The following is a 44503-nucleotide window of genomic DNA, read 5'->3' on the forward strand; positions in this document are numbered from 1 at the left end:
ACACCGACGGGCCAGTCATTGCCGACATGGCGGCGCACGCTCTGCATGACGCGGCCGAACATCGCCAGCCGGCCTTCCAGTGTGCGGCCGTCATATTCGTCGCGGCGCGGATTGCGACGCGACAGGAAGGAAGACAGCGTATAGGCGTGGGCCGAATGCAGCTCGACTCCGTCGTAGCCCGCTTCACGGGCCCGGGCTGCCGCTTCCCCGAACTGTTCGACGATGCGGTCAATATCCTCCGTGGTCAGGCTGTCAATGGTCTGACGCCAGCCCGAGCGCGCGACCTTCAGGAAGTGGATGATCTGCGGCACGATCCTGGAGTCGGAAGCGTCATGCACCTGCCGCACCAGATCGCGATGACCGGGGATGAACTCGTCTGCCGACAGGCGGAGCAGCGGGCCGGATTTGCTGGTATGGATCGCCGTCGCTTCCACCACGATCAGGCCGACATGACCCTGCGCGTAGCGGACATAGCGATCAATGATCGGCTGGTTGACGAAGCCGTCCTCACCCGAGAGCCGCGTCACCATGGCCGGGACTGCCACCCGGTTCGGCAGCACCATGCCATTGATGTCCAGCGGCTCGAGCAGTTTCATCCGGCTGTGCCCTCCGCGGCGAAAGCGGCATAGGTCTGGCCGGCAATCACCAGCTTGTTTATCTCTGTGGTGCCCTCGTAGATACGCAGCGCGCGGACTTCGCGGTAGAGGCTTTCCACCATGTTGCCGCGGGTGACGCCGAGGCCGCCCCAGAGCTGCACGGCGGCATCGATGACACGCTGGGCCGCTTCGGTAGCATACATCTTCGCCATCGAGGCTTCGCGGGTGACGCGGGCCGCCCCCATGTCCTTGGTCCAGGCGGCGCGATAGATCAGCAGGGCCGAAGCATCGATCTCAGTCGCCATGTCGGCAATCTTGGCCTGGGTGAGCTGGTAATCGGCGAGCTGCTGGTTGAACACCTTGCGCTCATGCACGCGCTTCAGCGCCTCATCCAGCGCGCGGCGGGCGAAACCCAGTGCGGCGGCACCCACGGTGGAGCGGAAGACGTCGAGATTGCTCATGGCAATCTTGAAGCCTTCGCCGGGTTTGCCGATCAGATTGCCGGCGGGGATCACGCAGTCCTTGAACTCGAGCCGGCCGAGCGGATGCGGCGCGATCACGTCGATGCGTTCCGGCACGCTGAAGCCCGGCGTGCCGGCTTCGACCACGAAGATGGCTAGGCCTTTCGCGCCGGGCGCGTCGCCGAGGCGGGCGACCACTGTATACTGGTCGGCGATGCCGCCATTGGAAATCCAGGTCTTCACCCCGTTGAGGCAGTAACCCTGCCCGTCGGGGACGGCAACGGTGCTGACATTGGCGACGTCGGAACCGGCGTCGGGTTCGGACATGGCGAGTGCCGCGATCTTCTCGCCACGGGCCACGCCGGGCAGCCAGCGCTGCTTCTGCTCCGGCGTGCCGAACAGGCTGATCGGGCCCGAACCCAGTCCCTGCATGACAAAGGCGAAATCGGCCAGCCCATGATGATAGGCAAGAATTTCGCGCACCAGCGCCAGGCTGCGCACGTCCAGTTTGTCATATTCGCCGCCGCCATCCTTCGGCACGGTCAGGCGCAGCAGGCCATCCTGGCCCATCTGCCGCACGAAGTTGCGGCAGACCGCATCGATATCGGCGCCTTCATCGTGATGCGCGGCATGTTTCCGCGCCCAGTCTTCCAGCCTTGCCGCCAGTACGCGGTGACGCTCCTCGAAGAATGGCCAGCCGAGATAGCTTTTGTCTGCCATCTCAGTTGCCCTCGAAGACCGGCTTCTGCTTCGCCGCGAAGGCGCGGTAGGCGCGGGCGAAATCCTCGGTCTGCATGCAGATGGCTTGCGCTTGCGCCTCAGCCTCGATGGCGGCGTCGAGATCCATCGACCATTCCTGGTGCAGGCAGGTCTTGGTGATGCCATGAGCGAAGCTCGGCCCGTCAGCCAGTTCCTTCGCCAGCGCCTGTGCCTCGGCCAGCAGCCGGTCCGGCGCGACGAGGCGGTTGTAGAAGCCCCAGCGCTCGCCTTCCTCGGCCGTCATCGTGCGGCCGGTGTAGAGCAGTTCGGCGGCACGGCCGGCGCCGATGATGCGCGGCAGGATGTTGCAGGCCCCCATATCGGCGCCGGCAAGCCCGACGCGCACGAAGAGGAAAGCGGTCTTCGCCTGCAGGGTGGCGATGCGCAGGTCGGAGGCCATGGCAAGGATTGCGCCGGCACCCGCGCAGACGCCGTCCACGGCGGCGATGATGGGTTGGGGGCAGTGGCGCATCGCCTTCACCAGATCGCCGGTCATGCGGGTGAAGGCGAGCAGACCGGCCATATCGCCGGACTCCTTCATCTTCACCAAGGGGCCGATGATCTCGTGAACATCACCGCCGGAGCAGAAATTGCCTCCTGCGCCGTTGATGACCACTGTTTTCACGTCCGTCACGTAGTTCAGCGCGCGGAAGGTGTCGCGCAGATCGGCATAGGACTCGAAAGTGAGCGGGTTCTTACGGTCCGGCCGGTTCAGCGTGACCGTCGCGACCTTGTCCTCGACAGACCAGCCGAAATGTCTCGGTTTGAAATCCCGCGCCTGTTTCACGAATCCTCTCCTTCATGGCTGCCGGCATTCTGCAGCACTGATGTCTTCAACTTTCCGAGCAACCCGAACAGCTGCTGCATTTCCTGGCGGCTCAGGCCGGCCATCATCGTGTCGATCCAGGCTTCATGCTCGGGCGTCATTTCGTCGAAGGCGCGCTTGCCGGATGGCGTCAGACTGAGGTGGGCGCTGCGCCGGTCGCGCGCTGATGGCGTGCGCTTCACCAGGCCCTCCTCGATCAGCCGGTCAGCCAACCCGGTGATGTTGCCGTTGGAGACCATCATGCGTGCCGACAGCTCACTCATGGTGAGTCCGTCCGGTGCCCGGTCCAGCTGCGCCAGCAGATCGAAGCGGGGCAGGGTGGTACCGAAACGTGCGCGCAGAGCGGTGCGCACGTTGCGTTCGATCAGGCTCGAGCAGGTCAGCAACCGCAGCCAAAGCCGCAGTTCCAGTTTGTCGTCGCGATGGGTTGCCGTCTCGCGGTCGTTCGCGGCCGGGTTCTGACGGACTTCACTCACGGCATTACCTCTCCGCCGGCAATCACGATGCACTGGCCGGTGACCGAAGCGGCGCCCGGCCCGGCCAGCCAGAGCACCGCATCGGCGATCTCCTCGGGCCGGATCAGCCGGCCCTGCGGATTGATCTTGGCGAGCTCCGCCCGCGCCTCCTCAGCGCTGCGGCCTGTTTTCCGCACGATCGTGTCGATGGTCGTCGCGGTCATGTCGGTATCGACATAGCCGGGGCAGACGGCATTCACCGTGATACCGCTGCGGGCATATTCCTTCGCCAGTGCACGGGTGAGGCCGACCACGCCATGCTTGGCAGCGCAGTAGGCGGCGACATAGGCATAACCGGTTACGCCCGCCGTGGAGGCGACATTGATGATGCGGCCGTCTTTCCGTTCCAGCATGCCGGCAATGGCGGCGCGGGTGACATGGAAGACGCCTGAGAGATTTACGCCGATCATCTCGTCCCAGTGCTCGGCCGTCATCTTCGCGAAGGGCTGGCTGGCGCCGAAGCCGGCGTTGTTGACCAGGATGTCGATCGGGCCGTTGATGGCGACAGCGTCGGCCACCATCCGCTCGGCTGCATTCGGGACGGTGAGATCGGCGGCTACGGCGGCGCAGGAGGCATTGCGGCTCGCGATGAGTTCATCGCGTCGCCGGTTCAGCCGTTCCGCATCGCGGGCCGAAAGGGTGAGGGTGGCGCCGGCGGAGGCGCAGGCCCGTGCTGTGGCCCAGCCGATGCCGCGGCTCGCGCCGGTGACCAGCACATGCCGACCGGCAAGCGACAGCGGCTGCGTCGGGTGGGTGGAGGTCAGTTCCGTGATGGGCACGACCGCCGGGCTCCTCTGCCGGAAATTATTTTAAGTATAAAATAGTTCAGGGTGCGGACAAGGTAAAGGCGACTTGGCGCGCTGGATATGGTAAATAACCCTTGAGCGATTCGCGGGGGAAGAGGCGTGAGCGTTAGGGTTGCCACCCGTCATTGGGGGAAGGTTGTTTTCGTGCTGACCGGCATTTTGCTTGCCGGTTGTCAGAGCATGAACCTTTCGCCGGGGGGCGGTGCCACCACCGACAACGACAGCCGCGGCGGTCCGCCGCCGCAGATTTCCGGCGTCGCACTGCCCGAAGGCTATTCGCTCGACACCAACCGTACGATCATCCTGGGCGAGGGCGACCGCTGGATCGGCCGGCTCTCCTACAGCGTGAACTCGTCCGCGGATGCGATGTTCGATTTCGTCCGGCGCGAGATGATCAACCATGGTTGGGCCGAAGTGGCCGTTGTGCGTGCCGAGACCAGCCAGTTGACCTATCTCTCGGGTGGCGGCGACCGGGTTGCCTCCATCCTGATCTCGCGTAGCACGATTTACGGCTCGAAGGTCGACATGACCGTTTCGCCGGCTGCCGGCGCAGGCGTGTCGCCGTCCCGCACCGCCGGCGCGCGCCGCTGACGCTCGTCAGAACGTAAAGTACAGAAACTCCGACGGCGCGACGGACATTACCCGGAGCAGCGCCAGGGCGAGCAGGGCGCCGAGGAAACCGCCTTCCAGGAAGCCCGCGCGCGGCTGCAATGCCGTCAGCGGCTGCAGCCGGAAGATCAGGGGCTGAGCCGGGGTCGGCCGTGGCGGCCTTTCGGTCTGGGAGTCGAGCGCACCGGCCATCATCTCCATGTAGCGGGCGGTGTTCGGCAGAAGCCAGGCAATGGCAAGTCCGAGCATGATCAGCGCCCCCTGCGTCGAACTCAGTCGCCAGACGAACATCTCGATGACGCCCATCTCGGTGGCGTCGGCGCCGCCGAGCCGCGACATGACCGGGATGTCCCCGCCCAGACCGGCCATGCCGCGCAGGACGGTCATCGCCTGGTCCATGCTGGCGGACTTGAAGAAGACAAAGGATACCGTAACGAGCAGGAAGGTCAGCAGAACGCAGAAGGCATGGCCGGCTGCGCCGAGGTTCATCTCGATGCGCCAGTACTGGCGGAGCGCGCGCCAGGCATGGTTGATCACCAGCAGCACGCCGTGAAAGAGCCCGAAGACCAGGAACTGCCAGCCGGCACCATGCCAGATGCCGGCGAGGAACATTGTGAAGAGTGTCGGAAAGGCGAGCAGGGCAATGAAAGGACCGAGTGCCGGTGCGGAGCGTTTCAGCAGTGGCTTGCCCGCGGCGATGCGCCGGCGGGTGATCGCCATGACCAGCGGGTTATAGACATAGGAGGTGAGAAAGCGCGTCAGGGTCAGGTGCCAGCGCGCCCAGAAATCGATGATGCTGGCTGCCTTGTAGGGCGAGACGAAGTTGATCGGCAGGCGGATGCCGAACAGCAGCGCGATGCCGATCGCCATGTCGGAATAGCCCGAGAAGTCGAAATAGAGCTGCAGGGAAAAAGCGATCGCGCCAAGCCAGGAATCGACGAAGGCCGGCGCAATGCCGTCCGCGGCCGGTGCGTAAGCCATGGTGGCAACTCCGCCGAGCGGATCTGCGATCACCACTTTCTTGAACAGGCCGATGGTGAACGCCGTGATGCCGAGCAGGAGGTTGCGCGCATGGGGATGATAGGTTTCGGGAAGCCGGAACTGGTCGAGGATCTCCTTGTGATGGACGATTGGTCCGGCGATCAGATGGGGAAAGAAGGTCACGAACAGCATGTAGCGGAAGACGCTTTCCTCGCGTCGTCCGCCGGCATGGACGTCAACCAGATAGGCAATCTGCTGGAAGGTGAAGAAGGAGATCGCCAGCGGCAGCACGACCTGCGGCACCGGAACGCCCAGTCCGGTCAGCAGATTGATGGCTTCCGCCAGGAAGCCGGCATACTTGAACCAGATCAGCGCGCCAAGATTGGTGATGATTCCGAAGACGAGCAGCGGCAGGCTCGATGTGCGTGTGATCAGCCTGGCCAGGTAGAAGTTGAACAGCATCGAGCCGAGCAGCAGGGGCACGAAATCGACCCGCCAGGAGCCATAGAAGACCAGCGAGGCGCCCAGCAGCCAGAGCACCGCCCAGAAGGGCCGGATCGCGCCAAACAGGAAGAAGCCGATGAATGCGATCGGCAGGAACAGGAAAATGAACTCCGGGGCACTGAAAATCATGGCGATGATTGCCCGACTATGCGGCCTGACGCTTGCGGTCGATCAGCGCCACGAAATCCCCGACATTGCGTAGCGCATCGATCTCGGCGGCCCGGAACTTGATGCCGAACCGCATCTCGGCGGCAACGATGATGTTGATGTGATTGAAGGAGTCCCATTCCGGCACATCCCTGGCCGACATTTCAGGCGACACCTCGATGGAGGGGTCATCGAAGACGTCGCGGAAAATCTCATTAAGGGTGGCGTAAATGGCGGCCTCGTTCATATCTCAGTCTCTCCTGTAGACGATTGTCATGTGGTCCACGGGCGGCAGGTGATTGCTGCCGAGCGGCAGCATCCAGGTCGTCTCGCCGTTCTCCGCCTCTCCGTCGGTTTCCACCGGGGCGAAACCGAGGCTCGGGTAATGTTCTTTCACCAGCCCGTTCTTCAGTGTCGGGCGGTAGCGGCCGATCAATCTTGAAACACCCAGGGTACTGGCATCCTGCGCCACGACGGACAGCATGGCATGCTCGACCCTGCGCCCCAGTACGCGGCAGCTCATCAGCCAGGTATCAAGCTCGATCGCCTTTGCGGAATCGTCCGGCACGATGCGGCCGATCACGATGCTGGTCAGGCCGTTATCGCCGAAGCGGTCGACCAGCCGGCCGGCATAGGTGAGTATGTGGGGGTCTTCCATCATGGCCCGTACCTCGGCCTCGGTGTAGCGCCGGGTGGTGAGGTTGAACTGGTTGGTCTTGTTGATGAGCTGCGTCACGCGTGCGAGGTCGGCCGGCTGGAATCGGCTGACCGTCAGCGTCATCTGCAGGTCGCGCAGAAAGCTCTCCATGTCGGTGGCCGAGGCCTGGAGCTGCCGACGTTCACGGTTGGCGACATACTGCTCGTTGCGCTGAGTGTCATCGGTAGTGAATGACACGGCCTCGAAATAGCCAGCATCGGCGATGCAGCGTGCATAGAGTTCCGGCGCTTCCGGCAGTTCCGGCACAGCGACCATCGGGAGAGTCCGCCGCATCAGATCCCGCTCGGCCGGGTTGTCGTCAATGAAGACCAGGGAATCAAGGCCGAGATCGAGATCCCTGGCGATGCGCCGCACAGCGGACGGCTTGTCGTTCCAGTTCGCCTCGAAGGCGGCGAAATCGCCGCGCCGCAGGATCATTTCCGGATGCTGGTCGAAGGCCGCCTCGGCGATTGCCCGGTCGTTTTTGGAGGAGACGGCAAGCAGTATGCCGCGCCCGGTGAGACGTTTCAGATAGCGCTGAAAGGACAGAAAGGCTTCGCCATTGCCGCTGCCCTGGCCCAGCACGATACCGTCCAGGCCGTCATCTCCGATGACGCCGCCCCAAAGCGTGTTGTCGAGATCCAGCACGGCGACCTTTTTCGACAGGCCGCGGATGGCGGCCAGGATGCGGCCAACCTGATCGCCAAGCCAGGGTGCTGCGGCCGGCGAGATTGCCTGCTTGGCGTGATGCCACAGCTTGGGGTCACTGAGGTGCTGCATGCCGACGCCGGAAGCGGCACCGCGCAGGTCGAGCAGCAGGACACGGTGCTCGGACGCACGGTCAGCAAGCCTGGAATCGAATCTTGTCGCAAGCGCCGTGGGCGAGGCAGCCACCTGCCGCTCGAAATGGCCGAACAGAGGCGGCTCGTCCGACCACAGGGTCTGCTGGATGATGGTCGTGCGGGCACGATCGCGCAGCATCTGCCAGAGGCTGCTCAGTTCCTCCAGCGCGGCATTCACGGCGGCGTCGGCATCGGCAGCCGGCGTTTCCAGCGGCAGTTCCGGCAGCAGGCTGGCATGGTCCAGCGCCAGCAGCACCGCTTCGGGCTTGAAGGCATAGAGCGCCGAGCCGGGGTCAAGGATCTGCTGACGCCACTGTCCGTAGGGCGCCACCTCGACCTCCAGCAGCAGGCCGCGCCGCAGTGCGCCGACGCGGATGCCCGGCACCAGATGATCCAGCGTGCTGCTGCCCAGCAGCGCCAGCCGCAGCCGCGGTGCGCGCGCCGGCAGTTTCGGCATAACCTCCGTCAGGTAACGGTCCAGGCGCCTTGTCTGCATGAAGTCGATCTGCCGGTTCGCGAGGCCAGTAAGTGAGTCGAACAGCATGTCGGCTGCCGGTTCGTCACGGCGCAGTTCGGCCAATGCGGTATCGAAATCACCGGCAGGCGGCAGCCAATGCAGTGCCAGCATGATCAGGAAGCCCTTTCCAGAGTGGCGCCATCGTCAAGGGATAGTTCAACAATCTCCTGAGTCGCCGACGGGTTGTTCAGGCCATGCAGCAGCGCCGCCGCAACAGCCTCGGGTTTCAGGAACGCCTGTCCGGCCGCACTGGCTCGGGCGCGTTCGAGCAGCAGTCGCTCGAAGGCGTTCAGCATCGGCGTCTCGACATAACCGGGCCGGGTGATCGCAATGCGCAAGCCGGCGCGGCCCAGCTCCGCGGCTGCTGCGTTCAGCAGGCCCTCAAGACCGCATTTGGCAGCGACATAGCTGGCCATATGCGGCGTGGTTGGCGGTCCCTGGGCGGCAGACAGCACGGCGACCACCTGGCCGCCACCGCGCGGCCGGAAGCAGCGCCGCCAGACTTCTGTCAGCAGCACGTAGTTGCCGACTACCGCAGCTTCATGCTGATTGCGGAAGTGTTCGGGCGTGAGTTTGAGCAGGGAGGCGACATCGGGGGCTGGGGCCCCGCAGAGGGCCAGCGCCGATACGCTGCTGTCCTTTTCGGCGATGCGCGCAACGGCCTCGCGAAGGCGATCAGGTTCGCGGAGCGGGAGAGCGACGGCTCTGGCGGCGCGGTCTTCGAAGTTCAGTTCGTCCGCCAGCCGGGCCGCGCGATCCGATCCTTCACCATAGCCAATCCAGACGTGCCAGCCCTGACGTGCGGCGAGTCGACACAGCGCCGCGCCGATCCCGCTGCTACCACCCGTGACGATCAGGGATTTCGCCATGCGCGCGTCAGGCATGGACCCTCTCGGGCGGGCGGGCTGCCGGCTCGGCTTTCAGCAGTGCCGCGGTCTCGCCATCGGCAATGCAGCGCCCGCCGGCGTCGACGCGCAGCTTGAGGTCCACTGTTCCGATATCCTCGTTGGCATGGACGATGGTGGCGGCGAGGCGTGCGTGCTGGCCGACATAGAGCGGGCCGCGGAAGCGCAGCGATAGCGAACGCCAGACGCAACCTGGCCCGGGTAACCGAGTGCCCAGCAGCTGCGAGATCTGCGCCACGATCAATGCGCCGTAGACCACCGGGCCCTCGAAGCCGCGGCCGCGGGCGAAGGTTTCATCGTCATGCAGCGGATTGGTATCGCCGCTCAGGCGGCGGAAAGCGGCCATGTCCTCGGCGCTCACGCTGAACTCGGCGAGCTCGGTCCGATCGGGTTCAATGGTCATGCCGCGCCTCCACCCTGCACTGATCCGGACGCGTGGGCCGGTGCACCGCGTCGTGGATGCAGCTTAAAGAGCGCTGTGCGCCTGTATTGTGATCAAGTGGTGTTTCGCCACGCCCGCGCTGCGGCAGGGCGGTGGCGGGCGCAATCCGGAAGCGAAGGGGAGCGCGGCCGGAAACGGCCTAAATCTGGGGTGCCCGACTGTCGGCCGGGCGACGGCGTACCCGGTTAGCTGAAGGCCTTGAAGGTGATCAGCGTGAAGGTGTCCTTCACCCCGGCGATGGTCTGCAGGCGGTTGACGACGAAGTGGCCGATATCCTGCCCGTCGGGCAGGAAGCACTTCATCATGAGATCGTACTGGCCGGAGATGGAATGCACTTCCGAGACCTGCTCGATGTCCTCGACTGCGCGGACGGCCACATCATAGGCGCGGCCGAGTTCGCATTTCACCATCACAAAGATCGTCTGCATTGCCTGCTCCGTGGTGATCCGGCTGTACCTGCCGGACTGTAATCGACCCCGCCCCAAACCGAAAGGGCGGGGCACTCGGTCGGGCGGGAGCGAAATCAGGAAGAAGCGGCGCGGCGGACCGGGCGCAGCAGGAAGTCCGGTACATGGTCGCCCATCCCGATGACGGGGGGCTCGCGGTCCTCGCGGCGGTCGCGGTCGCGGCTGCGGTCCCGCTCCCGGCGGGGCCGTTCGGCCCTCTCGCCCTTGGCAGTTTCGGGGTGCAGCACGGCCGGTGCTTCCTCGCGGCGTGCCGTTTCGGCCGGCTGCGCCTCGGCGGCGGACCGTTCCGTGCTCTGGCTGCCACGGCTGCTGCTTTTCGACCGGCTACGATCGCGTCCGCGCCCACGTCGGCTGCGCGATCCGCGCTCGGCCTCGGCTTCGGCGGCCTGCGGCGATTCGACCTCGTCGGAATGGAAGCCGGGCAGTTCCATGACGGGGATGTCGCGGGCGATCAGGCGGGTGATCGCCGCGATGTATTTACCGTCCTCGCCCGAAACCAGCGTGAAGGCGCGGCCCTTCATGCCGGCACGGCCGGTGCGGCCGATGCGGTGGACGTAATCCTCCGGATGGGTCGGCACGTCGAAATTGAATACATGGGTCAGACCCTGGACGTCGAGGCCGCGGGCGGCAACGTCGGAAGCGACCAGGATGCCGATTTCACCCTTCTTAAACTTCTCCAGCGTGGCGGTACGCACCGACTGGTCCATGTCGCCATGCAGGGCCGCGGCATCGAAGCCGTGGCGAATCAGCGATTTCGCCAGGATGTCCACATCGCGCTTGCGATTGCAGAAGATGATGGCGTTTTTCACATCCTCGTTGCGGATCAGTGTGCGCAGAGCCTCGCGCTTCAGCCGATGCGGAACATGGATCTGGAACTGGGTGATCGACTCCGCCGTGGTGGCCTGCCGGGCAACCTCGATTTCCTTCGGGTTGCTGAGGAATTTGTCGGCCAGCCGGCGCATTTCCGGCGCCATGGTGGCCGAGAAGAACAGCGTCTGGCGCAGCGGCGGCAGCGTCTTCGCGATGCGCTCGATATCGGGCATGAAGCCCATGTCGAGCATGCGATCGGCCTCATCGATGACGAAGATTTTCACCCCGGTCAGCATGACCTTGCCGCGCTCGAAATGGTCGAGCAGGCGGCCCGGGGTGGCGATCAGCACGTCGACGCCACGGTCCAGCAGCTTTTCCTGCTCGCCGTAATTCACGCCGCCGATCAGCAGCGCCATGGAGAGCGGGGAATACTTGCCGTATTTGTCGAAGCTCTGGGCGACCTGGTCGGCCAGCTCGCGGGTCGGTTCCAGGATAAGGGCGCGCGGCATGCGGGCGCGGGCCCGGCCGCCGGCCAGGATGTCGATGAGGGGAAGCGTGAAGCCGGCTGTCTTGCCGGTGCCTGTCTGTGCCGTGCCCAGCACGTCGCGGCCCATCAGCACGACGGGGATCGCCTGGGCCTGGATCGGGGTTGGCGTGGTATAACCGGCATCGGCGACGGCCTTGAGGACCGGCTCGCTCAAGCCTAAGCTTTCAAAATCCATGGATTTCCGCGTTGTCTGGCCAAGCTGCGCAAAATGCGCTGCGTCCGCCGGGGCGGACAAGATCACAGCGGCTCCTGTGAGTCAATGCCAATCTCGGGCGCTAGAAACAGTAAAATCAATCGGTTATCGTCCCGAACCCGAATTTTTTCCGTATCCGGAGAATCAGATGAAGCTGATCGACGAAATCGTTGCCAATAAGGCCCAACTGACCGAATGGCGCCGGGATCTGCACATGCATCCCGAGACGGCCTTCGAAGAGCATCGCACGGCCGATTTCGTCGCCCGCAGCCTGGAATCCTTCGGCATCCCGGTGCATCGCGGCCTTGCCAAGACGGGGGTGGTGGGCACCCTGAAGGCAGGCAAGGGCAACCGCGCCATTGGCCTGCGCGCCGACATGGATGCGCTCGACCTCGTTGAACTGAATGAGTTCAGCCACAAGTCCAGGCATGAGGGGAAGATGCATGGCTGCGGCCATGACGGGCATACCATCATGCTGCTCGGCGCGGCCCAGTACCTGGCCAAGACGAAGAATTTCGACGGTACCATCCATTTCATCTTCCAGCCGGCCGAGGAGAATCTGGCCGGCGGCAAGGTGATGGTGGACGAGGGCCTGTTCACCAAGTTCCCCTGCGAGACGGTCTTCGGCATGCACAACATGCCCGGCATCGATGTCGGCAAATTCGCCGTCCGGGTCGGCCCCATGATGGCCTCGGCCGACATGTTCTGGATACGGGTCAAGGGCGTCGGCGCTCACGGCGCCTATCCGCATCGCGGCGTCGACCCGGTGGTGATCGCGTCCGAGATCGTGCTGGCGCTGCAGAACATTGTCGGCCGCAACGTCGATCCGCTGCAATCCGCGGTAGTCAGCTGCTGTCAGATCCAGGGTGGTCACACCACCAACGTCATCCCGGAGGAGGTGATGATTGCCGGCACCACGCGTGCCTTCCTGCCGGAGGTGCAGGACATGATCGAAAGCCGCCTGAAGCAGATCGCCACCGGTATTGCCGCCGCCCATGGCGCCACCGCCACGGTGGATTACCAGCGCCGCTATCCGCCGACGATCAACACTGCCGATGAAACCGAGCTGGCTGCCTCCGCAGCCGCCGAGGTTGTCGGCAGCGACAATGTGCTGCGCAATCTCAATCCCAGCATGGGCGCCGAGGATTTCGCCTGGATGCTGCGCGAGAAGCCGGGCTCCTATGTCTGGATCGGCAACGGCGCCGGCGAGGGTAGCTGCATGGTTCACAACCCGCGCTACGACTTCAACGATGACATCCTGCCGATCGGCGCCAGCTACTGGGCGCGGCTGGCGGAAAAGGCCCTGCCGGTCGCATAGCGCCGGCAGCGGGGAGGATCATGGGCTTCAAGGTGAAGTTCTGGGGCGTCCGCGGCAGTATCGCGACACCTTCCCCGCGCCACATCGGTTTCGGCGGGAATACATCCTGCGTGGAGCTGAAGATCGGCAGTCGCGTCATCATACTCGATGCCGGCACCGGAATCCGCAACCTCGGGCATTGGCTGCTGCGGCGGAATGTGAAACAGGGCGATCTGTTTCTGTCCCACACACACTGGGATCACATCAACGGATTCCCGTTCTTCTCGCCGGCCTTCAAGCGCGATCATCATTACATTGTCCACGCCGGTCACCTGACCGAAAGGGGCGGCATTGGCAGGGTGCTGGCCTCGCAGATGGCGCAGCCTTTCTTTCCCGTGCCGATGGAGAAGATGGGAGCCCGGATCGAGAATGTCGATTTCCGCGCTGGCGACAGCTTCAATCTTGATGCCCGCATCCGCGTCCGCACGGTGCCGCTGAACCATCCCGATGGGGCAACGGGGTACCGGTTCGAATATGGCGGCAAGGCACTGTGCTACGTCACGGACACGGAGCACCTCCCCGGCCATCCCGACCAGAATATCCTCGGGCTGATCGAAGGCGCTGATCTGGTCATCTACGACTGCACCTATACAGATCGGGAGTTCGAGATCCGCGCCGGCTGGGGCCATTCCACCTGGCAGGAAGGGGTGCGCCTTTGCCGCGCGGCCGGCGCGAAGGGACTTGCGATCTTCCATCATGACCCCGATCATGAGGACCTGTTCATGGAGGCCCTGGAGGCCGAAGCGCGTCAGCTCTGGTCGGGAGCGATGGTGACGCGGGAGAATATGCGGGTAAACCTGCTGTAAGGGAGGGGTGATGGCGCGGCTGTATCTCGTCCGGCATGCCAAGGCAGCCGCGCGGTTCGATGAGGATCCCGATCCCGGCCTGTCGGATGAGGGCAAGGAGGCGGCGGTCAATCTGGCCCTGGACATGGAGACCATCGGGCCCATGCAGATCCTGACCTCTCCTCTGGAACGCGCGCGCGAGAGCGCCCTGCCGCTCGCCAACCGCTGGGGTATCCAGCCGGAAGTGAGTGCGGCCTTCAGCGAAATTCCCACACCGCCGGAAATCGCCGAGAAGGGCATCAAGGCGCGCGGCCCCTGGCTGCAGCAGATCGCCGGGCAGAAATTTGCCGGCCAGCCGCCGATCATCAGGGCGTGGCGGGAAGGCGTGGTCGGCATGCTGCGTTCGGCGCGCTACGACGCGGTGATTTTCACGCATTTCATGGTGATCAACGCCGCGGTCGGCGCGGCGCTGGACGATGATCGCGTTGTCCTGACGCATCCGGACTACTGCTCCTGCACGACGCTGGAGGTCGACCGGCGCGGACTGAGGCTGGTTTCCCGGGGGCAGGAAGCAACCACGAAAATCCTCTAGTCCTTGTCCGGAGGGAACGGCTTGGCCCGCAGAGGGTGAAACGGTAAGCTTGCCTGCGCGTTTTGCGGCTACCAGAGGTTCCCGCCCATGAATGTCAAGCCAGACATCAAAGCCGCGGCTACCGTGCCCGAGGGCTACGTCCTCGAGGATCAGGTCGGGCATCTGATCCGCCGGGCGCATCAGCGTCATACCGCGCTCTTTCTCGCCATGATCGGCGACTCCCAGGTGACCACGACGCAATATGCCGCGCTGGTGAAGCTGCATGAGATGGGCGAGCTGTCGCAGAATCATCTAGGCCGCCTGACCGCAATGGACCCTGCCACCATCCAGGGGGTGATCCGTCGACTGACCAGTCGCAAGCTGATCTCCCACCGCCCTGATAAGAACGACAAAAGGCGGCGCTGCCTCAGCCTCACCCCGGCCGGACGCGAGCTGGTGGCCAAGCTGATGGCTAACGGACCGAAGGTCAGCAAGGCGACACTGGAGCCGCTCAGTCCGGAAGAGCAGCGCCAGTTTCTGGCATTGCTCAAGCGTCTGACCTGATCATTTCTGCCGGCCGCAGCGTTCTGTTGCACTGCCGCAATTCCGCGCAATCCCTGCCCATATTTTGACGTTGACTCTTTTCAGGCGGCGACGCAGCATTGTTTGCGTACAAACGATGCATCCGGTGCGTGCCGGAGCATAGAGGCCAACGGGGAGGCCCGGTTTCGATGGCGTCGTACCTGCGTCCGACGAGTCTCGATGAGGCGCTTGCCGACCTGGGCGAGGCGATGGTGCCACCGCCCGTAGTGCTCGCTGGCGGCACCGATTTCTATCCCGCCCGGGTCGGACGCGCACTGGATGACAACATCCTCGACATTACTGCCATTCCCGATCTGCGCGGCATCAGCGAGACCACCACCGGCTGGCGCATCGGCGCTACCACGACCTGGAGCGGGGTGATTGCTGCCGATCTCCCGCCGCTATTTGATGCCCTGAAGCAGGCGGCTCGTGAAATCGGCGGCCGGCAGATCCAGAATGCCGGCACCGTTGCGGGCAATCTCTGCAACGCGTCACCCGCGGCCGACAGTGTTCCGCCGCTGCTGGCCATGAATGCCGAAGTCGAAATCCGTGGCAGGAATGGTCGCCGAATGCTGCCGGTATCGGACTTCATCACAGGTAATCGCCGGACCGCACTGCAGCCAGGCGAGCTGGTTACGGCGGTGATCGTTCCGAAGCCGGCCAGGCCAGCCCACAGCGTGTTTCTCAAGCTGGGCGCGCGCGAATACCTGGTGATCTCGATCGCCATGGTCGCGGTTGTTCTGGAGACGGATGGCGGTGTGGTCTCGTCGGCGCGCATCGCGGTTGGCGCCTGTTCGGAAGTGGCGCAGCGTCTGCCGGAACTGGAAGCGGAACTGGTCGGCTGCCCGGTCGACGCGCTGGCCGGCAGGGCGGAACGGCGGCATCTGCAGGTTCTTTCGCCGATCACCGATATCCGCGCCGATGCATCCTACCGGCGCGAGGCAGCACTGACATTGATCCGCCGGGCCCTCGCCGGTCTGGCCGAGCAGAGGGCCTGATCCATGCGGCTGATCGTGAATGGGAAACCGCATACCTATCACGGGTCGCCGCTGAAACGCCTGAGCGATGTGCTGCGTGACGATCTCGGCCTGATCGGGACGAAGGTAGGCTGCAATGCCGGCGATTGCGGCGCCTGCACCGTGATGCTCGAGGGCCGACAGGTCTGTGCCTGTCTGACCCCGGTCGCGCAAGCCGCCGGAAAGCCGGTGGTGACCGTTGAAGGCCTCTCGGCGCACGGGGCGCTGTCGCGCCTGCAGCGGGCTTTTCTCAAGCATGGTGCCGCACAATGCGGGATCTGCACGCCGGGCATGCTGCTGGCGGCGACCGACCTGCTGGCCGAGAAGAGCCAGCCCGACGAACAGGAAGTCATGGATGCGATCGGCGGCGTCCTCTGTCGCTGCACGGGCTACCGCAAGATCGTCGCTGCCGTGCTGGATGCGGCAGAGACCCATGCTCTGCCTGAAACGCCGCAGACCGGAATGGCGGTCGGCAGTCGCACGACCCGGGTCGATGGCATGGCGAAAGTGGTCGGGCAGGAGAAATACGGTGCCGACTACATTCCCGCCGACGCGCTCTGGGTACGCATCATCCGCTCGCCGCAGGCAAGGGCGACCATCAAACTGGGCGATTTCTCGGGTATCGTGCAGAAATACGGCCTTGTACGCGTCTTCACGGCCGCCGATGTGCCGCGCAACGGCTATGGCATCTATCCGGACATCAAGGATCAGCCGGTTCTGGCTGATGGGCTCGTCCGGTATAGGGGCGAGGCAGTGGTGGCGCTTTGCGGCACCCGCGAGGCGGTTGAGGCCGTATGCCCAGAAGAACTGCCGATTACCTATACGCCCGAGGCACCAGTGGCCGGTATCGTCGCCGCCGCTGCGCCGGACGCGAAACTGGTGCAGGCCGACAAGCCCGGCAACGTGCTGATCGAAGGCGGCGTGAAGAAAGGTGATGTCGCCAAAGGTTTTTCCGAAGCCGCGGTGATTACCGAAGGCCTGTTCCAGACAAGCTTTGTCGAACATGCCTATATCGAGCCAGAAGCGGGCTGGGCTGTGCGCGTCGGTGATCGGATCGAGATACACGCCACCACGCAGACGCCATACATGGACCGCGACGAGGTGGCAGGCATCATGCAGCTTCCGCCCGATCGCGTGCGCATCGTACCGACCGCCTGCGGCGGCGGTTTCGGCGGGAAGCTGGATCTCTCGGTGCAGCCGCTGATCGCCCTGGCAGCCTGGACTCTCGGCAAGCCGGTGGCCTGTGTCTACACGCGGCCGGAAAGCATGGCCGCCAGCACGAAGCGGCATCCCGCCCGCATCACCGCCAAATTTGCTGCCGACAGGAGCGGCAAGCTGCTGGCGGTGGAAACCTGGGCTGATTTCGATACCGGCGCCTATGCCAGCTGGGGGCCGACGGTGGCGAACCGCGTGCCGGTTCACGCGACCGGGCCTTATGCGGTTCCGCATGTGAAGAACTGGGGTCGTGCGCTGTTCACCAATGCGCCGCCGTCGGGCGCTTTCCGCGGTTTTGGCGTGCCGCAGGCAGCGATTGCCCACGAGACACTGATGGATGATCTGGCGCAAAAGCTGAAGATCGATCGGCTGGAGATGCGTCGCATCAACGCCCTCCGCGCCGGGGATCTCACCGCTACAAACCAGAAGCTGGAGCATTCTGCCGGGCTGGGCCAGTGCCTCGATGCGCTGAAACCACACTGGCAGTTGCTGAACGAGGACGTAGAACTGTTCAATGCCCGCAGCAGGACCCTGAAGCGGGGCGTCGGAATCGGCTGCATGTGGTACGGCATCGGCAATACCTCGATGTCGAATCCCTCCGAGATGCGCATCGCGTTGCGGGCGAATGGCCGGATCATGTTCTACAACGGCGCCGTCGATATCGGGCAGGGCTCGAATACGATCTTCGTCCAGATTGCCGCCGATGCCCTCGGCCTGCCGATGTCGCTGATCGACTACGTGATGGGCGACACCGACCGCACAACCGATGCCGGCAAGACTTCCGCCTCGCGGCAGACCTTCGTGTCCGGCAAGGCGACCGAGCTTGCGGCGCGCGACCTGCGCCGGCAGATGCTGCGGCTGGCCAACGCCGGTGACGATGCCGTGCTGAGGCTGGAAGGAACGATGCTGACCATCGAGGATGGCGGCGCGGTGCGCAGCATCGATCTTGCCGGTCTGCCGCGCCTGAACGATGAAGCCGATGTGCTGGTGGGCGAGGGCCGTTTCGATCCGCCGACCACCATGCTGGATGCCGATGGCCAGGGCGTGCCTTACGCGACCTACGGCTTCGCTGCTCAGGTTGCACTGGTCGAGGTGGATACCGAACTCGGCACCGTGAAGGTGAGGAAGATCGTTGCCGCCCACGATGTCGGCAAGGCGATCAATCCGACCCAGGTGGAGGGGCAGATAGAGGGCGGCATTGCGCAGGGACTCGGGCTTGCACTGATGGAAGAGTATCTGCCGGGCCGGACCGAAAATCTGCATGACTATCTGATTCCGACCGTCGGTGACGTGCCGGAGATCGAGTGCATCCTGATCGAGGATGCCGAGCCGCTGGGGCCTTACGGCGCCAAGGGTGTCGGCGAGCCTGGCCTTGTGCCGACCGCGCCGGCGATCCTGGGTGCGATCCGGCATGCGACCGGCGTGCGGGTGACGGAGGTGCCGGTATTGCCGCACCGGCTGCATGCCGCGCTGAAGCGGCAGGCGTTGGCGGCGGAATAGGGAGGCGCGCATGAGCCAGGCGATTGCGACCACCGGAACTCCGAAGGACGAGATCGTCCGCTGCGATGCCTGCCCGGTGCTCTGCCGCATCCGGCCGGGCAAGGCCGGCGCCTGTGACCGGTACGCCAATGTCGACGGCGTGCTGACCCGAGTCGACCCGCTGGTGGTGACCGAACGTGCCGCGCAGGGTGCCGGCGTCGTGCCGTTCCTGAGCGGCGCCGAGGGGTGGGACGGCAATGTCGCCGCGCCGCCGCCGGCGACTTTCGTTACCGGAGTCGGCGCCGGCACGACCTATCCCGATTACAAGCCGGCGCCTTTCATCGTCTCGTCGGTGCATGACGGTGTCGACATGGTCACGGTCGTAACCGAGGGCATCTTCAGCTATTGCGGCGTGAAGGTGAAGATCGACACCGACCGCCATCTCGGACCGGAGCAGGCCGCGGTCCGCGTCAACGGCGAGGCCATTGGCCATGTCACCACGGCGGAATACGGCTCGCAGATGCTGTCGCTGGGTGGTGTGCATCACCTGACGGGTGGCAGCAAGAAGGAAGGCACGGTTACCTGCGACGCAATGCTGACGCTCTGCAACAAGGGCGCGGTAACCATGCAGATCGATGGCGGAGCCGAGGTCGTGGTCCAGGCTGGCAAGGCGCCGATCGTCAACGGCACTCCCGAAGAGCGGATGCGCGTCGGCTGCGGCTCGGCCACGATCGGTATTTTCGCCAAGCAGTGGCTCGGCCATGCCGATGAGGTGATCGTCGTCGATGACCATATCACCGGCGTGCTGACCGAGCATCAGGCCGGACGCTTCCTCGACATGCCGCTTTCCGGCATCCGTGTGCGCGGGCGCAAGTCGACGCCGGGTCGCTACTTCCAGGTGGCCGAGCCGGGACTGGGCTGGGGCGGGACCAATATTTCCGACCCGCTGGAGATCATCGAGAGCATCGATCCGAAGACTGCCTGGCCGGGATTGAGGCTGCTGATGGTTTCGACCACCGGCGAGCATAGCGGCTGGTATGTGCTGGACGACCAGCTGAAGCCGCAACCAGCCGAGATGCCGGCACCGATCAGACTCGTCGTCGACCGCATAGCGGAGAACTGCGAGCCCTCGCTCTGCACGGTGATGTTCATGGCCGGGGCGGGCGGTTCCCTGCGTGCCGGGGTGACGGAGAACCCCGTGCGCCTCACGCTGTCAGTGAAGGATCGCCTGACACGGGTCACGTCGGGCGGCGCACCGGTCTATGTGTGGCCCGGCGGCGGCATCACCTATATGGTCGATGTCACCCGGATGCCGGACAATTCCTTCGGATATGTCCCCACGCCGGCGCTCGTGGCGCCGATCGAATTCACTATGAGCCGTGAGGATTACGCATTGCTGGGCGGTCATATGGATTATGTCATCCAGCTTGAGGAGGTGCTGCGGGGTGAACGTCTGAGCCGTCAGTCCTGGCGCGATGACAACCCATGGCCGATCGCACGGCCCGCGGGAGAGACTTCGTGACCGGCCCGCAGGCTGTATGGTTGACCTCCGCCGGTGCGCCGCGCCGGCTGCATCTGCAACATGGGCCAATCGATCTCATCATCGGCGCCTTCGGATCTGATGCAGCGGTCGCCCGCGCCTATGAACAGGTGGTCAGCCGTTTTCAGGACATCCTGGCCGTGCTGGTGGGCGAACTGGACGAATTGCGCAGGCCGCTCGGCGCGGCGCACCCGCTGTTCCGAGGACCGGTGGCGCGCCGCATGGCGGCAGCCTGCTGGCCGTATCGCAATGTCTATATCACGCCGATGGCGGCAGTGGCGGGGGCGGTTGCCGACGAGATGCTGGCCGCGATGCTCTCGGGTAACGATCTCCGCAAGGCCTATGTGAATAACGGTGGCGACATCGCACTGCATATCGCGCCCGGAGAAACCCTGCGCAGCGCCATCGTCTGCAACCCGGATCATCCGCATCTCGAAGCCTTTGCTACCCTGGATGCGGAGCAGCCGTCGCGCGGCCTGGCCACTTCGGGATGGCGCGGCCGCTCCTTCTCTCTTGGTATTGCCGACGCCGTGACCGTTCTGGCGGAAAATGCGGCGATGGCCGATGCAGCCGCCACCATTATCGGTAATGCGGTGACCTGCGATCACCCGTCCATTGAGCGCGCGCCGGCCAGTTCGCTGCGCGACGATACCGATCTCGGTAACCTGCCGGTCACCGTCAATGTAGGTGCACTGCCGATTTTCGCCATCGAAGAAGCCTTGTCAGCGGGGGCGCAAGTCGCCGAAGATTTGCGCCGCCGGGGACTGATCGATGCAGCATTCCTTTCGCTGCAGAATCGCATCCGGCTCGTCGGCAGTGGCACTATGCTTGATAAAGGGTACCGGGTAACGGCGAGGGCAGGGGCATGAGTCTGGTTGAAGTACGGAAGATCGTCTGCATTACGGAGGAGATTTTCCACGATGGCGGCCCGCGGCCGGCCAAAACGCCCCGCAAGGGCGCCATCGGCGCTTTCGTAAAGAATCCGTATGCCGGTGGCTACGTGCAGGACATCACGCCGATGATGGAGGCGCTGAAGCCGCTCGGGCTGGATCTGACCAGACGCCTTGTCGCGGCGCTGGGCGGCGATCCTAAGGCGATCGAGGCCTATGGGAAAGGGGCACTGATCGGGGCGGGCGGCGAGCTAGAGCATGGCGCCCTGTGGCATGTGCCCGGTGGGTACTCGATGCGGGAAATTCTCGGCAATGCCAAGGCGATTGTCCCGTCCGCGACGAAGGTCGGCGGCCCCGGGGCGCGGATCGATATCCCTCTGCATCACATCAATGCCGCCTACGTGCGCAGTCATTTTGATGCCATCGAATTCGGCGCGCCCGACGGTCCGCGCAATGACGAGATCGCGTTCATTCTAGCCATGAGCACCGGCGGGCGCGTGCATGCTCGCGTCGGTGGCCTGCAGGTACACGAGATCAAGGGCGAGGACGGCCTTCGGTAAGATCACGCGTAAAACAGAAACGGGATACTCACACAGAGGAGGCAGTAATGAATCGCAGGACCCTGTTGAAGTTGAGTACGGCTTTCGGCGCGGCCTTGTTCGGCTTCGCCTCCGCCGCCCAGGCCCAGGATACGATCAAGCTGGGCGAAATGAACTCCTACAAGGTCTTTGCCGCCTTCCTGGAGCCCTACAAGAAGGGCTGGGAACTGGCGGTGGAGGAGGTCAACGCCGCGGGCGGCGTGCTGGGCAAGAAGCTGGAGATCGTCAGCCGTGACGATAACGGCAATCCCGGCGACGCGGTGCGCGTGGCCGAGGAACTGCTGTCGCGTGAGAAGGTCGCGTTCCTGATCGGAACCTTCCCCTCCCATGTCGGCCTCGCTGTCTCGAGCTTCGCGAAGGAAAAGAAGGTTCTCTTCATCGCCGCCGAGCCGCTGACCGACAAGATCGTCTGGGATCAGGGCAACAAGTATACCTTCCGCCTGCGTGCCTCGACCTACATGCAGACCGCCATGCTGGTGCCGGATGCCGTCAAGCTGAAGAAGAAGCGCTGGGCGATCGTTTATCCGAACTACGAGTACGGCCAGTCGGCTACCGCTGCCTTCAAGAAGCTGATGAAGGAGAAACAGCCTGACGTTGAGTTCGTGATCGAACAGGCGCCGCCGCTGGGCAAGATCGAGGCCGGTGCCGTCGTCGACGCCATCGCCGCAGCCAAACCGGATGCGATCTTTTCCTCGCTGTTTGGGCCGGATCTGGCCAAGTTCGTGCGCGAGGGTAACACCCGCGGCCTGTTCAAGGGTGTGGAGGTGTTCAACCTCCTGGCCGGCGAGCCGGAGTATCTCGATCCGCTGAAGGACGAGACGCCGGAAGGCTGGTATGTCACCGGCTATCCCTGGGAGCAGATCAACACGCCCGAGCACAAGAAATTCCGCGAAGCCTACATGAAGCGGTTCAATGATTACCCGCGGCTGGGCTCTATTGTGGGTTACTCGACGGTTCAGAGTGCGGTTGCGGCGATCAAGAAGGCGGGTTCGCTCGATACCGAAAAGCTTGTGGCAGCCATGCGCGGCCTGGAGCATGAGACGCCGTTCGGCAAGATCACCTACCGGCCCCAGGATCACCAGTCGACCATGGGTGCCTATGTCGGAAAGCTGACGCTCAAGGACGGCAAGGGTACCATGAAAGACTGGTACTACGCCGATGGCGCGAAGTTCCTGCCGTCCGACGCCGACATTGCCAAGATGCGTCCGGCAGACTGATCGAGATTGTATGTAACCTGCTTCTCCCGCCGGCCTCTCCGGCGGGAGACTTCCGGCAGCCGGGGGCCTCTTGTCTCTCTCCAACATCGTTATCCAATTCCTGAACGGGCTGGCAGGCGCTTCGTCGCTGTTTCTCGTGGCGGCGGGCCTGTCGATTATCTTCGGCGTCAGCCGGATCGTGAATTTCGCCCATGGCTCGCTCTACATGCTGGGGATCTATATCGCCTACAGCCTGATCGAGTGGTTCGGACGCGGCTCGATGCTCGGTTTCTGGGGCGGCGTGCTGCTGGCTGCCCTGGTCGTCGGGCTGATCGGTGTCGTGATCGAAATCGTCGTTCTGCGCCGCATATACAGGGCGCCGGAGCTGTTCCAGCTTCTCGCCACTTTTGCGCTGGTCCTGGTGATCAAGGATGTCGCGCTCTACATCTGGGGCGCCGAGGACCTGCTGGGGCCGCGTGCGCCGGGGCTTCGCGGTGCCATCGAGATTGCCGGCCGGCGGCTGCCGGAATACGACATTCTGCTGATCGCCCTCGGCCCAATCATGCTGGGCCTGCTCTGGCTACTGATGAACCGCACGCGGTGGGGCACGCTGGTACGTGCTGCCACACAGGACCGCGAGATGGTTGGTGCGCTGGGTGTGAACCAGACCTGGCTCTTCACCAGCGTCTTTTTTCTTGGCGCCTTTCTGGCCGGCCTGGGTGGCGCAACGCAGATTCCCCGCGAGCCGGCGCAGCTGATGCTGGATCTGACGGTGATTTCCGACGCCTTCGTGGTCGTCGTGGTCGGAGGCGTGGGCTCGATCGGCGGCGCCTTCCTGGCGGCGCTGTTGATTGCACAGGCGAAAGCCTTCTGCATCGGTATCGGTGATGTGGAGATTTTCGGGACCGTCTTCTCCTTCAGCAAATTCACGCTGGTGGTCGAGTTCGTGATCATGGCCATTGTGCTGGTGGTGCGGCCCTGGGGGCTGCTCGGCAAGCCGCATGCGGTACAGCGCGGAGCTGCCGTGGTGCAGCCGCCGCTGCACCCCCTGGGTCGGCGCTTCTGGTATGTGGTGGCGGCGATCGTGGCAGTTCTGGTGCTGATGCCGCTTGCCGCCGACGACTACGTGCTCGTGCTGCTGGTTGACATCGCCGTGTTTACGGTCTTTGCCGCGACGCTGCATTTCCTGATGGGACCTTCCGGGATGGTCTCGTTTGGCCATGCCGCCTATTTCGGCCTCGGCTGCTATGGCGCGGCTTTGGTGTTCCTGAAATGGAAATTCCCGATGGAAGCTTCGCTATTGGCTGGCCCCGTGGCGGCCGGCCTTGGCGCGCTGCTGTTCGGCTGGTTCTGCGTCCGGCTTAGCGGCGTCTATCTTGCCATGCTGACGCTCGCCTTCGCCCAGATTGCCTGGTCGGTGGTGTTCCAGTGGGATGACTTCACCGGCGGCTCCAACGGCCTGATCGGTCTCTGGCCCAGCGAATGGCTCAAGGATCGGGTCGCTTTCTATTACGTCACGCTCGCTCTCTGCGTCGCCGCCATGATCTTCCTCTGGCGTGTGGTGCATGCGCCCTTCGGTTATGTGCTGCGGGCCGCGCGCGACTCCGTGCTGCGGGCCGATGCCATCGGCATCGATGTGCGGCGCTTCCAGTGGTTCGGCTTCGCACTTGCGGGCACCCTGGCTGGCCTGTCTGGCGCCTTGTTCGCCTTCTCGAAAGGCAGCATATCGCCGGAGACCCTGGCCGTGTCGCGTTCGGTCGACGGGCTGGTGATGGTCCTGCTCGGCGGCGTTCAGACCCTGACCGGTCCCGTGGCGGGTGCTGCGATCTTCACCTGGTTGCAGGACGAGATCGCGCGCAATACCGAATACTGGCGCGCCATTCTCGGCCTGACGATCCTGGTCATCGTTCTGGCTTTCCCGCAGGGCATTGCGGGATCGATCAAGCAGCTGTCGATCAGAATAGGCCTGCTGAAGGAGGCCGCGGCATGACGGTGCTTTCTGTCAGCGGCCTTCAGAAGGCCTTCGGTGGCGTCAGGGCCGTGCAGAATGTCAGTTTTTCCGTCGCCGCCGGCGAGTTGTTGGCGATGATCGGGCCCAATGGCGCCGGCAAGAGCACCTGCTTCAACATGCTAAACGGCCAGCTGCGGCCGGATGCCGGCAGCGTGACGCTGCTCGGTCGCAGCCTGATCGGCATGGCGCCACGCGAGATCTGGCGTCTCGGGGTCGGCCGTACCTTCCAGATTACCGCCACTTTCAACTCCATGACGGTGCGCGAGAACGTGCAGATGGCACTGCTCTCATTCCACAATCGCCTGATGTCGCTCTGGCCTGCTGCCAGCGAAATGTACCGGGAGGAGGCGATGTCGCTGCTGGAGCGCGTCGGCATGGCTGCGCAGAGCGAGCGCGCCTGTGGCATCCTGGCCTATGGCGACCTGAAACGCGTGGAACTGGCCATCGCATTGGCCAATGCGCCGAAGCTTCTGCTGATGGATGAGCCGACGGCCGGCATGGCGCCGCATGAGCGCGTCGCATTGATGGACCTGACGGCAAAGCTGGCTCGGCAGGACAATATCGCCGTACTGTTCACCGAACATGACATGGACGTGGTCTTTGCACAGGCCGATCGCGTAATCGTCCTGGATCGCGGCCGGCTGATCGCCGAAGGCAACCCTGACGAAGTGCGGGCCGATCCGCAGGTGCAGGCAGTCTATCTGGGTACGGGCGCCGTGTTCGCCTCGGAGGCGCAGTAATGCTGAGCGTCTCGAACCTGAATACCTATTACGGTCGTGCCCATATCCTGGCCGATTTGTCTCTGGAGGTTCGGCGGGGAGAAGTCGTCGTGCTGTTGGGCCGTAACGGCGCCGGCAAGTCCACGACCATGAAATCCGTGATCGGCCTTGTACCCGCCCAGAGTGGAACCATCACCTTTGATGGTACCCGCATCGAGCGTCTGTCGCCGCACCGGATCGCGCAGCTCGGCCTCGGTTACGTTCCGGAAGAGCGGCGGATATTCACTGAGCTGACGGTGATGGAGAATCTGGAAGTTGGACGCCAGAAGCCGCGCGACGGTGTGCCGACCTGGACGCCCGAGCGGCTGTTCCGGCTTTTCCCGAATCTCGGCGAGATGCGCGAGAGGCCCGGGGGGCGGATGTCGGGTGGCGAGCAGCAGATGCTCACTATCGCCCGCACGCTCATGGGCAATCCGCGACTGATTCTGCTGGATGAGCCTTCGGAGGGTCTGGCGCCCGTCATCGTCGAGCAGATGGCACGCACCATCCTGCAGCTGAAGGCTGAGGGCCTTACCGTCCTTCTGTCGGAACAGAACCTGCATTTCGCCCAGATGGTGGCCGACCGCGCTTACATCATCGAGAAGGGCCGTATCCGTTATCAGGGCACCATGGCCGAACTTGCCGCCGATCCGGCGGTGCATGAACAATATCTGTCAGTCTGATCGGGAGTGTATCGATGGGTTGGATCGTCGGGATCGATGTGGGCGGCACGTTCACCGACCTGATCGGCATCGAGCCCGCCCGGGGTGAGGTCGCTCTGGCCAAGGTGCCGACCACCGTCGACAACCAGGCATTCGGCGTCCTCGCCGCCCTGGAACGTGCCGGGATTACACTGCCGCAGACGGACACCATCGTCCATGGCACGACGACAACCACCAATGCTCTGCTGGAACGCAAGGTGGCGAAGGTTGGTTTGATCACAACGAAAGGGTTCCGTGACAGCCTTGAGCTTGGGCGCCGTACCCGGCCGCAGCCCTACGGCCTGACCGGGAGCTTCGAGCCCCTGGTGCCGCGGCAATGGCGCCTCGAGGTACCCGAGCGCATGGATGCCGACGGTGAAATTGTTATTCCGCTGGACGAAAGTGCCTTACGGGAGGCGGTGAAACAGCTGCAGGCTGCTGGCTGCGAGGCGCTGGTCATCCACTTCCTGCACTCCTACCTCAACCCCGCCCATGAACAGCGCGCCCTGCAGATTGCACGCGGGATGTGGCCGAACAGCTATGTTACCGGTGGCCATGAACTGCTGTCCGAGTATCGCGAATACGAACGCGGTACGACGGCGTGCGTCAATGCCGCCGTGCAGCCGGTGCTGCATCGCTACATTCAGCGGTTGGACGGCGAACTTAAGAACAAGGGCTTCCGCAGCGACCTGCTGGTCATGCAGGGCAATGGCGGTACCATTGCGGCTTCCATCGTTTCCGAAGCTGCCGTGAATACCGTGATGTCGGGTCCGGCCTCCGGTGTGATGGCGGCGGCCTATACGGCACGGGCAGCCGGGCTGCCAAACGTTATCACCTATGACATGGGTGGAACTTCCTCCGATGTAGGCCTGATCCAAAACGGCGTGCCGCAGGTTTCGTCGGAACTTGAGCTCGAATATGCGATGCCGATCCATGTCCCGATGGTAGATGTGCATACCATCGGCGCGGGCGGCGGGTCGGTCGCCTTCATCAGCGAGGCGGGGATGCTGCAGGTCGGACCGGAAAGCGCCGGCGCCCGGCCGGGTCCGATCTGCTACGGTCGTGGTGGCACGCGGCCGACGATCACGGATGCCAATCTTGTGCTTGGCCGACTCGATCCGAACGGTCTGCTGGCGGTGGACAGCAGGGTATCGCTGGATGATGTAAAGCAGGCAATTGTCCGAGAGGTCGGCAAGCCGCTCGGCCTGGATGTCGATCAGGCTGCCGCGGCGATCCTGCGGATTGCCAATGACAAGATGGCTGGTGCAATCCGTATGGTCAGCCTTAGCCGCGGTCATGACCCGCGCGACTTTGCGCTGTTTGCTTTCGGTGGCGCCGGCCCGTTGCATGCGGCGGCGCTGGCCCGCGAGCTCGGCATTCCCAAGCTGCTGATCCCGGCTCGACCCGGCATCACCAACGCACTCGGCTGCGTGGTGGCAGATCTGCGCCACGACTATGTGCGCACGGTGAACAAGCCGCTGAATGCTTTGCCGGAGGGTTTGGTGGCCGAAGTGCTGGAAGCGCAGATCGCGGAAGGCAAGGCGACTCTGGAGCGGGATGGCGTGGCGGTGGACGAGATCCAGATCCTGCATTCCGCCGACATGCAATTCCAGGGGCAGAGCCATCTGCTGACTGTTGCCGTGCCGGACCGGAATGTGAGCCGCGACGCGCTGCAGAAGGCATTCGAAACTGCCTACTGGCAACGGTTCGAGGTCGAGCTGCCGGAAATCCGCGCGGTACTGGTCAACCTGCACACCGCCGTCATCGGCCGCCGCCCGGATCTGTCGCTTGACCGGCTGCTCTCGGCTGAGCCGGCGAAGGACGTCGAGGGGGCGATGAAGGGCAGCCGTAAAGTCTGGTTCGAGGCCGGCGGCTGGCAGGATACGCCAATCTATGACCGGGAGCGGCTTCCGCGCAACGCGGGATTTTCCGGCCCTGCGATACTGGAACAGCTGGATACCACGGTGGTTATCGAGCCGAGCAATCAGGTAACGGTGGACCGGCTTGGTAACCTGATCGTTTCAGTGCGAGGGGAGTAGGGCGATGGCGAAGACGATCGATCCGGTCACCCTGGTTGTGATCCAGAACGGACTGCAGCAGGTCTGCAACGAGATGGATCTGGCATTCTGCCGGGCTGCTTTCTCGCCGGTGATTTCCGAAGCGCTGGACCGGTCCGACGGAATCTATCATGGCGAGACCGGCGAACTGATCGCGCAGGGCGAACTGGGCTTGCCGGTTTTCGTCGGCACCATGCAGTTCTCCACCCAGGCAGTGATCGAGCGCGCGCGCAGCTCGCCGTTGCTGGCGCCGAAGCCGGGCGACGTCTATATCGTCAACGATCCCTATTTGGGCGGCACGCATCTGATGGACGTGCGTTTCGTGAAGCCCTTCTTCTACAAGGGACGCCTGTTCGCCTGGCTGGCCAATACGGGCCACTGGCCGGATATCGGGGGTATGGTGCCGGGCGGCTTCTCGGCCAATGCCACGGAGGTGGAGCAGGAGGGCCTGCGCCTGCCGCCGGTGAAGCTCTACAAGCAGGGAGAGCTGGATCAGGAAATCCTCTCCATCATTCTCAGCAACATCCGCATCGCCGACCAGCGCATTGGCGACATCAAGGCCCAGGCGGCCGCGCTCAGCATCGGCGAGAAGCGCCTGACGGCGCTGCTGGACCGCTACGGCGATGATGTGGTCGAGCAGGCGATCGAGGAACTGAAGCAGCGTGCATCGCAGCAGATGCGTGCCCGCATCAGCACGATCCCGGATGGTACCTATGAAGGCTCGGCGGTGGTCGATTCGGACGGTGTGGTCGATGAGCCGCTGCTGATCAGAATGAAGATCGAAAAGAAAGGCGACGAACTGCATTTCGACATGACCGGTTCCAGTCCGCCCTGCAGCGGTCCGATGAACAGCGTCATCGCCACAACCTATTCGTCGATCTATCTGGCCGTGAAGCACATCTTCCCAGACGTGCCGATCAATGCCGGCACCTTCACGCCGCTGAAGATCAAGGACCCGCACGACACCTTCCTGTATGCCAGATATCCGCGGCCGGTCTCGGGCTGTGCCGCGGAGGTGAGCCAGCGCATCGCGGAGGCGGTATTCAACGCGCTGGTGAAGGCGCTGCCGGACAGGCTTTTCGCCGCACCGGCGGGCACCTCGGGGAATCTGGCGCTGGGCGGCTACGATCCCAAGCGCGGACGCTCCTACGTCATGTATGTGATCTCGGGTGGCGGCTATGGCGGCTGGTATGGCGGCGATGGCATCAGCAACGGCTGTTCGACCATCGGGATTTCCAAGACCACACCCATTGAGGTGATGGAGCAGTATTATCCGGTGTTGTTTGAGGAGTATTCGCTGCACGAGGGCTCCGGCGGCGCCGGCCAGTATCGCGGCGGTTTCGGCGTGAACTACACGATCCGCCTCAGGCGCGGCGAGGCGCGTGCCTCCATGGTGATGGATCATGGCCGAACCGGGCCGCGGGGTGTGCTCGGCGGCGAGGACGGCGGCACCAACAAGGTCGCCATCGAGACGGTGCAGGCCAACGGTACGCGGGTCTACATTCCACCGCATCTGTCCAAGGATCAGGATATCCGCATCAAGGCCGGGGATCGGGTGCGGGTTTCTACGCCAGGCGGCGGCGGCTTCGGCGACCCGGCCAAGCGCGATCCTGCCGCCATCGCCCGCGACCTCGAGCGGGGGTATTACACCGAGCGGCAGATTGCCGAACGGTTCCGGCAGCGGCCGGCGGCGCGCACGGCAGCGGAATAGCCGGAGCGGAGCGTGCTTTCAGAGCTGGTTGTCTGGACGGGAGTGAAGAGCTTCCCCTCGGCGCGGCGGCTTGGCTACGCGAAGGCGGCCGTAAGCCTGTGGTCGCGCCGGCGTCGCTGCGCGAAACTGTGGCGGGAGCATGAGGAGAAAACCCGCAGCTTCATTCTCGACGTTGCACGATCGGCCAGACGCTCCGACACGATCTGGCTGTTCGGCGCCGGGACTCTCGCCGACCTGCCACTGAAAGATCTTTCCGCCATGTTCCGGCAGGTGCTGGTCTTTGACGTTGCGCTGCTGGCGAGCGCGCGGCGTGCGGTCCGACATCTCGGCAATGTTGAGCTGCGCCTGGCCGATGTCACGGGCGTGGTCAGGCCGCTGGCTGAATGGCAGCCGCAGATGCCGCTACCTCTGGTGCCGGTGTCCTTTATGGCTGAACTGGATCCGGTGCCGCCCGACTGCATCGTATCCGTCAATCTGCTGTCGCAGCTTCCGCTGCTGCCGATGGAATATCTGCGCCGTCGCGGCGTCAGCCGGACGAAAACCGAGGCCTTCGGTCGTGCGATCATCGAGGCGCATCTGCACGACCTTGCCGGACTGAGTTGTCCGGTTGGGATGATCACCGATGCGACCAGATTCTGGCGCAGCAGGACGGGGGAGACAGTCATGCAGGAGAGCGCCGTACTCGATGTCCGGCTTCCTGTCCCCGAGCGGGAATGGTTCTGGACCCTGGCGCCGCGCGGCGAGATCGATCCCGAGGCTTCGCTGGAGGTGCGGGTCCAGGCCTCGCGCCTCAACGCCGAGTAGCGGGCGCTATTTCTTTATTTCCTGGACGGACTCGATCACGAAGCCGCGCTCGGGCGGGAACTTGCGCATGAAGGTACGGCGCACTTCGTCTTCGCTGGTGGCTTTGAGTTCGAGATAGTTGATCTCGCCCCACTTGTCGTCCAGCTGGCGGTGTTTCTCGCCCATCATATGGGCGCGCCGGACCTCTGAATTGTAGATGCCGACGCTGAAGGTCTTGATGTTGGTTTCCTTCTCGATGGCCTTGCTGGCCAGTTTCTCCAGCTTGGAGATTGCAGCCTGGAGCTCCGACTTCTGCTTGTTCAGTTCGGTGATTCGCTGCTGCGCGGTACGGGCCAGCTTGTCCAGCTCGTCCAGGCGCTGCCCGCGGCGGATGACTTCCTGTGCGCTCCATTCATAGGTCAGCATCTGTTTCCGATGCTGGGCGATGAGCTGCAGCACGATCAGGACGGCGCCGGGAAGACCGATCAGCACAGCGCCCATGGTCAGCCAGAAGGTAGGCATGCCTCATTGTTAGCTGAGCGCAAAATTGCCCACAAGGCGCTGATTCTGAAATCAAAGTTAATATACTAGTTATAGTTGTATAGCCGAAGGAGATGAGCGGGCCATGTGATGGCCGGCAGGCCGGTCAGCGGTTGTCGACGCGCTTGATGAAGCTGTGGATCTGCACGGAACGCCAGATCCCGTTCCTGGCGAAAGGATCGGCTTTGTTGAAGTCCTCAACCTCGGCCCGGTTATTTGCTTCAACGAGAAAGAAGCTGCCAATCATGGTTTTGCCGTCATCCTTCACCAGCGGGCCTGAAACAAGAATGTGAAGTGGCGCCTCAGCGAGATAAGCCTTGTGTTCCTCGTAATGCTCCAGGCGGCGGGGCAGGGTATCGGCAGCATCGAGACAATGAATGACGTAGTGGGGCATCGTCTTGCTTCGCGTTCAGAGGGTGACGGAGGTTCGGACGATCATTGCCGTCTTGCGCAGGTGCGCTTCCAGCGCAGCTACGGCGCGGTCCGCGTCACGCTCCATGACGGCATCGAAGATCGCTTTGTGCTCCGCGGGAACGTCACGTGTTTCCGTCTGCAGCGGCACTGACATGCGGCGATAGCGCTCACTCTGCTCGTAAAGCATCGCGCGGATCCGCAGCAGCCAGTCATTGCCACAGGCGCCGACGAGTTCGGCATGGAAATCGGCATGCGCGCGCGCCCAGGTGTCGCTGAGATGCTCGTCTTTACCCTCTTCGGTCTGGCTGAGACGGGAAAGTCGGTGCCAGCTCGCCACAAGGCGGCTTTCCCAGGCGAGATCGCCCCGTTCCACCGAGGCGCGCAAGCACAGGGACTCAATGGCAATGCGCGCCTCGGTGATTTCGTTCAGCTCCTTCGGGGAAACCGGGCTGACGGTATAACCGCGCTGCGGTTCGGAGATCACCAGCGCTTCCGACTGAAGCATCGACAGGGCTTCACGCACCGCGCCGAGGCTGACATCCAGTTCGTTGGCCAGCGCGGCGATGTTCAGCTTGGTGCCGGGCATATACCGGCAGGTGAGGATGGCGTTGCGGATCTGCGTATAGGCGCGATGCGACTTCGTCCCCGTTACAACGTCCGGAGGAGCTAATTCAGAGGGGGAGACGTCTGTAGCGATTTTCATCCGAGAAATATATTGCTAGAAAAAAAATATATGATAAAGGAAAAATACAGAAGAAAGATCCGTCTGACAAGGCGGTTTGGAGGAAACAGAGATGGCTGATCCAAAGCGGTCCGGCGTGACCGCAATCCATTCGCTTGATCGTTTCGTCTTCAGCGTTCCCGAGCTGGGAGTCGCAAAACAGTATTTCACCGATTTCGGACTCGATGTCCGGGAGGTTGGCAATCGGCTCGACCTCTATACCTTCGGTCATCCGCATCGCTGGGGTTCGATCTTCGAAAGCGGCCAGCCGAAGAAGCTCGAATATCTCGCGCTTGGCGTTTACCAGGACGATTACGACCCGCTGCGCCGCCATCTGGAAAAGGTTGGCGTCAAGACAATCGATCCGCATCCGCTGGTCGACGAGCAGGGGTTCTGGATCCGAGATCCGGACGGCATCCCGTTGCAGATCGTCGTGGCCGAGAAGTCGTCGCCGAACGAGAAGGGCGAGACCTTCGGTCCGATGAACATGACCAATCCGAAGGGGACTTCGATCGGCATCAACCGCCGCAACGCCAAGCCGGTGAAGCCGGTTCGTCTCACCCATATCCTGCTCTTCTGCTCCGATGTCCCGCGATCGCTGAAGTTCTACAGCGACGCGTTGGGCATGCGCCTTTCGGACCAGTCGGGCGACGGCATCGCTTTCCTGCATGGCGCCCATTCCAGCGACCACCACCTGCTCGCCTTCGCGAAATCGGATGGTCCCGGCCTGCATCACACCAGCTGGGTGGTGCGTGGCGTTGATGAGGTTGGCCTCGGCATGGAGCAGATGCTGGCCAAGGGATACCCCTATGGCTGGGGTGTCGGCCGCCACGTTCTGGGATCGAACTACTTCTACTATCAGCGCGATCCCTGGGGTAGCTTCACCGAGTATTCCTACGACATCGATTTTGTCGGTGTGAATGAGGACTGGCCGGCCCAGGATCATCCGCCTGAGGATTCTTTCTACCTCTGGGGCCCCACTGTTCCGGAGGATTTCGTGACCAATCACGAGACCCAGGCTCACAAAGCCAGCTGAGATCCGACAACACGAAGGAATTCTGCGATGCGTTTACTCAATTACCTCAAGGCTGGCCGACAATCTCTCGGCGCCCGGAATGGCGATACCATCATCGACCTGACCGCTGCCGGCCTGCCAGACAGTATCGATGGTCTGCTGGCCATGGGGGTCGATGGTCTGAAGAAGGCCGGGGAAGCAGCCACAAAAGGCGGCGAGACCACGCCATTTGCCCAGGCGAGGCTTCTGGCTCCGGTGCTGAACCCGTCCAAGGCGATCGCCGTTGGGCTGAACTACATCGATCACGCGGCCGAGAGCCCCTACAAGGATGCGCCGAAATATCCGGTGCTGTTCCACCGCTTTCCGTCCTCCTGGGTCGGCCACAACGAACCCCTGATCAAGCCGAAATCCTCGGACCAGTTCGACTATGAGGCCGAACTCGCGGTCATCATCGGCAAGGCGGGGCGCCATATCGCGAAAGACAAGGCGCTGGATCACGTCGTCGGCTACTCGCTGTTCAACGACGGCTCAATCCGTGATTTCCAGTTCAAGTCGCATCAGTGGATGATCGGCAAGAATTTCGACGCCAGCGGCTCCTTCGGCCCGGAACTGGTGACGGCCGACGAGCTGCCCCCCGGTGCGGTCGGCCTGCGCATCCAGGCGCGGCTGAACGGGCAGGTGATGCAGGACGCCAACACCAAGGACATGATCTTCGACGTGGCGACGCTGGTCAGCACCTGTTCGGAAATCTTCGAGCTGCGTCCCGGCGACGTCATCATCTCGGGTACTCCGGCCGGCGTCGGCTTTGCCCGCAAACCGCCGGTGTTCATGAAGCAGGGCGATGTGATCGAAGTGGAAGTGGAGAAGGTGGGAATTCTGCGGAACACCATCAAGAACGAGTGATGTAGGCGCAATCACAGCTGAGGGAGGAAACAATGAGAAGCTTGAAACGGGTCGCCGCCTGGGCGGCGATCGCGGCCGGCAGTCTTGGCTTGATGGCGGCCGGCCCCGCTCCGGCGCAGTCGTCCGATCCGATCCGCATCGGCAGCACACTCGCCCTGACCGGACCGCTTTCCGCCACGGCGCTGGTGCACAAGCTGGTCGGCGATATCTATGTCGACGATCTCAACAGCCGTGGAGGCTTGCTCGGCCGCAAGGTCGAGTGGTTGGTCAAGGATGACCAGTCGAAGCCCGATGTTGCCCGCACCCTCTATGAGCAGCTGGTGACCTCGGACAAGGTCGATCTCCTGATGGGCCCCTATGCCACGGGCGCCATCCTTTCTGCCATGGGTGTGGCGCAGCGATACAACAAGATGCTGATCCACCATACCTTCGGCATTCCCTCGCTGGCGAAATATGACAAGCATTTCCCGGCCTGGTCGGTGGGCCCGAAGCCCGAGGAAACAGTGCCGACGACCCTGTTCGATGCGCTGGCCGCGTCGCCTAAGCCGCCCAAGACCATGGCACTTGTGACCTCGAAGTTCCCGTCGGTGCATTTCATGTCGCTGGGCGCGCGCGAGGTGGCCAAGAAGCGGGGTATCCAGGAAGTTCTGTTCCTTGAATGGGAGTTTGGCAACCGCGACTTCGGCCCGATCGCCGCCCGCATCAAGGACGCCAATCCCGACTTCGTCTTCGTCGGCAACATCGGCCTCGAGGGCAATATGCTGCTCGAAGCGATGAAGAAGATCGATTACGTGCCGCCGCTCCATTTCCATCTGTATCCGGCACCTGGCCCGATGGTCGCCGCCCCTGAAGGCAAGAATGCGCTTTCGGTCACGATCTTCGAGGAGCATCCGCCGTATACCGACAATCCGGTGGCAGCCAAGTTCGTCACGGAGTTCAACAAGCGCGCGAAGGCAGCCGGCTTCCCTTACACCAAGGTTGAGGTGCAGGCAGCGGCGTCCTTCACAGCCTGGCAGCTGCTTGAAGCCGCGGTTACGGCCACGAAGAGTTTCGACGATGCCAAGCTGGCTGACTGGCTGAAGAAGAATCAGGTCCCGACCATCCAGGGCGTGCTGCGATTCGACCGTGGCAACAACTACGGCGACGATCTGATGCGCATCAAGCAGGTGCAGGACGGCAACTGGGTCACGATCTGGCCCAAGGAAGTTGCCGCGCCGGGCGCCACGCTGAAGATGTGAGACGTACGGAATGACACTCCCAAGCCTCAGCCTGCTTTCGCAGTCCATCCTTTCCGGCGTCTTCATCGGCGGGATGTACAGCCTGATCGGGCTGGGCTTGGGCCTTTCCTGGGGTCTGCTGCGCCAGATCAACCTGGCGCATTTCGGCTTCGTCTTCCTGTCGGCCTATCTCAGCTATCACATGGCGACGGTCTGGGGGCTCGATCCGCTGCTGACATTGGTGCTGCTGCCGCCGCTGTTCTTCGCGATCGGCGTTGCCATGCAGTGGCTGCTCTCGCGCTTCCTCATCTCGCCGTTCAATTCCCTGCTGGTAACCTTCGGCTTCACGGTGATGATCGAAAGCCTGATCCAGTATGTGTGGACGGCGGATTTCCGACGGCTGCAGTCGGGTTACGGCGAGGAGAAGTTCGTCCTGGGACCGCTCTATATTCCGGTGCCCGAACTCCTGACGCTCGTGCTCGCGGTCCTGTTCGCCTTTGCCATCTGGGCAGCGATGCGCTTTACCGATCTCGGCAAGGCGATGCGTGCCATGGCCGAGGACGGGCCAATCGCGGCCGCTTTCGGGATCAATCAGCGTGCGCTGTCGCTGATCCTCTCCGGCACCTGCGTCGCCCTCGCCAGCATTGCGGGAATCTGCTTTGCGCTCACCTTCACGCTGACGCCGACCCAGATCTTTTCCTGGGTAGGAGTAGTCTTCGCCGTGGTGATGCTGGGCGGGCTGGGTAGCGCGCTCGGACCGCTGGTTGCAGGCGTCATCGTCGGCGTCAGCGAAGCGGTGGCGATGGCGGTCTTCGCGCCGTCCTGGGCGCCGCTGGTGTCCTTCTCGCTGCTGATCCTCATGCTGCTGTTCCGCCCCGGGAAGGTCTAGTCGTGAACCGGAAAATCGTTTTCGGCATCATCGCCTGCGGTGCCGTTTTGGCCGCATTGCCGTGGATCGGCGTGTCAGCCTTCTACGAATCGTTTCTGTATCTGCTGTTCCACTGGGTGATCCTTGCGGTCTCGTGGAACATCCTGTCCGGCTATACCGGCTACTTCTCATTCGGCCATGGCGCGTTCTTCGGAGCGGGAATCTACGGTACAGCCTATCTGGCCGGCACCCTCGGCTGGCCGTTCCTGGCCACGCTGCCGGCGGCGGTGCTGCTGGCCGCCGCGCTCGGACTCGCGATTGGTGCCATCGTCTTCCGCGTCGCGCGTGTGCGTGGCGAGCTGTTCGCGCTGCTCACGCTGGCCGTGACATTCGTGCTGGCAACGGTGATCCTGAATACGCCGATCGACGGTGGGCCAGGTATCTACCTGATCGGGGTCGACATTCCCGCCCTTGGGCCGTCGCAGGCCTCCTCGATCTACATGCTTGGCCTGATCACGGCGACGGTGGCCTTGCTGGTCTCCTACTGGGTCTATGCGTCCAAGTTTGGGACCGGCTTGTTTGCCATCCACGATGACGAGGATGTCGCCGAGGTCATGGGCGTGCCGACCTATCGCTACAAGCTTTACGCGCTGGCGATCTCCTGCGGCCTTGCGGGTCTGGCGGGCGGTATCCATTCCGTCTTTGTCTCCTACGTCACCGTCTCGGAAGTCTTCTCGATCACTGTGCCGCTGAGCGTCGTCCTGATGAGCATTCTGGGCGGCAGCCGTCACTGGATAGGCCCGGCCGTCGGTGCGGTGGTGATCACCTGTCTGCTCTACTATTTCACCTCCGGGGACAGCGCCGTGCTTGGCCGGGCGATGGTCGGCCTCATCCTTGTGGTGGTCATCCTGTTCATGCCCGCCGGCATACTGGGGCTTGTATCCGGCTGGCGCCATGTGCGCCGGAACCGCGCGGCCGCCAAGGCTGTAGCCGAGGCGCCGCGGAAGGAACATCCCCCGGCGGCCCCGGTGGTACGGCTGAAAAAGGCGATCACCGGTGAGCCGCTGCTGCAGGTCCGCGGCCTGTCCAAGTCCTTTACTGGCGTGCATGCCCTCAGTGATGTGACGCTGGACGTGCGCAAGGGCGAGATTCTGGGCCTGATCGGCCCGAACGGGTCTGGTAAGTCGACTTTCATCAACGTGGTAAGCGGACACTACAAGCCGACACGCGGCGAGATCATCTTCGAAGGCCGTAATCTGGCAGGCCAGGACGCCCATCGCTTCGCGCAGGCGGGCATCGCACGCACCTACCAGATTCCGCGGCCCTTCAGCCATATGACGGTTCTCGAGAATGTTGCCATGGTGGGGATGTTTGGCGGCGAGGGTAAAAGCCGCGCCGAAGCAACCCGCGACGCGCAGGCCTTCATCGAATTTGCCGGTCTGGCGCACCGCGCCCATGCTCTGCCTGATGACCTGAACCTGCATCAGCGCAAGTTTCTCGAGCTGGCGCGGGCGCTGGCGGCGCGGCCGAAGCTGCTGTTGCTGGACGAGGTGCTATCCGGCCTCACGCCGAGCGAAATCAATGAGGCCATCGAGATGGTGCAGCGAATCCGCGATCGCGGCACCACGATCGTCTTCGTCGAACATGTCATGCGTGCCGTGATGGCGCTGACCGATCGGATTGTCGTGCTGAACCATGGCGTTCTGATCGCCCAGGGTAACGCGGCCGATGTCATGAATGAAGAAGACGTCAGGGCAGCCTATCTCGGAAAAGCCCATGCTTGAGGTTCGCAATCTCCACGTGGCCTACGGCGCCGCCCCGGCGCTCTGGGATCTCAGCATCCGGGTGGGAACCGGCGAGCTGGTCTGCGTGGTCGGCCCGAACGGTGCCGGCAAGACGACCCTGATCAACACGCTGGCCGGGCTGCAGCGGGCGTCTTCCGGCAGCATCATCTTTGAAGGCCGCGACATCACCCGCCTCGCGCCCCATAAATTCTGCCAGGCTGGCATTGCCATCGTGCCGGAGAGCCGGCGGCTGTTCACCAGCATGACGGTACTGGAGAACCTCGAGCTCGGCAGTTTCCTGCCGGAGGCGAAGGCGCGGCGCCGCGAAACCCTGGAGCAGGTCTGCGAACTTTTCCCCGCTGTGCGGCAGAAACTGGCCATGCCGGCGGGCTCTCTGTCCGGTGGCCAGCAGCAGATGGTCGCGATCGGGCGGGCCCTCATGGCACGCCCCAGACTGCTGCTCCTGGACGAGCCTTCCCTCGGACTGGCACCGTCCATCGTGATGGACATGTTCGATGCCATCCGCCGGATCAATGCCGAGGGTCTTTCGGTCCTCCTGGTGGAGCAGAATGTCAGCATGGCGATGGAGCTGGCGACCCGGGCCTATGTCCTGGAGGAGGGGCGGATCGTCATGGAAGGTCCGGCCCGCGATCTGATGCAGCGGCCGGAGATCCGCAAGGCCTATCTGGGACTGGACTAGCGCGTCACAGAGACGCTGAAACGAAAACGGCCGATCCGCGACTAAGTCGTTGATCGGCCGTTCAAATCTTGGGGCGAGAGATGGGACTTGAACCCACGACCCCCAGAGCCACAATCTGGTGCTCTAACCAACTGAGCTACTCCCGCCGCAGGGGAGCCGCTTCTTAAACCGGGCAAGCGGTGCGGGTCAAGCCGGAGGCGGTCAGCCGGGCTCCCGGAGCCAGATCTGGGTGCGGCCGAGCAGCGGCGTGCCGAGGAAGCCGCGCACCCGCAACTTCCGGCCGCCCTCCGTCAGGCTGGCCTTGGCATTGTAGGTTTTACCGTTCTTCGGATCGAGAATGGTGCCGCTGACCCAGTCCTCCCCGTCGCGCTTCAGTCCCCACAGGAAGGTCATGCCGATAATCGGTTGGTCTTTGCGCTCTCCCTCGCAGGCCTGGCAGACCGGATCTGGCGCCTCGCCGGGCCGGGGAAAGATTTTCAGGATGCGGCCCTGCAATTCGTCGCCGACCTGCACGATTTCGACGATGCTGCGCTCGGTATTCGTCTCGTCGTCGATCGTTTTCCACCGACCGACTGGCGAGGCCGGCTCCGCCGATTGCGCCGGCACGGATGTCACTGCCGCAAGGATCGGGACGAGGGCAAGAAGCAGGGCAATCCGAATCGACATGGTTTTCCTCCGGTCACTTTTTTGCCTCAGGGACGGATCGAACCCGGCGGCAAGGTAATATAGGATGACCCGTATGGGAGTACCGCATGAGTGAACAAACAACCGGCTCGCGATTTCGGCTCGGCGTCGGCGCCGCCGAGGACTGGCGGATGGCGGTGGATGCCTGCCTGCTGCAGCTGATGCCGCTGTCGGACGCAGTCAATGTCGGGTTTGTCTACATCAGCGACCGCATGGCGGACGATCTGCCGCGCATCATGCGCCGGCTGAGCGACGCGACGGGGATCGAAACGCTCATCGCGACCTGCGGCTACAGCGTGGCGGCGGGCGCGACGGAATACTGCGACGAATCCGTCGTGGCCGTTCTGATCGGTGCGGTGCCCGAAGGCAGTGCCACGATATTCCGGCGCCCCGCCGAGAGGCCGCAGGGCTGGCTTGGCATCGTCCACGCCGATCCCCAGGTTCCCGCTCTTCCCGAGCTGATCGGGGATTTCTCCGAGGCCTGCGGTGCCTATCTGGTCGGCGGGCTGGTCGCCGCGCGCGGCCCGCGGCCGCAATGGGCGGGCAAGCTGTCCGAGGGCGGCGTATCCGGCATCATGTTTTCCGAAGCCCAGCCGGTGCTGACCGGCCTGACGCAGGGCTGCAGCCAGATCGGCGGCGTGCACCGGGTCACGGCAGCCGATGCTAACGTCATTCTCGAGCTGGATGACCGCCCGGCCTATGACGTTCTCCGTGACTGTTTCCACATTGAATCCCTGCAGGATCTGCGGAAACTCGGAACAGGCCTCATGGTCGGCCTGCCGGTCAGTGGCACCGACCGCCCTGATTATCTGGTCCGCAACATCGTCGGCATCGATCCGCAGGCCGGCGGCGTCGCCATCGGCGCACTGGTCGAAGAGGATGATGCGGTTTTCTTCTGCCGCCGCGATGTCGAGTCCGCCGGCCGCGACATGGATCGCATGCTGGCCGATCTGAAGCGACGCTGCGGCGATCGCGTACCGCGCGGCGCGCTGTGGTATTCCTGCATGGCGCGGACCCAGGACCAGTTCGTGCAGGATCCCGGCGAACTCGAGCGTATCCAGACCGTGTTTCCGGATCTGCCGCTGGTGGGCATGTATTGCGGCGGCGAGATCGCCCAGTCGCGGCTCTATGGCTATACCGGCGTGATGGCGCTTTTCCTCTAGGCGTCCAGCACGATCCGGCCGACCACCCGGCCGTCCTTCAGCGCCTGCAGTGCTTCGGTCGCCTGCGCCAGCGGTTTCTCGGTGATGGGCAGGCCAGGCAGTTCTGTGGTCTGTGCCAGCGCGATGAGTTCCTGCAATTCCGCCAGACTGCCGACATAGGAGCCGCTCACGCGCAGGGCCTTCATGACATGGATACCGAGCGACAGCGTTGCCGCGCCGCCGAGCAGGCCGACGCTGACCAGATGCCCGCCCTTGCGCAGCGAGCCGTAGGCAAACTCGAAACTGGGGCCTGAGCCGGCGAAATCCACCGCCGCCATCACACCGCCGGTCTCCTTGAGCAGGGCCTTGAGGGTGCCGTCCTCTCGCGGATCGATTACGCTTCTGGCGCCCAGCCGCAGGGCCGCCTCGCGTTTGGTGGGATCAATGTCGGCCACGATCGGCGCCTGCCCGGTGACCGCTTTGGCCAGGGCGACGCCGTTGAGGCCGACGCCGCCGGCGCCGACTATCAGCAGCGAATGGTGGTCGGCGAGGCGGCCGATCTTCTTCAGCGCGGAATAGGCGGTCAGCCCGGAGCAGGCATAGGTCGAGGCCAGCAGCGGGTCGAGACTACCGTAGTCGACCAGATACCGCTCATCCGGGACCAGGACATGGGTGGCATACCCGCCGTCCCGGAATATGCCGATCGCCTGCTGTGCACCGGCGCAGATATGTTCGTTGCCGTCCCGGCAGGGCGGGCAGGTGCCGCAGCCGATCCAGGGGAAAACAAGCCGGCGCTGCCCGGGTTGGGCGGTGCGCGCCGCGGGCCCGACGGCGGCAACGCTGCCGACGATTTCATGTCCGGGCGTCAGCGGCAGCAGTGCGCCGTTATTGGCAGCTACCACCTTGCGGCCGTTCCCGAGGTCGAAGTAGCCGTCCCAGATATGGATGTCGCTGTGGCAGACGCCGCAATGCTCCACCCTGACCAGCACCTCGCGCCCCTTGGGATCGGGCAGGGGGGCTTCGCTGGGCTTCAGCGGCTGGCCAAACTGGGCAATCTGGTAGCTGCGCAGCATCGGCGTTCCTCCTCGGTCGGTTTTGGCCAATGGTAGGAACCGCTGCAGGCTGGTGTCCAGCGTTCAAACCGCTAAACTCCGTGGAGATCAGAGGAGGCGGTATGCTGCAGGAACTGTTCAGTCTCTCGGGTCAGGTGGCGCTGGTCACCGGCGCGTCGCGGGGTTTCGGACTGGAGATTGCGAAGCTGTTCGTCGAGGCGGGAGCGACGGTCGTCCTGAATGGACGGTATCGCGACACGCTGGAGGAGGCTGCCAAATCGGTGGGCGGCAAGGTGGATATCGCCGCATTCGACGTCGCCGATACCAGGGTCAGCACAGCCGCGGTTGCCGAAATCGAACGGAAGCACGGCAAGCTCGACATCCTTGTCAACAATGCCGGCACCAACATCCGGAAGCCGCTTGCCGAGGTGACGCTGCAGGATTGGCAAACCGTAATCGATACCAACCTGACCGGCGCTTTTGCGCTGGCACGCGCGGCGGTCCTGGGCATGGCGGAGCGGCGTCATGGGCGGATCATCAATGTCGGCTCGGTCCTGTCGATCCTCGGCCGCGCCAACATCGCCGCCTATACGGCATCGAAACACGGCATTGCCGGTTTCACGAAGTCCTTTGCGGCCGAACTGGGGGCATCGGGCGTAACCTGCAACGCAATCGCGCCGGGCTATTTCGAGACTGAGCTCAACCGCCCGCTGCTGGACGATCCGGCTTTCGTCGCCTTCGTGAACCAGCGCACGCCGCTGCGGCGTTGGGGCAAGCCGCATGAACTGGCTGGTGCAGCGCTCTTTCTGGCGTCGCCCGCCGGCTCATACGTGAACGGTCATGTGCTGGCCGTCGATGGCGGCCTGACGACAACCGTCTAGGGCATGACGGCAGGATCGGAAGCCATGGAATTCGTGCCGGTGCATCCTGCGCGGCACGATACGCGACTGCCGCTTTTCCAGCTGATCCGGACGGTGCGGGAGAACACCATCGGCACCTGGACGCGGCAGTCTTATGAGCGGGACATTCTGGTTTACCGGATGGCCTTCCGGCCCATCGTCGTGGCCAATCACCCCGATCTGATCCGCCACGTGATGCTCGACAACGCGGCGAACTATACCCGTGATCCGGTGGGAAAGCGCATGCTGGAGCCCGGCCTCGGCAAGGGATTGCTGACCAGCGAGGGGGCTGACTGGAAACGCCAGCGTCGGATGATGGCACCCATCTTCCAGCCGCGACACCTGTCCGGATTTGCGGCAATCATGACCGAGCGTGCCGCGTTGCTGGCCGACCGGCTTGCAGCTCTGCCTGCGGGGCAGAGCGTGGACATGGCAGAGCAGATGATGCTGGTCACGCTCGATATCGTCGCGCGGACCATGTTCGGCGCTGATGCGACGACCGATGTGTCAGCTGTCGGCGCCGCCATGGACCGGTACCAGATGACGGTGCGGCCGAACATCCCGGACCTGCTGGGTTTGCCACGCTGGGTGCCCCGGCCCGACGCAGCCGAGGGACGGCGTGCGCTGGCCGAGATGGATGCCATCATCCGCGAGCTGATCCGGCGGCGGCGCGCCAAGGCGGTAGATGGCGGCGATCTCGGCGGTGACATGCTCGGCATGCTGCTGGCCGCTGTCGATGATGAAAATGGCGGCGGGCTCAGCGACCGGGAAGTCCGCGACCAGATGGCGACCTTCTTTCTCGCTGGACACGAGACGACGGCAACGGCGCTCGCCTGGTGCTGGTATCTGCTGGCGCATGCACCCGCGGTGGAAGACAGACTGCATGCCGAACTGGATCGCGTGCTGAACGGGCGTGCGCCGGAATATGGTGATTACGACAGTCTGGTCTATACGCGCATGGTGATCGAGGAGGCGCTGCGGCTCTATCCGCCCGCCCATACCACCGCGCGACTGGCGCAGGCGGATGATCGCTTCGGCGAGCTCGAGCTGCCGAAAGGGACCAATGTGGTCATTTCGCCCTGGCTGATGCACCGGCACAGGCTTTACTGGGCCAATCCAGACGTTTTCGATCCAGAGAATTTTGCCCCGGAGCGTGTCGCGCAGCGGCGGCGGTTCACCTATCTGCCGTTCGGCGCCGGGCCGCGCATCTGCATCGGCCAGGGCTTTGCCATGATCGAAGCTGTCCTGATCCTGGCCACGCTGGCACAGAAGCTCCGCTTCCGCATGGTGAAGGGCGCGAAGGTGGAAGCGGTTGCAAAGATCACTCTGCGGCCTTTCCCGGGCCTCCCCATGACGGCGGAACGCCGCAACTGAACGAGGCACCATGAGCGAAGATATCTGCTATCTCTCGGCAGCCGAGCTTGCGGCATCCTATCGCGCCGGGACGCTGTCGCCGGCAGAGGCGGCGGCAGCCCTGCTGAAGCGGATCGACAGGATCAACCCGACCGTCAATGCCTATATCCTGGTCGATCATGAGGCAGCAATGCGCGATGCCCGTGCATCCGAGGCGCGCTGGAAAGCAGGCAAACCGCTCAGTCCGATCGACGGTGTGCCCGCCTCGATCAAGGATATCATTCTGACCAAGGGCTGGCCGACCCTGCGCGGTTCCAAAACCGTCGATCCCGATCA

General features: G+C 63.7%; 43 protein-coding genes, 1 tRNA gene and 1 pseudogene. 27 read left to right on the plus strand and 18 right to left on the minus strand.

Translation table 11 applies throughout. From position 1 onward, the window contains the following. The 5 genes and pseudogenes from VKZ87_RS00350 to VKZ87_RS00370 form a co-directional block, all read right to left on the minus strand. Positions 1-596 (minus strand): annotated as a pseudogene (locus VKZ87_RS00350) (NADH:flavin oxidoreductase); the annotation flags it as partial. Then, positions 593-1777: an acyl-CoA dehydrogenase family protein gene (locus VKZ87_RS00355; RefSeq protein ID WP_324219245.1), complete on the minus strand. Its 1185-nt coding sequence runs from the start codon at positions 1775-1777 to the stop codon at positions 593-595. The gene VKZ87_RS00355 and the pseudogene VKZ87_RS00350, both read right to left, overlap by 4 nt. A gap of 1 nt (position 1778) precedes the next feature. Beyond that, positions 1779-2603, minus strand: coding sequence for an enoyl-CoA hydratase family protein (locus tag VKZ87_RS00360; RefSeq protein WP_324219246.1), 825 nt, complete (start codon positions 2601-2603; stop codon positions 1779-1781). Further along, on the minus strand, positions 2600-3118 hold the full coding sequence (locus VKZ87_RS00365; protein ID WP_324219247.1) for a MarR family transcriptional regulator: 519 nt from the start codon (positions 3116-3118) through the stop codon (positions 2600-2602). Before VKZ87_RS00365 ends, VKZ87_RS00360 begins: the two co-directional genes overlap by 4 nt. After that, positions 3115-3936: an SDR family NAD(P)-dependent oxidoreductase gene (locus VKZ87_RS00370; protein WP_324219248.1), complete on the minus strand. Its 822-nt coding sequence runs from the start codon at positions 3934-3936 to the stop codon at positions 3115-3117. Before VKZ87_RS00370 ends, VKZ87_RS00365 begins: the two co-directional genes overlap by 4 nt. 207 nt (positions 3937-4143) lie before the next feature. On the opposite strand from VKZ87_RS00370, the gene VKZ87_RS00375 reads away from it, so the two are divergent. Then, positions 4144-4554, plus strand: a complete 411-nt coding sequence (locus tag VKZ87_RS00375) for a hypothetical protein (protein WP_324219249.1) — start codon at positions 4144-4146, stop codon at positions 4552-4554. A gap of 6 nt (positions 4555-4560) precedes the next feature. Here VKZ87_RS00375 and VKZ87_RS00380 read toward each other — a convergent pair whose 3' ends face one another. The 7 genes from VKZ87_RS00380 to VKZ87_RS00410 form a co-directional block, all read right to left on the minus strand. Next, positions 4561-6186 (minus strand): MBOAT family O-acyltransferase, encoded by a 1626-nt coding sequence (locus VKZ87_RS00380; RefSeq protein ID WP_324219250.1) that lies wholly within the window; start codon positions 6184-6186, stop codon positions 4561-4563. 16 nt (positions 6187-6202) lie between these two features. Next, positions 6203-6451: an acyl carrier protein gene (locus VKZ87_RS00385; RefSeq protein WP_324219251.1), complete on the minus strand. Its 249-nt coding sequence runs from the start codon at positions 6449-6451 to the stop codon at positions 6203-6205. A 3-nt stretch (positions 6452-6454) separates the two neighbouring features. Further along, a complete protein-coding gene (locus tag VKZ87_RS00390) occupies positions 6455-8371 on the minus strand; it encodes an HAD-IIIC family phosphatase (RefSeq protein ID WP_324219252.1) in 1917 nt (638 codons plus the stop codon). Between the two features lie 2 nt (positions 8372-8373). Beyond that, complete coding sequence (locus tag VKZ87_RS00395) at positions 8374-9144, minus strand: SDR family oxidoreductase (RefSeq protein ID WP_324219253.1); 771 nt, start codon at positions 9142-9144, stop codon at positions 8374-8376. Continuing rightward, on the minus strand, positions 9137-9568 hold the full coding sequence (locus VKZ87_RS00400) for a MaoC/PaaZ C-terminal domain-containing protein (protein ID WP_324219254.1): 432 nt from the start codon (positions 9566-9568) through the stop codon (positions 9137-9139). The genes VKZ87_RS00395 and VKZ87_RS00400 overlap by 8 nt, the downstream gene beginning before the upstream one ends. A 224-nt stretch (positions 9569-9792) precedes the next feature. Then, a complete protein-coding gene (locus tag VKZ87_RS00405; protein ID WP_324219255.1) occupies positions 9793-10035 on the minus strand; it encodes an Lrp/AsnC ligand binding domain-containing protein in 243 nt (80 codons plus the stop codon). Positions 10036-10130: 95 nt separating this feature from the next. Beyond that, entirely contained in the window at positions 10131-11585 is a 1455-nt protein-coding gene (locus VKZ87_RS00410; RefSeq protein ID WP_414655607.1) for a DEAD/DEAH box helicase, read from the minus strand. A gap of 187 nt (positions 11586-11772) precedes the next feature. Here VKZ87_RS00410 and VKZ87_RS00415 point away from each other — a divergent pair, with 187 nt between their 5' ends. From VKZ87_RS00415 to VKZ87_RS00490, 16 genes are all read left to right on the plus strand, one after another. Further along, positions 11773-12942, plus strand: a complete 1170-nt coding sequence (locus VKZ87_RS00415) for a M20 aminoacylase family protein (protein WP_324219257.1) — start codon at positions 11773-11775, stop codon at positions 12940-12942. 20 nt (positions 12943-12962) lie between these two features. Beyond that, complete coding sequence (locus tag VKZ87_RS00420) at positions 12963-13787, plus strand: MBL fold metallo-hydrolase (protein ID WP_324219258.1); 825 nt, start codon at positions 12963-12965, stop codon at positions 13785-13787. Between the two features lie 10 nt (positions 13788-13797). After that, positions 13798-14358 (plus strand): histidine phosphatase family protein, encoded by a 561-nt coding sequence (locus tag VKZ87_RS00425; protein ID WP_324219259.1) that lies wholly within the window; start codon positions 13798-13800, stop codon positions 14356-14358. A gap of 87 nt (positions 14359-14445) precedes the next feature. Then, positions 14446-14901 carry a MarR family winged helix-turn-helix transcriptional regulator gene (locus VKZ87_RS00430; RefSeq protein ID WP_324219260.1) on the plus strand — a complete coding sequence of 152 codons (456 nt, stop codon included), beginning with the start codon at positions 14446-14448 and terminating at the stop codon, positions 14899-14901. Positions 14902-15068: 167 nt separating this feature from the next. Beyond that, entirely contained in the window at positions 15069-15917 is an 849-nt protein-coding gene (locus tag VKZ87_RS00435) for a xanthine dehydrogenase family protein subunit M (protein ID WP_324219261.1), read from the plus strand. A 3-nt stretch (positions 15918-15920) separates the two neighbouring features. Next, the gene (locus VKZ87_RS00440) at positions 15921-18650 is read left to right on the plus strand and encodes a molybdopterin-dependent oxidoreductase (protein ID WP_324219262.1); all 2730 of its coding nucleotides are present in this window, start codon (positions 15921-15923) and stop codon (positions 18648-18650) included. 10 nt (positions 18651-18660) lie between these two features. Then, complete coding sequence (locus tag VKZ87_RS00445) at positions 18661-20151, plus strand: 6-hydroxynicotinate reductase (protein WP_324219263.1); 1491 nt, start codon at positions 18661-18663, stop codon at positions 20149-20151. After that, positions 20148-21038, plus strand: coding sequence for a UPF0280 family protein (locus tag VKZ87_RS00450; RefSeq protein WP_324219264.1), 891 nt, complete (start codon positions 20148-20150; stop codon positions 21036-21038). The genes VKZ87_RS00445 and VKZ87_RS00450 overlap by 4 nt, the downstream gene beginning before the upstream one ends. Further along, complete coding sequence (locus VKZ87_RS00455) at positions 21035-21619, plus strand: amino acid synthesis family protein (protein WP_324219265.1); 585 nt, start codon at positions 21035-21037, stop codon at positions 21617-21619. Before VKZ87_RS00450 ends, VKZ87_RS00455 begins: the two co-directional genes overlap by 4 nt. A 47-nt stretch (positions 21620-21666) precedes the next feature. Next, the gene (locus VKZ87_RS00460) at positions 21667-22875 is read left to right on the plus strand and encodes an ABC transporter substrate-binding protein (protein ID WP_324219266.1); all 1209 of its coding nucleotides are present in this window, start codon (positions 21667-21669) and stop codon (positions 22873-22875) included. Between the two features lie 70 nt (positions 22876-22945). Continuing rightward, a complete protein-coding gene (locus tag VKZ87_RS00465) occupies positions 22946-24844 on the plus strand; it encodes an ABC transporter permease (protein ID WP_324219267.1) in 1899 nt (632 codons plus the stop codon). After that, positions 24841-25605 carry an ABC transporter ATP-binding protein gene (locus VKZ87_RS00470; protein WP_324219268.1) on the plus strand — a complete coding sequence of 255 codons (765 nt, stop codon included), beginning with the start codon at positions 24841-24843 and terminating at the stop codon, positions 25603-25605. The genes VKZ87_RS00465 and VKZ87_RS00470 overlap by 4 nt, the downstream gene beginning before the upstream one ends. Then, complete coding sequence (locus VKZ87_RS00475) at positions 25605-26306, plus strand: ABC transporter ATP-binding protein (protein WP_324219269.1); 702 nt, start codon at positions 25605-25607, stop codon at positions 26304-26306. The genes VKZ87_RS00470 and VKZ87_RS00475 overlap by 1 nt, the downstream gene beginning before the upstream one ends. Positions 26307-26320: 14 nt before the next feature. Beyond that, the gene (locus VKZ87_RS00480) at positions 26321-28363 is read left to right on the plus strand and encodes a hydantoinase/oxoprolinase family protein (protein WP_324219270.1); all 2043 of its coding nucleotides are present in this window, start codon (positions 26321-26323) and stop codon (positions 28361-28363) included. A 4-nt stretch (positions 28364-28367) separates the two neighbouring features. Then, complete coding sequence (locus VKZ87_RS00485; protein ID WP_324219271.1) at positions 28368-30092, plus strand: hydantoinase B/oxoprolinase family protein; 1725 nt, start codon at positions 28368-28370, stop codon at positions 30090-30092. Positions 30093-30104: 12 nt separating this feature from the next. Next, the gene (locus VKZ87_RS00490; RefSeq protein WP_324219272.1) at positions 30105-30896 is read left to right on the plus strand and encodes a hypothetical protein; all 792 of its coding nucleotides are present in this window, start codon (positions 30105-30107) and stop codon (positions 30894-30896) included. Between the two features lie 6 nt (positions 30897-30902). On the opposite strand, the gene VKZ87_RS00495 is transcribed toward VKZ87_RS00490, so the two are convergent. The 3 genes from VKZ87_RS00495 to VKZ87_RS00505 form a co-directional block, all read right to left on the minus strand. After that, complete coding sequence (locus tag VKZ87_RS00495) at positions 30903-31397, minus strand: hypothetical protein (protein WP_324219273.1); 495 nt, start codon at positions 31395-31397, stop codon at positions 30903-30905. A gap of 124 nt (positions 31398-31521) precedes the next feature. Then, positions 31522-31809, minus strand: coding sequence for a YciI family protein (locus VKZ87_RS00500; protein ID WP_324219274.1), 288 nt, complete (start codon positions 31807-31809; stop codon positions 31522-31524). 15 nt (positions 31810-31824) lie between these two features. After that, the gene (locus tag VKZ87_RS00505) at positions 31825-32532 is read right to left on the minus strand and encodes a GntR family transcriptional regulator (RefSeq protein WP_324219275.1); all 708 of its coding nucleotides are present in this window, start codon (positions 32530-32532) and stop codon (positions 31825-31827) included. A gap of 91 nt (positions 32533-32623) precedes the next feature. Between VKZ87_RS00505 and VKZ87_RS00510 the strand changes: the two genes are divergently transcribed. Genes VKZ87_RS00510 through VKZ87_RS00535 form a run of 6 tightly spaced genes read left to right on the plus strand, consistent with a single transcriptional unit; the run spans position 32624 to position 39037 of the window. Further along, positions 32624-33586 (plus strand): VOC family protein, encoded by a 963-nt coding sequence (locus VKZ87_RS00510; RefSeq protein ID WP_324219276.1) that lies wholly within the window; start codon positions 32624-32626, stop codon positions 33584-33586. A gap of 27 nt (positions 33587-33613) precedes the next feature. Continuing rightward, positions 33614-34468, plus strand: a complete 855-nt coding sequence (locus VKZ87_RS00515) for a fumarylacetoacetate hydrolase family protein (RefSeq protein ID WP_324219277.1) — start codon at positions 33614-33616, stop codon at positions 34466-34468. 32 nt (positions 34469-34500) lie between these two features. Continuing rightward, positions 34501-35706 (plus strand): amino acid ABC transporter substrate-binding protein, encoded by a 1206-nt coding sequence (locus VKZ87_RS00520; RefSeq protein WP_324219278.1) that lies wholly within the window; start codon positions 34501-34503, stop codon positions 35704-35706. Between the two features lie 10 nt (positions 35707-35716). Continuing rightward, positions 35717-36574, plus strand: coding sequence for a branched-chain amino acid ABC transporter permease (locus VKZ87_RS00525; RefSeq protein WP_324219279.1), 858 nt, complete (start codon positions 35717-35719; stop codon positions 36572-36574). Positions 36575-36576: 2 nt separating this feature from the next. Further along, positions 36577-38337 carry a branched-chain amino acid ABC transporter ATP-binding protein/permease gene (locus VKZ87_RS00530; protein WP_324219280.1) on the plus strand — a complete coding sequence of 587 codons (1761 nt, stop codon included), beginning with the start codon at positions 36577-36579 and terminating at the stop codon, positions 38335-38337. Next, a complete protein-coding gene (locus VKZ87_RS00535; protein WP_324219281.1) occupies positions 38330-39037 on the plus strand; it encodes an ABC transporter ATP-binding protein in 708 nt (235 codons plus the stop codon). The genes VKZ87_RS00530 and VKZ87_RS00535 overlap by 8 nt, the downstream gene beginning before the upstream one ends. A gap of 69 nt (positions 39038-39106) precedes the next feature. On the opposite strand, the gene VKZ87_RS00540 is transcribed toward VKZ87_RS00535, so the two are convergent. Both VKZ87_RS00540 and VKZ87_RS00545 read right to left on the minus strand, forming a co-directional pair. Next, positions 39107-39183, minus strand: a tRNA-His gene (locus VKZ87_RS00540). A gap of 55 nt (positions 39184-39238) precedes the next feature. After that, positions 39239-39703, minus strand: coding sequence for a DUF2147 domain-containing protein (locus VKZ87_RS00545; RefSeq protein ID WP_324219282.1), 465 nt, complete (start codon positions 39701-39703; stop codon positions 39239-39241). Positions 39704-39789: 86 nt separating this feature from the next. Between VKZ87_RS00545 and VKZ87_RS00550 the strand changes: the two genes are divergently transcribed. Then, a complete protein-coding gene (locus VKZ87_RS00550) occupies positions 39790-40884 on the plus strand; it encodes an FIST signal transduction protein (RefSeq protein ID WP_324219283.1) in 1095 nt (364 codons plus the stop codon). Here the strand turns inward: VKZ87_RS00550 and VKZ87_RS00555 are convergent. Further along, entirely contained in the window at positions 40881-41936 is a 1056-nt protein-coding gene (locus VKZ87_RS00555; protein ID WP_324219284.1) for an alcohol dehydrogenase, read from the minus strand. The genes VKZ87_RS00550 and VKZ87_RS00555 overlap by 4 nt on opposite strands. Before the next feature lie 101 nt (positions 41937-42037). On the opposite strand from VKZ87_RS00555, the gene VKZ87_RS00560 reads away from it, so the two are divergent. The 3 genes from VKZ87_RS00560 to VKZ87_RS00570 form a co-directional block, all read left to right on the plus strand. Beyond that, positions 42038-42796 (plus strand): 3-oxoacyl-ACP reductase FabG, encoded by a 759-nt coding sequence (locus VKZ87_RS00560; protein WP_324219285.1) that lies wholly within the window; start codon positions 42038-42040, stop codon positions 42794-42796. A 24-nt stretch (positions 42797-42820) separates the two neighbouring features. Beyond that, a complete protein-coding gene (locus tag VKZ87_RS00565) occupies positions 42821-44188 on the plus strand; it encodes a cytochrome P450 (protein ID WP_324219286.1) in 1368 nt (455 codons plus the stop codon). A gap of 10 nt (positions 44189-44198) precedes the next feature. Then, positions 44199-44503: amidase family protein (locus VKZ87_RS00570; protein ID WP_324219287.1), on the plus strand; the 305-nt coding region annotated here is incomplete at its 3' end.

The sequence above is a fragment of the Ferrovibrio sp. genome, from assembly GCF_035304305.1.
In the GTDB taxonomy this organism is placed as follows: Bacteria; Pseudomonadota; Alphaproteobacteria; order Ferrovibrionales; family Ferrovibrionaceae; genus Ferrovibrio.

What these genes read in the sequence shown, in the direction of transcription:
- VKZ87_RS00470 (WP_324219268.1), top strand. Translation starts at nt 24,841, where the DNA reads ATGACGGTGCTTTCTGTCAGCGGCCTTCAGAAGGCCTTCGGTGGCGTC.
- VKZ87_RS00455 (WP_324219265.1), top strand. Translation starts at nt 21,035, where the DNA reads ATGAGTCTGGTTGAAGTACGGAAGATCGTCTGCATTACGGAGGAGATT.
- VKZ87_RS00435 (WP_324219261.1), top strand. Translation starts at nt 15,069, where the DNA reads ATGGCGTCGTACCTGCGTCCGACGAGTCTCGATGAGGCGCTTGCCGAC.
- VKZ87_RS00485 (WP_324219271.1), top strand. Translation starts at nt 28,368, where the DNA reads ATGGCGAAGACGATCGATCCGGTCACCCTGGTTGTGATCCAGAACGGA.
- VKZ87_RS00405 (WP_324219255.1), bottom strand. Translation starts at nt 10,035, where the DNA reads ATGCAGACGATCTTTGTGATGGTGAAATGCGAACTCGGCCGCGCCTAT.
- VKZ87_RS00385 (WP_324219251.1), bottom strand. Translation starts at nt 6,451, where the DNA reads ATGAACGAGGCCGCCATTTACGCCACCCTTAATGAGATTTTCCGCGAC.
- VKZ87_RS00520 (WP_324219278.1), top strand. Translation starts at nt 34,501, where the DNA reads ATGAGAAGCTTGAAACGGGTCGCCGCCTGGGCGGCGATCGCGGCCGGC.
- VKZ87_RS00395 (WP_324219253.1), bottom strand. Translation starts at nt 9,144, where the DNA reads ATGCCTGACGCGCGCATGGCGAAATCCCTGATCGTCACGGGTGGTAGC.
- VKZ87_RS00480 (WP_324219270.1), top strand. Translation starts at nt 26,321, where the DNA reads ATGGGTTGGATCGTCGGGATCGATGTGGGCGGCACGTTCACCGACCTG.
- VKZ87_RS00425 (WP_324219259.1), top strand. Translation starts at nt 13,798, where the DNA reads ATGGCGCGGCTGTATCTCGTCCGGCATGCCAAGGCAGCCGCGCGGTTC.
- VKZ87_RS00555 (WP_324219284.1), bottom strand. Translation starts at nt 41,936, where the DNA reads ATGCTGCGCAGCTACCAGATTGCCCAGTTTGGCCAGCCGCTGAAGCCC.
- VKZ87_RS00505 (WP_324219275.1), bottom strand. Translation starts at nt 32,532, where the DNA reads ATGAAAATCGCTACAGACGTCTCCCCCTCTGAATTAGCTCCTCCGGAC.
- VKZ87_RS00375 (WP_324219249.1), top strand. Translation starts at nt 4,144, where the DNA reads ATGAACCTTTCGCCGGGGGGCGGTGCCACCACCGACAACGACAGCCGC.
- VKZ87_RS00420 (WP_324219258.1), top strand. Translation starts at nt 12,963, where the DNA reads ATGGGCTTCAAGGTGAAGTTCTGGGGCGTCCGCGGCAGTATCGCGACA.
- VKZ87_RS00500 (WP_324219274.1), bottom strand. Translation starts at nt 31,809, where the DNA reads ATGCCCCACTACGTCATTCATTGTCTCGATGCTGCCGATACCCTGCCC.
- VKZ87_RS00380 (WP_324219250.1), bottom strand. Translation starts at nt 6,186, where the DNA reads ATGATTTTCAGTGCCCCGGAGTTCATTTTCCTGTTCCTGCCGATCGCA.
- VKZ87_RS00510 (WP_324219276.1), top strand. Translation starts at nt 32,624, where the DNA reads ATGGCTGATCCAAAGCGGTCCGGCGTGACCGCAATCCATTCGCTTGAT.
- VKZ87_RS00460 (WP_324219266.1), top strand. Translation starts at nt 21,667, where the DNA reads ATGAATCGCAGGACCCTGTTGAAGTTGAGTACGGCTTTCGGCGCGGCC.
- VKZ87_RS00355 (WP_324219245.1), bottom strand. Translation starts at nt 1,777, where the DNA reads ATGGCAGACAAAAGCTATCTCGGCTGGCCATTCTTCGAGGAGCGTCAC.
- VKZ87_RS00445 (WP_324219263.1), top strand. Translation starts at nt 18,661, where the DNA reads ATGAGCCAGGCGATTGCGACCACCGGAACTCCGAAGGACGAGATCGTC.
- VKZ87_RS00390 (WP_324219252.1), bottom strand. Translation starts at nt 8,371, where the DNA reads ATGCTGGCACTGCATTGGCTGCCGCCTGCCGGTGATTTCGATACCGCA.
- VKZ87_RS00550 (WP_324219283.1), top strand. Translation starts at nt 39,790, where the DNA reads ATGAGTGAACAAACAACCGGCTCGCGATTTCGGCTCGGCGTCGGCGCC.
- VKZ87_RS00400 (WP_324219254.1), bottom strand. Translation starts at nt 9,568, where the DNA reads ATGACCATTGAACCCGATCGGACCGAGCTCGCCGAGTTCAGCGTGAGC.
- VKZ87_RS00440 (WP_324219262.1), top strand. Translation starts at nt 15,921, where the DNA reads ATGCGGCTGATCGTGAATGGGAAACCGCATACCTATCACGGGTCGCCG.
- VKZ87_RS00565 (WP_324219286.1), top strand. Translation starts at nt 42,821, where the DNA reads ATGGAATTCGTGCCGGTGCATCCTGCGCGGCACGATACGCGACTGCCG.
- VKZ87_RS00515 (WP_324219277.1), top strand. Translation starts at nt 33,614, where the DNA reads ATGCGTTTACTCAATTACCTCAAGGCTGGCCGACAATCTCTCGGCGCC.
- VKZ87_RS00525 (WP_324219279.1), top strand. Translation starts at nt 35,717, where the DNA reads ATGACACTCCCAAGCCTCAGCCTGCTTTCGCAGTCCATCCTTTCCGGC.
- VKZ87_RS00430 (WP_324219260.1), top strand. Translation starts at nt 14,446, where the DNA reads ATGAATGTCAAGCCAGACATCAAAGCCGCGGCTACCGTGCCCGAGGGC.
- VKZ87_RS00495 (WP_324219273.1), bottom strand. Translation starts at nt 31,397, where the DNA reads ATGCCTACCTTCTGGCTGACCATGGGCGCTGTGCTGATCGGTCTTCCC.
- VKZ87_RS00545 (WP_324219282.1), bottom strand. Translation starts at nt 39,703, where the DNA reads ATGTCGATTCGGATTGCCCTGCTTCTTGCCCTCGTCCCGATCCTTGCG.
- VKZ87_RS00415 (WP_324219257.1), top strand. Translation starts at nt 11,773, where the DNA reads ATGAAGCTGATCGACGAAATCGTTGCCAATAAGGCCCAACTGACCGAA.
- VKZ87_RS00475 (WP_324219269.1), top strand. Translation starts at nt 25,605, where the DNA reads ATGCTGAGCGTCTCGAACCTGAATACCTATTACGGTCGTGCCCATATC.
- VKZ87_RS00560 (WP_324219285.1), top strand. Translation starts at nt 42,038, where the DNA reads ATGCTGCAGGAACTGTTCAGTCTCTCGGGTCAGGTGGCGCTGGTCACC.
- VKZ87_RS00535 (WP_324219281.1), top strand. Translation starts at nt 38,330, where the DNA reads ATGCTTGAGGTTCGCAATCTCCACGTGGCCTACGGCGCCGCCCCGGCG.